Raw genomic sequence first — 47,017 nt, 5'->3', positions numbered from 1 at the left:
GACCCGCAACACCCAGCACGCTCTTACGCAGCATCGAGTTCATGACAAAGCTCCAATTCGGGGGTCGACGCACACCCACACCGAAGGGGGATCGGCCAGGCGCACGCAAGCACCGACAGGCGCTCAAAAACAAGGGGGAAAGATTTCCAGGACGCGGGGCCCTAGGGGGCCGCTTCGCATCGCCGGGACCATGTGTAACGACCACCGGCCCACCATCATTCCCGGGCCACACCCACCACCTGCGGCGGTGGTCTTCCTCGGTCGCTCAGGCATGTCCAACGACCGAACGGGGCGGATCATTCCGCGCCCCGCACACCCACCAGAGCGGGCGGTCTACCTCGGTCGTCCAGGGAGGTCCAACGACCACCGGCCCGCCACCATTCCGGGCCACCCGGCCCCACCGGTGCGGCAGGCCATCTTCCTCGGTCGTTCACCCGTCCACAACGCCCCCGACCCGCCACTCATTCCACCCCGAGCCCCCGACCGCCCCGCAATCTTGGTCCGAAACCGCCCACCCAGCGGCGCAATCGCACCAAGATCCCCGGCCAACACCCCCTGCACCAGCGGCGGAAACCGACACCCGGCACACCCGGGCGGTGTTCCGCCCATGAGTGCGGCCCGCCGACCCGGCCCAGGGATCAAGCCCGATACCCAACCCCGAACTCAGCGACCAAACCCACCCAAACACCCGAAACTGCACAGAACCCCACCTACCCCACAACCCACATACTTGATCATGAGGTTAGCGGTGTATTTGATCTCCAATATTGCCGCTAACCTCATGATCAACCGGAAGCGGCGGGGCGCGGGGGGCGCGGGGGCGCGGGGGGGGCGGGGGTGGGTTAGGCGGCTGGCCAGTCTTGGGAGGCCATACGTGGCGAGACCGCCCCCGGAGGGGCGGCCTCGAGCCAGGAGAGAAACCCGGTGACGGTGGATCGTGCCATGGCGATCTCGACCGGGGCATGTCGACTGGTACAGCGGAGAATGATCCAGTCGGCAGGCATGGACATTCGTTCCTGCCCCTCGGGCAGCCGCCGTCGTTCGACCGTCAACCCTTCGCGGGAGAGCACCCGCTTGGGGCGTACGGCGAAACTGAACATCCGGTACCAGCGGAGTTCGTCGCCGACGAAGCGGCCGAAACCGGGCGACCAGCCGCGGCCGTCGAGCATGGTGGAGGTCCGGACGCTGAGCCGGATGATGCCTCCGCTACGCGTGACCAGAGCCCGCCGGATGAAGAGGAAAAGGATCGCGCCGAGGATCACGGCGACGCCGATTCCGACCCCTTCGACGATCTCCATCGGCGGGTCGGCTCAGTTGCCCGAAGCGGCGGCGGCCGGAGTGGCGGTCTCGGCCAGTACAGTCACGCCCTGCTCGCTGACCGAGAGGAAGCCGCCCGCCACGTCGTAGCTGAGCTGCTCACCCCCGGGGAGCTTGATGCGTACCTGGCCGGGCTCGGCGAGCTGGCCGAGCAGGGGCGCGTGCCCCGGCAGCACACCCAGCTCACCCTCGGTCGTCCGGGCCATGACCATCTCGGCCTTGCCCGACCAAACCTTTTCCTCGACGGCCACGAGCTGGACGTTAAGCTGCTCTGCCACGCTGTCTCCTTGCTGAGGCGGCGGATTGGGGAAATTCTAGTCGCGCCCGGGACCTGTTCTTCAGGCGGGTGCCAAGACCTGCGCCACGATCAGCTCCTGCTCACCAGCTTCGGATGTTCGAGGAGGAACGGGTCCAGCAGTTCCCGCTCCAGCGCTACGAAGAAGTCGTCCACCTCGGGGGTGAATCGCTCACCGAGGTACTTGCCGTTCTCCTTGATGCCGCCGCCCGGCAGCTTGATCATCTGGATGTTGCCGGGACGGATGTCCTTAAGGGCGAGGGCGAAGTCGACCACGCTGTGCCCCCGGCCGCTGAAGATCAGCGACTCGCCGGCCGCGCGGAGAACCTTGTCCAGCTTGACCGGGTTGGTCACCACGTCGGCGCTGAGGGCCTGGCCGGCCATCGCCTTGACGAACTGCTGCTGGTGCCGCTGCCGGCCGTAGTCGCCGTCGGGGACGCCGTTCTCCGGGTACCGCTGGCGGACGTAGTCCAGCGCCTGCCAACCGCTCAGGTGCTGCTTGCCCTTCGGGTAGACCGCCTGCGGCCCGACGTAGCCCTCGCCGTTGGGGTTGCCCTGGCGGTGCTTGCCGTTCGGCTCCCGGTGCTCCGAGCGGACCTCCCGCTCGATGTTCATCGTGACGCCGCCCATGGCGTCGACGATCTTCTGGAAGCCGGAGAAGTTGATGATCGCGCCCGCGTCGAACCGCTTGATGCCGGTGACCCGCTGCACGGTGATGGCGAGCAGCTCGAAGCCCTTCGCCGCGTCGGGCTTCCCACCGGGCACCCGGCTGCCGTACGACATCGCGGCGTTCAGCTTGGTGGTGTCACCGGGGAAGTCGGCCTTCTCGAACGGCGGGATCTCCACGTAGAGGTCGCGCGGCAGGGAGAAGAGGTACGCGCGGTCCATCTCCTTCGGCACGTGCAGGACCATGATCGCGTCGGACAGCGGCGGGGTGTCCTTGTCGCGGGGGTCGATGCCGACCAGCAGGATGTTGAGCGGGCCCTTGATGTCGCTCTTGGGAGTGCCTCCGGCCGCCTGGTCACCGAAGAGGTCAGCCTTGCCGATCGCGCCCTCGTAGCGGGCCATCAGCGCCTCGGCGCCCACCAGGCTCGTCCCGCTGAGCACCATCAGGACAACACCGAAGATGGTGCAGAGCTGCGCCCAGCGGGGCACGCCCCGCCACACCGACGAGCGCCCACCACGCTTGCCGCGTCTGCCGGCCTTACCCACAAGCATCTCCGTTCGTCGCGCCCCCCGGGGGAAGTACGGGCGCGCGGGGCCGAATGGTTTAACCAATCAACGCTCATCGGCGCATGAGCGTGGCTGTGCGATGCCCGACGACATGCACCGGACCGTGCCTCGACACGGCGCGGGTTGCCTTCCTGGGCATCGCACTGACGGTATCTCGCAGTCGGCGTGATCGCCGAGCGCGGGAAACCGGGCAGCGGCGATGGTACGTCGCGAAGATGAACAGAAGGCCGCCCCGGGGTTACCGGGGCGGCCTTCTTTTTTCAGCTCTCTTGGTGCGAGGTGCGAAGGGTCAGCCCTTCATCAGCTCGGCGGCCTTCTTCTCCAGGTCGTCGAGCCCACCGCACATGAAGAACGCCTGCTCGGGGAAGTGGTCGTACTCGCCCTCGCTGATCTTGCGGAAGGCCTCGATGGTCTCCTTGATCGGAACCGTCGAGCCCGGCACGCCGGTGAACTGCTCCGCCGCGTAGGTGTTCTGCGACAGGAAGCGCTCGATCCGCCGGGCCCGCTGGACCGTGATCTTGTCTTCCTCGGAGAGTTCCTCGATACCGAGGATGGCGATGATGTCCTGCAGGTCCTTGTAGCGCTGGAGGATCCGCTTCACCTCGCTGGCCACCTGGAAGTGCTCCTGGCCGACGAACTCGGGGGCCAGAATCCGCGACGAGGAGGCCAGCGGGTCCACCGCCGGGTAGATGCCCTTGTCGGAGATCGACCGCTCCAGGTTGGTGGTCGCGTCCAGGTGGGCGAACGTGGTGGCCGGAGCCGGGTCGGTGTAGTCGTCCGCCGGCACGTAGATCGCCTGCATCGAGGTGATGGCCTGGCCCCGGACGGAGGTGATCCGCTCCTGGAGCTCACCCATCTCGTCGGCCAGGGTCGGCTGGTAACCCACCGCGCTGGGCATCCGGCCCAGCAGGGTGGAGACCTCGGAACCGGCCTGGGTGAAGCGGAAGATGTTGTCGATGAAGAGCAGCACCTCCTGCTTCTTCACGTCACGGAAGTACTCCGCCATGGTCAGCGCGGAGAGTGCGACCCGCAGCCGGGTGCCCGGCGGCTCGTCCATCTGGCCGTAGACCAGGGCGGTCTTGTCGATGACGCCGGAGTCGGTCATCTCGTGGATGAGGTCGTTGCCCTCACGGGTGCGCTCACCCACGCCGGCGAAGACCGAGGTACCACCGAAGTTGCGGGCAACCCGGGTGATCATCTCCTGGATGAGCACGGTCTTGCCCACACCGGCACCGCCGAACAGGCCGATCTTGCCGCCCTTCACGTACGGGGCGAGCAGGTCGATGACCTTGATGCCGGTCTCCAGCATCTCGGTCTTCGGCTCCAGGTCCGCGAAGGCCGGGGCCTTGCGGTGGATGCCCCAGTGGTCGTCGGCCTGGATGGTCTCGCCCTCGGTGAGGTTGAGGCACTCGCCGATGGCGTTGAAGACGTGGCCCTTGACCGCGTCGCCGACCGGCACCCGGATCGGGAAGCCGGTGTCCCGCACGTCGGCACCGCGCACCAGGCCGTCGGTCGGCTGCATCGAGATGGCGCGGATCAGGTTGTCACCCAGGTGCTGGGCGACCTCCAGGGTCAGCGTCTTCTCGCCGCCGGACAGGGTCACGTCCACGTGCAGCGCGTTGAACAGGGCCGGCATGGCGTCGCGCGGGAACTCGGCGTCGACGACCGGGCCGATGACCCGGACCACGCGACCGGTGGCCGTCTTGGTCTCGGCTGGTCCTCCAGCAGCGGTGGAAACAGTCATCACACTTCACTTCCCGACGCGGCCAGCGCGTTCGCGCCGCCGACGATCTCGCTGATCTCCTGGGTGATCCCGGCCTGGCGGGCCGAGTTCATCTCACGCGTGTACTTGTCGATCATCTCTTCGGCGTTGTCGGTGGCGCTCTTCATCGCCCGCCGCCGGGCTGCCGACTCGCTGGCCGCCGACTCCAGCAACGCCGCGTAGATCCGCGTGTTGATGTACTTCGGCAGCAGCGCGTCGAGCAGCGCCTCCGCGTCCGGCTCGAACTCGTACGCCGGTAGGACGCCCTCCGACCGGGGCCGCTCCTCGATCTGCAACGGGCCGATGATCCGGGTGATCGGGTTCTGGGTCATCAGGGACTTGAACTCGGTGTAGACGATGTGCAACTCGTCCACCCCGCGTACCCCGTCCGGGCCCGGATCGCCGTCGCTGTCGTCCGCACCGGCGGTGAACGCCTTGATCAGGGTGTCACCGACCTCGCGGGCGTCGGCGAAGGACGGCTGCTCCGAGAAGCCCGTCCAACTGGCCTCGATCGGCCGGTTACGGAACCGGTAGAACGACACGCCCTTGCGTCCGATGACGTAGAGCACCGGCTCCTTGCCGTCGGCGCGCAGCCGGGCGATCAACGACTCCGCCGTCCGGATGGCGTTGGAGCTGTAGCCGCCGGCCAGTCCTCGGTCGGCGGTCACCAGCAGTACGCCCGCCCGCCGCACCCGCTCGCGCGGGGTGAGCAGCGGGTGGTCGACCGAGGCGTTCGACGCCAGCGCGGTGAGCACGCCGGTGACGGCCTGGGCGTACGGCAGGGACGCCTCCACCCGTGCCTGGGCCTTGGCGATCCGGCTCGTCGCAACGAGCTCCATCGCCTTGGTGATCTTCTTCATCCCCTTCGCCGAGCGGATCCGTTGACGAAGAACACGTACCTGCGCCGCCATGGCCCGGCCCTACTGCTTCTCGGCCGCAGCCTCGCCGCTGTAGCGGGTGACCGTCTCGTGCTCGGCCTCGCCCTCCAGCGGCGCCGCCGGCGCCTCGTTGATCGTGCGCTCGTCCTCACGGCCGAGGAAGCCCTGCTTGAACTCCGCGACGGCCGAATCGAGGGTGGCGATGATCTCGTCGTCCCACTTGTTGTCGGCGATCGCCTGGAGCGTGGCGTTGTGCTTGCGCCGCAGGTGCTCCAGGAACTGGGTCTCGAAGCGCCGCACGTCGCCGACCGGGACGTCGTCCAGCTTGCCCTCGGTGCCGGCCCAGACGGCCACCACCTCCTCCTGCACCGGGTACGGCGAGTAGTTCGGCTGCTTGAGCAGCTCCACCAGGCGGGCACCGCGGTCGAGCTGGGCGCGGGAGGCCTTGTCCAGGTCGGAGGCGAAGGCGGCGAACGCCTCCAGCTCACGGAACTGGGCCAGGTTCAGTCGCAGCGAACCGGCGACCTTGCGCATCGGCTTCACCTGGGCGGCACCGCCGACCCGGGAGACCGAGGTACCGACGTTGATCGCCGGCCGGACGCCCTGGTTGAACAGGTCGGTCTCCAGGAAGATCTGACCGTCGGTGATCGAGATGACGTTGGTCGGGATGAAGGCCGAGATGTCGTTGGCCTTCGTCTCGATGATCGGCAGGCCGGTCATCGAGCCGCCACCCATCTCGTCGGAGAGCTTCGCGCAGCGCTCCAGCAACCGGGAGTGCAGGTAGAAGACGTCGCCCGGGTACGCCTCGCGGCCCGGCGGACGGCGCAGCAGCAGCGACACGGCCCGGTACGCCTCGGCCTGCTTGCTCAGGTCGTCGAAGACGATCAGGACGTGCTTGCCGCCGTACATCCAGTGCTGGCCGATGGACGAGCCGGTGTACGGGGCGAGGTACTTGAAGCCGGCCGGGTCCGACGCCGGGGAGGCGACGATGGTGGTGTACTCCATCGCGCCCGCCTCCTCCAGCTGCCCCTTGATTGAGGCGATGGTGGAGGCCTTCTGGCCGATGGCGACGTAGATGCAGCGGACCTGCTTCTTCGGGTCGCCGGAGGCCCAGTTCTCCCGCTGGTTGAGGATGGCGTCCAGGGCGACCGTGGTCTTGCCGGTCTTCCGGTCACCGATGATCAGCTGTCGCTGGCCCCGGCCGATCGGGGTCATCGCGTCGATGGCCTTGATGCCGGTCTGGAGCGGCTCGAAGACCGACTGCCGGGCCATCACGTTCGGAGCCTGCAGCTCCAGCTCGCGGTAGCCCTCGTCAACGATCTCACCGAGGCCGTCAATCGGCTGGCCGAGCGCGTTTACCACGCGGCCCAGGAAGGCGTCGCCCACCGGCACCGAGAGCACCCGGTTGGTGCGCTTGACGCGCTGCCCCTCCTCAAGCCCGGAGTAGTCGCCGAGGACGACGACACCGATCTCCCGGACGTCGAGGTTCAGCGCCACGCCGAGCGTGCCGTCCTCGAACTCCAGCAGCTCGTTGGTCATGGTCGAGGGCAGGCCCTCGACGTGGGCGATGCCGTCGCCGGTGTCGGCGACGGTGCCGACCTCCTCACGGGAGACGTCGGGCGAGTAGGAGGAGACGTAGCGCTCCAGGGCGCCGCGGATCTCCTCCGTCGAGATGGTCAGCTCGGCCATCCTCTGCTTCCTTAAGTATCAGGGGCCCGGGATACCTAGTACCGACCGGTCCTCGGGTCGACTGTCTTTCCGGGCGCTTCGCGGGGTGCTGGTCAGCGCTTCGCGAGCGCGTTGCGGGTCTCGTTGAGGCGGCGCAGGATCGTCCCGTCGTAGAGGTCCGAACCCACCCGTACGCTCACTCCACCGAGGATCGTCGGGTCAACCGTAAGCTTGACAGCAACCTGTCGATCGTATATGGCGGATAGCCGATCGCCCAGCCGCCGCTCCTCCTCCTCGGTGAGCAGTGCAGCGACCGTCACGTACGCGACCTGCCGGTCCCGCCGCTCCGCCGCCAACTCCACCAGCCGGGACAGCGCGGCGGTGAACGACCGGCCACCGAAGCCGGCCAGCGCCGCCTCCGCCAGCCGCAACGTCACCGGCCGGGCCTTGCCCGTCAGGAGCATCCCGACCAGCTCGGCCCGCTGCGCCACCGGCGCCATCGGGTCGGACAGGGCGTTGGACAGCTGCGGGTCCGCGGCGACCACCTGGCCGAAGCGGAACAGCTCGTCCTCCACCTCGCCCAGCTCATCGGCGCGGTCCGCGCTGGCGAGCAGCGCCTGCACGCCGAGACCTTCCGCGCCGTCGAGCAGCTCCGACGGCGCGGACCAGCGGCCGGCGACCAGGGTCCCGAGCAGGTCGAGCGTGTCCGCACCGACCTTGCCGGAGAGCACCGAGTTCAGCAGGCCGGTGCGGTCCGCACCCTCGCGGGCCGGGTCGGAGAGCGCCCGGCGCAGCCGAACCTCCCGCCGCAGCAGGTCCGCAACGGAGAGCAGCTCCGCACCGGTGCCGGCCACGGTCGACGGCTCGGTACCGGCGACGTGCCCCTCCAGCCGCGCGAGCGCGGCGGCGTAGGACTCCCGGCTGGCGGCCTGCATCAGCGGGCCCCCGCGCTCTCGAGGTCGGTGAGGAACCGCTCGACGGTGCCCTTGCGACGGGCCTCGTCGGCGAGCGACTCGCCCACGATCCGGCTGGCCAGGTCGACCGCGAGGCCGCCGACCTCCGCGCGCAGCTCGCGCACGATGGTCTGGCGTTCCACGGCCAGCGACTCCCGGCCGGCGGCGATGATCCGGTCGGACTCCTCCCGGGCCTTGGCCAGGATTTCCGTCCGGATCGACTCGGCGTCGGCGCGGGCGTCGTCCCGGATCCGGGCCGCCTCGGTACGCACCTCGGCGAGCTGGGCCCGGTACTGCTCCAGCAGCTGGTTGGCCTCGGCCTGTGCGGCCTCGGCACGCTTGAGGCCGCCCTCGATCGCGTCGACCCGCGCCTGGTACATCGCCTCCATGCGCGGCATCACGAACTTCAGCAGCACGAAGCAGAGCAGGGCGAAGGCGATCGTCCCGACGACGAGCTCCTGCCAGATCGGCACGAGCGGGTGGTGCTCTACACCTTCAGCGGCGACATACATGTCAGACCTCCGGGTCGCGTCGGGCTACGTCAGACTGCGAACGCGAGCACCAGGCCGAACAGGGCGAGCGCCTCGACCAGCGCGAAGCCCAGGACCAGCCAGGTGCGGTTGTAGCCGGCGGACTCCGGCTGGCGGGCGCTGGCCTGGATGTAGGCCGCGAAGACCAGGGCGACACCGATGCCGGGGCCGATGGCGGCGAGGCCGTAGCCGATGGTGTTGACGTTGCCCTCGATGGCGGCAATAACGTCCATTGCGGGTATTCCTCCTAGTAGAGGCGTGAGTTCTCACGCGTACGCGGTCGTACCGGAGCTTGGTCGGGCCGGGCGGCCCGCCGAGGTCTGTGGATCAGTGCCCGTCGGCGAGCGACGTGCCGATGTAGTTGGCGGTCAGGGTGACGAAGACGTAGGCCTGCAACAGCGCCACGAGCACCTCGAAGAAGGCCATCAGGATCGCCATCAGGAACGAGAAGATCGACGTCACCTGAACGAAGATGTTGTCCGAGGCCAGCATCACGAAGCCGCCGACGGTGAAGACCAGCAGGATCAGGTGCCCGGCGAACATGTTGGCGAAGAGTCGCACCGCCAGCGTGACCGGCCGGTTGATGAAGTTCTGTAGGAACTCGATCGGGATCAGCAGGAAGTGCATCGGCCACGGCACACCCGGGATGATCAGGCTCTGCTTGAGGTAGCGACCCAGGCCCTGCTTGCGGACACCGATGTAGAGGTACATCACGTAGGTGATCGCGGCGAGCACGATCGGGAAGGCGATGTGCGAGTTCGGCGAGATCTGCAACCCGGGGGTGACGCCGAAGAGGTTCGTCACCGCGATGAAGCAGAACAGCACGGTGAAGTAGGGCGCGAACCGGATGCCGTCCTTGCCCATCTGCTCGCGGGCGATGTTGTCCCGGACCAGGCCGTAGATCGACTCCGCGTACCACTGGCTCTTGCTCGGCACCAGCTTCGGGTTCCGGTAGCTGGCCATGAAGAAGATGATCAGAATCCCGACGGCCAGCCAGACCATCAGCGTGAACTTCGTGACAAACGGGCCGGCGAGATCCGGCAGGTAGAAGTCATCGACCTTGGGGGGCCAAGGCAGGCCCTCTGCGGCGATAAACTGTCCGCTCACCGTGTCATCCTCCGCACTCGACAGACCCGCGCGTGCCGGCACTCAGGCACTGAGCCTCTTCATGATCAGGTAGATCGCTCCGGCTGCGCCGAGCATCATGCCGACGGCGATTCCGACGCCGGTGGGCAGGCCCAGGAACTCCCCCGCCAACCAGCCGAGGAATCCCCACACCACGATGCCGGCGAGCAGGTAGCCGAGGACGGCTCCGGCGACACCTTCCGACGAGTGTTCGTCGGGGCTTCTGCGGTGGGGGTTGTCGGCCATGACGTCGCGAACACTATCAGCCGGGTGTTTCGCGAGTGTGCGGCACCCCCCACACTGCGAGCAGCGTGCGGGCGGCGGGTGCGGCGCATCAAGCCGGGGTCAGCCTACTCCTGTCCGACCAGCCGGACAGGCCCACGAAACGCCCGGGAAACGGCAGCCGTACGGTCAGTGATCCGACGAACGGTCCACGCTGGGCAGCGGCGAGCGCAACGCCCAGGTCAGGTGGGCTCCGGTCCACACCACCACGGCCGCGATGATGGCCACGCCCAGGTCGGGCAGACCTGGCCAACCGGTGGCCGCCACGGCCGCCATCGCCACCCCCAGAATGACGATCTTCGTAGCGTAGGTGACCAGCCCCACGGACATGATCAGTCGCGGGTGGACCGCGTCCGCCCAGGCCACCGAGAGACCCGAGATCAGGTAGCTGACGATCACCAGGGCGATGCCGGCGGCGACCCCTGCCGCACCGGTCGGGCCACGCAGCACGGCGGCCGCCGGCACCGCGACCACGGCCAGCACGGCACAGGCGAGCAGTGGCAGGCGCAGGTACGGCAGCCGGGCCCGGATGGCACCGGGTTCTCCCGCCCGGGGCACGCTCGTCGACGGCACGCCGGGCTCGCCGGCCCGGGGCGCGCTCATCGGGGGTACGCCGGAAACTCGGTGGCCAGTTCGGCCACCTCAGCGGCGATCCGGGCCAGCTCGTCGACGCCACCCGGCGCGGACGGGTCGGTCCGCACCGCCCGGGCGATCAGCTCGGCGACCTGCCGCATCTGCGCCTGCCCCATGCCCTGGGTGGTGACGCTGGGCGTGCCCACCCGAATCCCCGAGGCGACCATCGGCTTCTGCGGGTCGTACGGGATCGCGTTCTTGTTCAACGTGATGGTCGCCGCGTCGCACCGCGCCTCCGCCTCGGCGCCGGTGACCCCGGACTCCCGCAGGTCGATCAGGGCCAGGTGGGTGTCGGTGCCGCCGGAGATCGGGCGCATCCCCTCGGCGGCCAGCCCGTCGGCGAGCGCCCGCGCGTTGGCCACCACCTGCGCGGCGTAACTGCGGTACGCCGGTTGCGCCGCCTCGTGCAGCGCGACCGCCTTGGCCGCCACGGCGTGCATCAGCGGGCCGCCCTGGGTGAACGGGAAGACCGCCTTGTCGATCCGCTCGGCCAGCGACTCCCGGCAGAGGATCATGCCGCCACGCGGGCCGCGCAGCACCTTGTGGGTGGTCGCGCAGATCACGTCGGCGTACGGCACCGGCGACGGGATCGCCTGCCCGGCGACCAGCCCGATGAAGTGCGCGGCGTCCACCATCAGGTACGCGCCGACCTCGTCGGCGATCTCCCGGAACCGGGCGAAGTCGATCAGCCGTGGATAGGCGGTCGCCCCACATATGATCATCTTCGGTTGGTGGGTACGGGCGAGATCCCGTACCTCGTCGTAGTCGATCAGCTCGGTGTCCTGCCGGACGGTGTAGCCGACGGGCTTGAACCACCGGCCGGAGAAGTTCACCCGGCTGCCGTGGGTCAGGTGCCCGCCGTGCGGCAACTCCATCGCCAGCACGGTGTCACCCGGCTGCACCAGGGCGGCGTACGCGGCCAGGTTGGCGCTCGCGCCGGAGTGCGGCTGGAGGTTGGCGTGCTCGGCGCCGAAGAGGTCCTTCGCCCGGGTGATGCCGAGTTCCTCGGCCCGGTCCACCTGAGCGCAGCCGCCGTAGTAGCGCCGGCCCGGGTAGCCCTCGGCGTACTTGTTGGTAAGCGTGGAGCCCAGCGCCGCCAGCACCGCCGGGGAGGTGAGGTTCTCGCTGGCGATCAGTTGCAGGCCACCGCGCAGCCGGTCGAGTTCGCCGAGCACCACCTCCGCGATCTCCGGGTCGGTCGTGCTGAGCTGCTCGAAATCCGGCCCCCAGAAGGTGCCCTCGGCGGTCTCCACAGCGCCAGAGTCTATGAGACCGCAGACTGGAGGCGTGAGATGCCTGGTGAGCGGCGCGACGGGATACATCGGTGGGCGGCTTGCGCCACGCCTGCTGGCGGAGGGACACACGGTGCGCTGCCTGGCGCGGCGGGCCAGCCGGTTGCGCGATGTGCCGTGGGCTTCGCAGGTCGAGGTGGTCGAGGGTGACCTGAGCCGGCCGGAGAGCCTGACCGGGGTCTTCGACGACGTCGACGTGGCCTACTACCTGGTGCACTCGCTCGGCCAGGCCGGCTTCGAGGCCGCCGACCGGCAGGCCGCGACAAGCTTCGCCGAGGCCGCCCGTGCCGCCGGCGTACGCCGGATCGTCTACCTGGGCGGGCCGGAGCCGGCGGCCGGCGACGAGCGTTCATCGGCGCACCTGCGCTCCCGCACGGAGGTGGGCCGGATCCTGCTGGACAGCGGCGTGCCAACGGTGGTGCTGCGGGCAGCCGTGATCATCGGTTCCGGCTCGGCGTCGTTCGAGATGCTGCGCTACCTGACCGAGCGACTGCCGGTGATGGTCACCCCGCGCTGGGTCGCCAACCGGATCCAGCCGATCGCGGTCCGCGACGTGCTGCGCTACCTGGTCGGCTGCGCGGGGCTGCCGCCGGAGGTCAACCGGGCCTTCGACATCGCCGGTCCGGACGTGCTCACCTTCGGCGACATGATGCAGCGCTACGCCCGGGTGGCCGGGCTCTCCCGCCGGCTCCTGCTACCGGTACGGCCGCTGACGCCGACGCTGTCTTCGTACTGGGTGGGACTGGTCACCCCGGTGCCGAACGCGCTCGCCCGGCCACTGGTGGAGAGCCTGGTACACGAGGCGGTCGCGCACGAGCACGACATCGCGGCGTACCTGCCGGACCCGCCGGGCGGGCTCACCGGTTTCGACCGGGCCGTCGAGCTGGCGCTGGCCAAGGTACGCGACGCCCAGGTGGAGACCCGCTGGTCGAACGCGGCCGGTGCGGACGCACCCGCCGAGCCGTTGCCCAGCGATCCGCACTGGAGCGGCGGCACCGCCTACACCGACCTCCGGGAGCAGACGGTGGCGGCACCCCCGGAGGCGTTGTGGCAGGTGATCGAGGGGGTCGGCGGAGAGAACGGCTGGTACTCGTTCCCGCTCGCCTGGTCCGTGCGCGGCTGGTTGGATCGGCTGGTCGGCGGGGTGGGGCTGCGGCGGGGTCGGCGTCACCCACACCAGCTGCGGGTCGGCGAGGCACTGGACTTCTGGCGGGTCGAGGAAATCGTCCCCGGCGAACTGCTGCGGCTACGCGCCGAGATGCGGCTGCCCGGCCGGGCCTGGCTGGAGATGCGGGTGCAACGCGACGACGCGGGAAAGGTCAGCTACCGGCAGCGCGCGGTGTTCATGCCCCGAGGGCTGACCGGGCACGCGTACTGGGCTGCGGTGACACCGTTCCACGCCCTGGTCTTCGGCGGGATGGCCCGCAACATCGCCGAGGGTGCCGAACGGCTCGCGGCAGCCACCCCGACCCGCTGACCGGACGCCGGTTGGCGTCGGTCAGTTGCCGGTGCGCTGCCCGGTGACCCGCCAGGCGGTCGTTTCGCTCGGCGGCACGAAGTCGCGGACCGGCTCGTCGCGCAGGGCGAAGGAGAGGATCTCGCCGACCCCTTCCACCATGGCGCTCTGCACCGCACGGCCGACGGCGTCGCGCGGCTCGTCGGGGTTGGCCGCCACCGCCGCCACCGCCACCTGCGGAGTGAGGGCCACGACCGTCTCCGTGGCGTACCGCTCGGAGCTGCCCGTCTTACCCACCACCGGCCGGCCGAGCTGACCGCGCAGCCGGGTCGCCGTACCACCGGCACAGCCCTGGTACATGGACTGGTCGCCGACCGGGCAGCGGGCCGCGTCCGCCGCCGCCCGGGCCACGTCGACGTCGAGCACCTGCCGGCAGTCCGGCTGCCCGGCGGCCACCCGGCGACCGTCCGCGTCGGTGATCGAGGTGACCGGCGTGGGTGCGCACCAGGTGCCCTCCGCGCCCAGCGTCGCGTACGCACCGGCCAGGTCGAGCGGGGTGGTGGCGGACACGCCCAGGGTGAACGGACCCCACTCCCGTGCCCCGTGCCGGGCCAGCTGGGCGTCGTCGTCGGCCCGGAACACGATGCCGAGCCGTTCGGCCATCTCCACCACCCGGTCCGCACCGACCCGCTCGGTCAGCCAGGCGAAGTACGTGTTTACCGAGTCGCCGAAGGCGGTCCACATGTCGTGCCGGCCGCTCACCGAGGCGCTGGCGTTCTCCGGGCACCAGTACCCGCCGCAGTTCGCCTCGCTGCCGCTGACCCGGAAGTCGGTCACGATCCGCCGGGGCGCGTCGAAGACCGTGTTCAGGGGCAGTCCGGCCTCCAGGGCGGCCAGCATGGTGAAGAGCTTGAACGTGGAACCGGCCTGGTAGCCGACGATGGTGCCGCCACCGGCGACGAGTTGGTTGACGGTGTTGGGGTGGTTCTGCTGTCCGCCCGGGTTCGCGGTCACGCTGTAGATCCGGTTGACCGACATGGCGAGCACCCGCCCGGTGCCGGGCTGGACCACCGCGGTCGGCATGGCGTGTGGGTGCTCGGCCGGGTAGATCCGCCACACCTGCTCGGTGGTGGCCCGCTGCACGCCGGGGTCGAGTGAGGAGACGATGCTGAACCCGCCCCGGCGCAGGGTGCGCTGCCGCTCGTCGACGCTGGCGCCGAACGCCTTCTGACTGTTCCACCAGCGGGTGAACCAGTCGCAGAAGAAGCCCCAGTCGTTGTGCCCCTCGGGCACCGCGGTGCAGTCGTTCGGAGTCTCGCTGGGCCGCAGGTTCAACGGCTGGGCAGCGATCCGGGCCGCCTCCTCCGGCGCGGCCACGCCCGACTCGACCATCCGGTCCAGCACGTAACCACGTCGGGCGGTCGCGCTGTCGGCGTCCCCGTTGATCGGGTCGTCGCTGTGCGGGGAGCGGACCAGCCCGGCCAGCAGCGCCGCCTGGGCCAGCGTGAGTTCTGCCGGTGAGGTGGAGAAGTACCGTTTGCTGGCGGCGGCGATGCCGTACGCGCCGGCACCGAAGTACGCGATGTTGAGGTAGCGGGTCAGGATCTGCTCCTTGGTCAGCTCCCGCTCCAGCGCCAGGGCGTACCGGATCTCCTGGATCTTGCGGGCGGTGCTCACCTCGGTGGCCGCGGCCCGTTGCGCCTCGCTGAGCCGGGGGTCCGTGCTCAGCACGTTGCGGACGTACTGCATGGTCAGCGTCGAGGCGCCCTGCCGGGTGGCGCCGTCGCGCCGGTTGGCGGTGAAGGCCCGCACGATGCCCCGCAGGTCCACGCCGCTGTGCTCGTGGAAGCGGGCGTCCTCGGCGGCGATGATGGCCTGCCGCATCACCGGAGCCACCTCGTCCAGCGGCACATCGACCCGATCCTCCTGATAGAAGGAGGTGATCAGGGTGGTGCCGTCGTTGGCGTAGAGGTTGGACCGTTGGGCCGTCGGCGGCGTGCGCAGCGTGTTGGGCAGCTCCGCGTACGGCGCGGAGAGCGCCGAGAATCCGATGCCGAACACCAGCGCGGCCGGCAACGCCGCCACCGCCAGCGCCAGGCCGGCCAGCGTACCGGCCAGCAGTACGGTGAACATCTTCGGCAGGAACGCCCGGGTCATCAGCTCTCCCCGCAGGAGCCGTCAGGACTCCCTCAGGATGGCGCTAATCACCCTTTCTGCCGCGCCTTTCCTCAAACCCGGATGAAATTCGCCGATCAGGGGAGCAGCAGCGCGGCGAGCGGCTGCACCGTCTCCTCGATCTCGTCGGCCACCCGGCTGAAGCACTGGTCACCGCGCCCCCACGGGTCGTCCAGGTCGTCGGTGGGCAACGCGGTGGCGCCCTGACGGGCGTCGTGTGCCGCCGCTACCAGCGCCACGCCCCGGGCGTGGACCGCGTCGGCGGTGGCCTCGGCCGCCGGCAACGCGGCCGGATCGAGGGCGGCCAGCAGCCGACCGAACTCGCCGAGCACGAACGTGCGGGCCGTGGCGTCGGGCCGCAACGCGGTCACGTACTCCTGCTGGTCCGCAGTGGCGGTCAGCACCAGGTCGGCGGCGTCGATGTGATCGGAGCGCAGTTTGCGGGCGGCGAAACCGGCGACGTCGCCGCCCCGGCTGGTGACCTGACGGGCGGCCGGCGGGTTCATCTCCTCACCGGCGTGCCAACCACCGGTGCCCGCGCTGTGGCTGTGCAGCACTTCCTCGACCCGGTCCGGGTCGACCTCGCGTCGGGTCAGCCGGTCGGCCACGGCGAGGGTGAGCAGCCGCTCGGCCATCGGCGAGCGACAGATGTTGCCCATGCAGACGTGCAGGACGGTGAAGGGAGGCACCTACGCCACCTGACTCTCACGCAGTTCCGGTACCACCTCACGCAGCCGGGCCAGGTCGATCGCGCCCTCCCGGACGAGCACCGGCTCGTCGCCGGTCAGATCCACGATCGTGCTGGGCACCGGATCCACCGCCGGTCCCGCCTCCAGGTAGGCCCGCACGGAGTAGGCGAGCTGGTCGCGCGCCTGGTCGGCGGTGAGCGCGGCCGGCTGGCCGATCTTGTTGGCCGAAGCGACCGCCATCGGCCCGGTTTCGCGCAGCACCTCCAGCGCCACCGGATGCAGCGGCATGCGCACCGCCACCGTGCCGCTGTCGTCGCCGAGATCCCACCGCAGGCTCGCCGAGTGCTTCACCAGGATGGTCAGCGCCCCCGGCCAGAACGCCTCGACCAGGTCCCGCGCCGCCGCCGGCAGCGTGTACGCCAGGCCGTCGAGGGTGTGCCGGGAACCGATCAGCACCGGCGGCGGGGTGTGCGGGACACCCTTGGCGTCCAGCAACGCCTTGACCGCGTACGGGGTGAACGCGTCGGCGCCGATTCCGTAGACCGTGTCGGTCGGCAGGACGACCAGCTCGCCGTTGCGGACCGCCTCGATGGCCGCAGCGATGCCGCGGTCCCGGTCGGCGAGCGATCGGCAGTCGTAGAGCATCACGAGGAGCCAGTCTGCCACGTCGCGGCCGCACCGGGTGGCGGGCGGTCCGCGAGGCGGGACGCCGTGACGAAACGCGGCCGGTCGGCGAGGTCGCGATGGTCGACGATCGCGACGTACCGGCCGTCGGCGGTGAGCAGACCAGGCAGCACCACGCCGTGGCTGTCGTCGTGCTCGATGCCGAGGACCCCGCCGGGACGCAACAGGAACCCCGCACGGTCGATCACCCGACGGATGACGTCCAGCCCGTCCGCCCCACCGAACACGGCCTCCGCCGGGTCGTGGTCGGCCACCTCCGGGGGTACGGCCACCGCGAGCGGGACGTACGGCGGGTTGCACAGCAGCACGTCCACCCGGCCGGTCAACTCGTCCAGCAGGGCCGGATGGGTGGCGTCCGCCGCCACCACCTCGATCGGCCGGTCACCGGCGGCGGCCCGTCCCGCCGCGTTGCGCCGCAACCACGACAGCGCCTCCGGCGAGCGTTCCACCGCCACCACCCGGGCCTGCGGCACCTCGGACGCCACCGACAGGGCGATCGCCCCGGACCCGCTGCACAGGTCCACCACCAGCGGCTCCGGCCGCCCGCCGGTCCGCTCCCCGCCGGGCCGCGCGACCTGCCGGGCCTGGTCGACGCCCCAGCCGGCGAGCAGTTCGGTCTCCGGGCGCGGCACGAAGACGCCCGGCCCGACCGCCAGCTCCAAGTGCCGGAAGCCGGCGGTGCCGGTGAGATACTGCAACGGTTCCCGTCGCGACCGGCGGGCCACCAGCGCGCGGTAACCGTCAAGTTGCTCGTCGGTGAACCCGTCCGCCAGGGCCAACCGCCCGCGAGGGACCTCAAGCACGTACGCGGCCAGCAACTCGGCCTCCGCGCGGGCCGAGGTCACGCCGGCGGCGGCGAGGGTACGAGCCGCACCGGCGATCACGGGAGCCGGACGGTGACGTCTCGTCCCTTCGGACGGGTGTTGCGGTGCGGTGGTCACGCAATAATCATGAAGCGTCGCCGTGCACGTGCATAAGCGGGTGCAGCGGCACACCGACAGGAGGTCGCGGGTGGGCTGGCTCGACCGGGTCGAAGACCAGGTTGACGCCCTGACGAAGGCGCGGGCGTTGCAGGAGGTGAGCCGTTCCACCGAGGCGTACGGGCTCCTGGAGGGGGTGCTGCGTGCCACCCGCGACCCGAACGCCCGAGCGGACGCGCTCGTGCAGCGGCTCTCGGCCCTGATCAATCTCGGGCGCACCGCCGAGTACACCCGTGCCATCGAGGAGGCGTCCGCGGCGGTACGCGACCTCGCCGAGCCCTATCTGCACGGGCACCTCAACGCCCTGGCCGCGCTGGCCGCCCACCATCAGGGCGCCCTGGACCGCTGCGTGACGCACCTGGTCAAGGCCGCTCGGGCGCTCGGGGCGGTGGAGGACCCGGACCGGGACACCGCCTGGGGCTGGCACGACCTGGCGATGGCCTACTCGTACCTCAGCTTCCATGGCTACGCCCTGGGCGCGATCGAACGCGCCCGGCAACTCGGCACCGCCGCCGGCATCCCGGAGGAGACGTTCGCCGCACCGGGCATCCGCCTGCGTAACGCGGTCGCGCTGGACCACACCGGCGACAGCGACGGCTGTCTGCGCGTACTGCGGGATGTCGGCGGCGACCTGGACCGGTTCGTGACCGCCGGGCGGGCGGACCGGCTGCGCCCCAGCAGCCTGGCCGCCTACGGCTACGCCGCCGCCCGCCGGTGTTCCCTCGGCGACGACCTCGACCTTGCCCCGGACCTGGACCCGGCCCGGCTGCTCGGCTACGGCGCGGACAGTGCCCGGGCCCGCGACATGCGTCAGCTCGGCCAGGTGTGTCTCGCCATCGCCAGCGGGCGCCCGATCGAGGCGGTCACCCGGCTGGACACCGTCCAGGTGTCCGCCGAGACGCTCGGCGCGGCCGAGCCGGCCCGGCTGCGCAGCATGGCGCTGGGGCGGGCCGGCGACCACGCCGCCGCACACCGGGCCGACCGGTTGGCCTTCCGACTCGCCGCGCAGCGCCACGACCGGCTCCGCGACGTCTACATCGACGGCATCGCCGCCCGGATCGACCATGAGGAGATGCGTCGGGAGGCGGCGCGATTCGAGGGGGAGGCGCTTACCGACCCGCTGACCGGGCTGCCCAACCGGCGCCGGCTGGAGCGCTACATCGCGGCCGTGGTCGCCCGAGGCGAGCGGGTGGTGATCGGCGTCTGCGACCTGGACGGGTTCAAGGCGGTCAACACGCGGCACGGGCACCACTCGGGCGACCTGGTCCTGCAACGCATCGCCGGAGTCATCAACCGGGTGATGCGTCGGGGCGACTTCGTCGCCCGCTACGGCGGCGACGAGTTCGTGGTGGTGCTGCCGGAAGCGGGAATGACCGAGGCGGCCGAGGTCGCTCGGCGGATCGACGCCGCCGTCCGCACCGAGGACTGGGAGTCATTGGTACCCGGCACCCCGGTCGGCGTCAGCATCGGCTTCGCCGAGGTGGGAGCCGGCGGCCCCGGCCAGCGGGACGCGCTCGGCGCCGCCTTCGAGGCCGCCGACCGGGAGATGCTGCGGGCCAAGGTCCGGCCGCGTACCGCCTGAGACGTCCGCCGAGGCTCAGCGGCGGGTCAGCTCCGCGTCACCCGCCAGGCGCGCGGCCCGGTCCGCCTCGGTCAGCGCGTCGAGCACGCCGTCCAACTCCCCGGCGAGCACCAGATCGAGGTTGTACGCGGTGAAGCCGATCCGGTGATCGGTGATCCGGTTCTGCGGGAAGTTGTACGTGCGGATCCGTTCCGAGCGGTCCACCGTACGCACCTGGGCCTTGCGGGCGTCCGACGCGGCGGCGTCGGCCTGCTCCTGGGCGGCGGCCAGTAGCCGGGCGCGCAGGATCCGCATCGCCTGCTCCCGGTTCTGCAACTGGGACTTCTCGTTCTGGCAGGAGACCACGATCCCGGTGGGCAGGTGGGTGATCCGCACCGCCGAGTCCGTGGTGTTCACCGACTGACCGCCGGGACCGGACGAGCGGAACACGTCGATGCGCAACTCGTTCGGGTCGATGGTGACGTCGACTTCCTCGGCCTCCGGCAGCACCAGTACACCGGCCGCACTGGTGTGGATGCGCCCCTGCGACTCGGTGACCGGCACCCGCTGCACCCGATGCACGCCGCCCTCCCATTTCAACCGGGACCAGACGCCGTTGCCGCCCTCGGGCACACCCTTTGTCTTGATCGCCAGCGAGACGTCCTTCACCCCACCGAGGTCGGAGTCCTGAGCGTCGATCACCTCGGTGACCCAGCCGTGCCGCTCCGCGTACCGGGTGTACATGCGCAGCAGGTCACCGGCGAACAGCGCGGACTCCTCTCCGCCCTCGCCCGCCTTGATCTCGACGATGACGTCCTTGGCGTCGTGCGGGTCACGTGGGATGAGCAGTTCGGCAAGGCGATCCTCCAGCACCGGCAGCGTCGCCGCGATCGTCTCGGCCTCGCCCGCGAAGGAGGCGTCCTCGGCGGCCAGTTCCCGCGCGGCGGCGAGATCCGCCCGGGCCTGCTCCAGCTCGGCGGCGGCCTTGTGCAGCGGCACCAGCTCGGCGTAGCGACGGCCGACCCGACGGGCGGTGCCCTGGTCAGCGTGGATCGCGGGGTCGGCCAGCCGCTTCTCCAACTCGGCGTACTCGTCGAGGAGGGCGGTGAGGCGTTCACTGCTCATGCTGGGGATCGCTCCTTGCAGACTGTCGGAAACCCCGCGCGGTGTCCCGCCGCTCGCTTCGACGGCGGGAAACCGGGACACAGACGGCCGACGCCCGCGCCCGGCGGAAACCGGACGCGGGCGTCAGACGAGGAGCTACTTGGCCTTCTTGCCCTGAACCTTGGCGTACTTCTGCTGGAACTTCGCGACCCGACCAGCGGTGTCCAGCACGCGCTGCTTGCCCGTGTAGAACGGGTGGCAGGCGCTGCACGTCTCGACGTGGATCGAGCCGCCCTTGGCGGTGCTGCGGGTGGTGAAGGTGTTACCGCAGGAGCAGCTGACCTCGGTGGTCACGTACTCCGGGTGGATGTTGGGCTTCATGTCGCCTCGGTCCTCTCGTCTGTGGTCGCCGGGTCGCCCCTGACCTGCTGTTGCCGGCCGTTGGGGGCGTGAACCGGAACCGGTGGCCGATTGACCAGTGTGCCATGGGCGTCGACCGCCCCTGGAGGCGGGCCGCGTCACGCGGCTGCACCGGTCGAGCAGGTCAACACCGGGCCATCCGACCGCATTCCCGCCGCACCGGCGGAGCATTCCTACCACCCGGAGCGGATACGGCGAGGGGCGCGGCCGGTGTCGGCCGCGCCCCTCGCCGTCCACTGCCGGTGAGGTCACTCCCCCGGCGTCGACTTGGCGATCTGCATCAGGAACTCGATGTTGGTACGGGACTGCTTCAGCCGGTCCAGCAGGAGATCGAGCGCCGCCTGCGAGTCCAGCGAGTGCAGCACCTTGCGGAGCTTGTGCACGATGGCCAGTTCCTCCGGCGCGAGCAGGATCTCCTCCTTGCGGGTACCGGACGGGTGGATGTCGATGGCCGGGAAGGTCCGCTTGTCAGCGATCTTCCGATCCAGCTTCAGCTCCGCGTTACCGGTGCCCTTGAACTCCTCGAAGATGACCGTGTCCGCCATGGAACCGGTCTCCACAAGCGCGGTGGCGAGGATGGTCAGCGAGCCGCCGTTCTCGATGTTGCGGGCCGCGCCGAGGAACCGCTTCGGCGGGTACAACGCGGTGGAGTCGATACCACCCGACATGATCCGGCCGCTGGCCGGCGCCGCCAGGTTGTACGACCGACCGAGCCGGGTCACCGAGTCGAGCAGCACGACCACGTCGTGGCCCAGCTCGACCAGGCGCTTGGCCCGCTCGATCGCCAGCTCGGCGACGGTGGTGTGGTCCTGCGGCGGGCGGTCGAACGTGGCCGCGATGACCTCGCCCTTGACCGACCGCTGCATGTCGGTGACCTCTTCGGGTCGCTCGTCCACCAGCACCACCATCAGGTGGCACTCCGGGTTGTTGTGCGTGATGGCGTTGGCGATCGCCTGCAACACCATGGTCTTACCGGCCTTCGGCGGCGAGACGATCAGCGCCCGCTGCCCCTTGCCGATCGGCATGACCAGGTCGATCACCCGGGTGGTGAGGATGTGCGGCTCGGTCTCCAGCCGCAGCCGCTCCTGCGGGTACAGCGGGGTGAGCTTGTAGAACTCCGGCCGGCGCTTGGCCTCGTCCGGCTCCATCCCGTTGATGGTGTCCAGCCGGACCAGCGGGTTGTACTTGTCGCGCCGCTGCTCGCCGTCGCGCGCCGCCCGGACCGCGCCGGTGATCGCGTCGCCGCGCCGCAGGCCGTACTTCTTGATCTGGGACATCGACACGTAGACGTCGTTCGGGCCGGCCAGGTAGCCGGTGGTCCGGACGAAGGCGTAGTTGTCGAGCACGTCCACGATGCCGGCCACCGGCACGAGCACGTCGTCCTCGCCGACCTGCGGCTCACGGCCACCGTCGCCGCCGGACTCGTTGCGGTCACCGCGGCCCCGCCGACGATCCCGGAAGCGGCTGCGCCGGCTGCGCCGACCGCCGCTCTCGCCGTCGTCGTCACCGTCGTTGTCCCGCTCGGCGCGCTGTCCACGGTCGCCCCGCTCGCCGCGCTCGGCACGGTCACCACGGTCACGGTCACGGTCGCCACGCTCGTTGCGGTCGCCACGCTCGGCACGGTCACCGCGCTCGGTGGCACGCTCGCCGCGCTCGGTCCGCTCCGCGGCACGGTCACCACGCTCGGCACGATCACCACGCTCAGCCCGCTCAGCACGGTCGGCACGGTCACCACGCTCGGTCCGCTCCGCAGCACGGTCGCCACGCTCGGCGCGATCACCACGCTCAGCCCGCTCAGCACGGTCGGCGCGCTCAGCACGGTCGGCGCGCTCAGCACGGTCGGCGCCACGGTCGCGGCCGGACCGGCCCTCGGAGCGCTCGCCCTCGGTTACGGCCTCCTCGGCACGCGGTTCCGCCACGGTCGTCCGGCTACGTCGGGTACGGCCACGGCCCTCGCTCTCGACGCTCGCCGCCGGCTGTTCGGCACCACGGCGCTCGGCCTCCGGCCGCTCGCCCGTCTCTCGTACCTCCGCGTGCACCTCCTCGCGGACCGGTGCGGCGGCCGCCGCGACCTCGGCCCGTGGTCGAGGGGCTCCGGCAGCGCCGCCCTGCCGCTCGGTGATCGCGCTGATCAACTCGCCCTTACGCATGCGAGCCGTCCCCGAGATGCCGAGCGACGCGGCCAGGCTCTGCAGCTCCGGCAGCAGCATCGCCGACAGGCCCGTGCCGCTGCGCCGACGGCGGGCGGGGGCAGCGGTGGTGGCATCGCCAGCGACGTTGGAAACATCCGACGTCACGTCGGTGGTGTCGCTCAATGGATTCCTTCCCTCGATAGGCCGGGACTGCCCGGAATCGACAACAGGTGGCCGGGCGGCCTCGGTACACCCGCCTCGCATGACGCTTTGCGGGAGTCTGCAACACAGCAGCCGGTCGGTCTCCCGACCCACCAGATGGAGCGGTGAGCGGGGTTTCGCCGTCTGCGGCGACCAGTGAAGACTGCGGTGCGGCGTGGGCCTAGGCAGGGGTGACGGGCTTACCGCCGAAAGCTTCGGGGGTGCGCCGACCCGCAGGGAGATCGCATGCTTCGCGGCTGTGCTAAGTCTAGAGCGTAATCAACTCTTGCGACCTGCGGCAACAGGGTCCCGCTCCGCGTGTCCGAGTCTACCCCGCTCGACCTGCGCCCCGCATACATCTACCGGCAACCGCAGCAGCCGCCAGTCTGTTCCCGCGTCGAATCCTACCGGCAGCTCAGACAGGGCGAGCACGGAGGGGCCGGCCCCACTGACCACGGCTGCCACACCGGCCGCACGCAACCCGTTGACCAGCGCAATCGTGCCCGGCATTGATGGCGCCCGCCAATCCTGGTGCAACCGGTCGGCGGTCGCCGGCAGCAGTAGTGCCGGCTGCGCGGTCAACGCGTGCACCAGCAGTCCCGCGCGGCCGGCGTTGAACGCGGCGTCGCCGTGCGGCACGGTGGCCGGCAACGCCGCGCGGGCCGAGGTGGTCAACCCACGCTCGGCCGGCACCAGCACCGTGGGGCGTACGCCGTCGGCCACCGGCAGCGACACCGCCCGCGCGCCCGCCGGCTCCGTCCAGGCCAGGGTGAAGCCACCGAGCAGGCAGGGCGCGACATTGTCCGGGTGGCCCTCGATCTCGGCGGCCAGCCGCAGCACCGCGTCGTCGTCGAGGCGACTCTCGCCCTCCGTCACCAGCGCCCGGGCCAGCAGCACCCCGGCGACGATCGCCGCCGACGAGGAGCCGAGCCCGCGCGCCTGCGGGATGCGGTTGACGCACTCCACCGCCAGCCCGGGTGGTTGCCCGCCAAGGGCGTCGAAGGCCACCCGCATGGCGCGTACCACCAGGTGCCCGTCGTCGACCGGCAGGTCGCCGGCGCCCTCGCCGGTCACCGTCACCGTCACGCCCCCGGCCGTCACCTCGGCGGCGACATCGTCGTGAAGCGCGAGGGCCAGCCCCAGCGCGTCGAAACCCGGCCCCAGGTTCGCACTGGTGGCGGGGACCCGGACCCGGACCGGTTCGGCGACGAATGTGATCGACACGCCGCCCATGCTAGTGGGGCCACAGACGTCCACCGGGCCGGACCTGCTACCGGTTCTCCGCGACGGCAGGTGGCGACGCGGCGAGCGACAGACGCCGGGTCGCGATCCGCCAGCCGATCGCGTAGATCAGGGTGACCAGGCCGCAGCCGGCGAGTACGACACGCTCGTCGACGACGTCCACGACCACGGCCACCACCAGTTGGCTGACGGAGATCGCCAGGGTCGCCAGCATCATGTCGGTGGCGAAGACCCGGCCCCGTAGCCGGTCCGGCACCTCGCCCTGCAAGGCGAAGTTCGACATCACCCAGTTGCTGCCACCGGCGAAGTGGGCCACGAAGACCAGGACCAGCACCAGCGGGAACCAGGCCGCCACCGAGGTACCGAGATAGGCCAGACCGTACGCCGACATGGACAGTGCCAGGCCGGGCAGCAGCCAGGCGCGGTTGGTAAGTACCCGACGCATCATGATCGGGCCGACCAGCGCGCCGGCACCGCGGACGGCGAACAGCAGGCCGGCACCGAGCGCGCCGACCCCGTACACCCCGGCGAGCAGCGGGAAGACGGTAAGTACGCCGTTGCCGAGACCCACCGCCGACTTGACCGTCACCAGCGCCAGCACCCGCGGGCGGTGCCCGATGTAGACCAGCGCCTCGCGGATGGCCGCCCAGGTCTGCGGTGGGCTCGCGCCCCGCTCGCGGGGTGCCTGCAACGGACGGCGGATGAGCGTGGCCAGGCTCGCGGCGACCACCAGCCCGACGGCACCGACCCAGAAGCACACGTACGGCCCGGCCGCCGCGCTGAGTACCCCACCGAGCGACGCGCCGACCACGGTCATCGTGCCCCACGCCGACCCGGCCACCGCGTTGCCGGCGGCCAGTTCGTCGGGATCGAGGACGTTCGGCAGCGCCGCCTGAGCCGCCGGCGAGTAGAACGCCTTGGCCACCGCGACCACGCCGATGCCGAGCAGCGCCAACCAGGCCGTGCCGGCATCGCGTACCCCGAGCAGCAGCAGGACACCGACCAGCGCGGCGACGTTCGAGACGATCATGATCGTGCGTCGGTCGAACCGGTCCGCGATGGTGCCGGTGTACGGCAGCAGCAGCGCCACGATGCCGGTGTCCACGGCGAGCACCAGGGCGCCCCACACTCCACTGCCGGTCAACTTCGGCAGCAGCACCAGCAACGGCACCATGACGAACCAGTCGGCACCGAAGACCACCAGCTCGGCCAGGAAGAGGTTGCGGAAGTTCCGGTTGCGGGTGAGGACCGAGAGGGTGGACGCCACGGAGCGGACCATACCCGGCCATCGTCAACGGTTGCGTCGGAGCGCGGACAGCGCCCCGGAGGGCCCGAGGACCCTCCGGGGACGCCCGGTCACTCGTTCGGTGGGAACGGTGAGTTACGGGTCTTCGGCAGCCGGAGCACCTCGAACTGGTCGGTGTTCTCGATCAACGCGCCGGAGGGCGCCGCCGGCACCGGCCGGCTCTTCCGCCGATCCGCTTCGGTCGTGCCGGCACCGATCCCCGCGCCCACCGGAGCCCGCCCGGTGGTGTCCGACGTGGCGTCATCGGCCTCGGTGACCGCGCCACCGCCCGACCCATCGTCGGGCGCATCACCGTAGCGTCGCCGCCGCCACGCCCGGACCGACACCTTGGTGTCCTCCACCATCGCGTAGAGCGTCGGCACCAGGATCAGCGTGAGCAGGGTGGAGGTGAGCAGGCCGCCGATCACCACGATCGCCAGCGGCCGCGAGATGAAACCACCCTCCCCGGTGAGCCCGAAGGCCATCGGCGTCAGCGCGAAGATGGTCGCGATCGCGGTCATCAGGATCGGCCGCAGGCGGTGACGTCCGCCCTCGACCACCGCCTCCCGCACACCCATGCCCTGGGCTCGGTACTGGTTGACCAGATCGAGCAGCACGATGGCGTTGGTCACCACGATGCCGACCAGCATGAGCACGCCGATCAGCGCCGGCACGCTCAGCGCGGTGCCGCTGACCAGCAGCAGGGCGACCGCGCCGGTGGCCGCGAACGGAATGGAGACCAGCAGGATCAGCGCCTGCACCACGCTACGGAACGTCGCCATCATGATCAGGAAAACGATCGCGATCGCGGCCAGCACGGCCAGGCCCAGATCGGCGAAGGTCTCCCGCTGCTCGGCGCTGACCCCACCCAGGGAGAACGTGGCCCCCGGTACGTCGATCGCGTCGAGGCGGCTCTGCAACTCGGTGCTGATCGCGCCCAGGTCGGAGCCGGTGACCGTGCCGGTCACCGAGACGCTGCGCTCACCGTCGATTCGCCGTACCTGCTGCGGGCCGGTGGTTTCCGTGACCTCGGCGATGTCGTCCAGCTTGACCGCGCCCACCGGCAGCGCCCGCAGTTCCGCCACGGTCACCGGCGGTGCCGCCGACAGGCGCAGCACCACGTCCCGGGCGGCACCATCGACCGTCACCTGGCCCAGCGGCGCACCCCGGAAGGCCTGCGACACCAACTGACCGACGGCGGCCTCGGTGAGCCCGGCCCGGCTGGCCGCCACGCGGTCGACGGTCACGTCGACCCGGGGTACCCGCTCGGCCAGGGTGGTCGAGACGTCCTCGACCCCGCCGATGCCGGTCAGGGCCGTCTCGGCCTCCTTCGCGGCAGCGGCCAACACCTCGGGATCGGCGGCCCGGACGATGACCGCCAGCTCGTTCGCGGACGCCCCGCCCTGGCCCGCCGGGAACGTGATTTCTCCGGCCTCGGACCCGAGCGCCGTGAACCGGTCCCGCAGCACGCCACGCATCGCCTTGGCGTCGGTCTCCCCGCCGAGCCGCAACGCGTAGTTGGCCACGTTGTTGCCGGCGCTGCCGGCCCAGGGTGTGTCGCCGCCACCGGCGGTGACCTGGTACGACTCGACGCCGGGGGTGCTGGCCAGCACCGCCTCGACCCGCCGGGCCGCCGCGTCGGTGCCGGCCAGTCCGGTGCCCACCGGCAGTTCCTGGCGGATGTTGAGGGTGTCCTGGCCGGAGTCGTCGAGGAAGTTCGTCTCCAACTGCCGGGCCAGTCCGAAGGTGCCGAGCAGCACCAGCAGCCCCGCCGCCAGGGTCGCCCAACGGTAGGCCCGCCGACCGGTGGCGAACCGGATGACCGGCAGGTACGCCCGCTGCAACGGGCTGCGCAGCTCGCGCTCCTCCGCCGCCCGACGGGCCGCCGCCCCGTCGGTCGTGCCGCTCACCGGCTTGAGGAACCAGTACGCGAGCACCGGGATCACCGTCAGCGACACCAGCAGCGAGGCGAGCAGCGCCACGGTGACCGTGATCGCGAAGGGCGCGAAGAGCTGACCGACGAAACCACCGACCAGGGCGATGGGCGCGAAGACGGCAACCGTGGTCAACGTCGACGCGGTGACGGCACCGGCCACCTCGCGTACGGCCGTGAGAATCGCCTGTCGCTTCGGCCCGCCGTACGTCAGGTGCCGCTTGATGTTCTCGAGCACGACGATCGAGTCGTCCACCACCCGGCCGACCGCGACCGTCAACGCGCCGAGGGTGAGCAGGTTGAGCGAGTAGTCGCCGATCCAGAGGGCGATCAGCGCGACGACCACCGAAAGCGGGATGGAGACCGCGGTGACCACAGTGGAGCGCACCGACAGCAGGAACACCAGGATGACCACCACCGCCATGATCAGACCCAGCAGACCCTCGGTGCTCAGCGTCTTGATCGACTTCTCCACGAACGGTGCCTGGTCGAGCACGACGGTCAGCTCGGCACCGGTAGCGGACCGCAGGTCGTCGAGCCGGTCGGCGACCGCGTGTGAGATCTCCACCGCGTTGCCGTCCGGGTCGGCGGTGACCGCGATGCCGAGGCTCTCCCGGCCGTTGGTACGGGTGATGGCGGTGGCCGGGGCGAGTTGCTCCTCGACCGTGGCGACGTCGCCGAGGCGGACCGGGCCCGCCTTCTTGACCGGCGGAGCGACGATCACATCGCGCAACTCGTCCAGGGTGGTCAGCGGGGCGCCCACCTGGACCGGCAGGGTGCGCTCGCCGTCCAGCACGGCACCGGCCGGCACCGCCACGCCGTTGGCCCGCAATGCGGTGCCGATCGCGGTCGGCTGCACCTTCGCCTTCGCCAACTTCGCCGGATCCGGTGTGATCACCACCAGTTCGTCCCGGACACCGGTCAGCTCGACGCCACGTACGCCGTCGATGGCCGCCAGTTCCGGCACCACGGTGTCCCGCAGCTTGCCGGCGAGGGTCCGCTCGTCGTCGTCGCCGGACGCGGCCAGCACCACCGCCGGCAGGTCGTCGGTGCTGCCCGCGATCACCTGCGGGTCGACACCCTCCGGCAGGCCGGTCCGGTTGATCGCGGTCTGCATTCTGCTGACCATGTCGTCGAGTTCGGTGCCGAACTCGTACTGCACCTGGATGGTGGTCAGGCCCTCACGGGAGGTCGAAATGACCGAGTCGAGACCGGAGATGCCGCGCAGACTGTTCTCGATCGGCTCGGCGACCTCGGACTCGACCACCTCCGGTGCGGCACCGGGGTACTGGGCCACGATGAAGGCGGCGGGAAACTCCAGTGACGGTAGGAGTTGCTGCTTCAGTGACGGCACGGCGTACGCACCGAACGCCGTGATCACCACCGCGATGAGGGCTACCAGCCCTCGGTTGGCGAGGCTGAATCTGGCGAGCAGCGACATCGCGTGGCTCACTCCTGAGGGAGACGGTCGAGGGGTACGAGCAGTGTGCCCGACCCCGTCGGTCTGCCGGCCTCCGGGGCAGCCGGGGTGCCGAGCCGCAGCGAGGCCGACCGGCCTCAGGCGAGATCGAGGGAGCGGGCGGCGACGAGCGGGTCGTTGGCGATGGTGACGGGTGCCGGAGCGGTGGAGATGGCCCACTCGGGGTCCTTCAGACCGTGCCCGGTGACCGTACAGACCACCGTGGCCCCGGCCGGCACCCGGCCGGCGGCGGCCTGCTGGAGCAGGCCGGCGACGCTTGCCGCGCTGCCCAGTTCCACGAAGACACCGACCTCCCGGGCCAGCAGTCGGTAGGCCGCCAGGATCTCCCGGTCGGTGACCGCCGCGATGAGACCGTCGGAGGCGTCCCGCGCGTCCAAAGCCTTCGTCCAACTCGCGGGGTTGCCGATCCGGATGGCCGTGGCGATGGTGGACGGCTCGGCCACCACCTGCCCGGTCACGATCGGCGCCGCACCGGCCGCCTGGAAGCCGTACATCTTCGGTCGCCGACTGGCGTTGCCGGCGTCATTGTCCTCCGTGTAACCCATCCAGTACGCGGAGATGTTGCCGGCGTTACCCACCGGCAGGCAGTGGATGTCGGGTGCGTCGCCGAGCGCCTCGACGATCTCGAAGGCGGCCGTCTTCTGACCGTGCAGCCGGTCGATGTTTACCGAGTTGACCAGGGCCACCGGATAGTCCTGGGCGAGTTTGGCGGCCAGTGCCAGACAGTCGTCGAAGTTGCCGTTGACCTGGAGCAGCTTGGCGCCGTGCACTAGCGCCTGAGCCAGCTTGCCCAGCGCGATCTTGCCCTGCGGCACCAGGACGGCGCAGGTCATCCCGGCCCGGGCCGCGTACGCGGCGGCGGAGGCGCTGGTGTTGCCGGTGGAGGCGCAGATGATGGCCTTGTTGCCGGCCTCGACCGCCTTGGAGACAGCCATGGTCATGCCGCGGTCCTTGAAGGAGCCGGTCGGGTTGGCGCCCTCCACCTTGAGGTACACGTCGCAGCCGAGCCGGGCGGAGAGCACCGGTGCCGGCAACAGCGGCGTGTTCCCCTCGTGCAGGGTGACCACCGGCGTGGCGTCGGTGACCGGCAACCGGTCCCGGTAGGCGTCGATCAGGCCACGCCACATCTCGCTCTCCTCGCCTCTGCGATTGATCCGGCCGCTCACAGCCCGCCCTCGACCCGCAGCACGCTCGCCACCGACCGGACGATGTCCAGTCCCCGCAGTTCCTGAACGGTCGCCGCGAGCGCGGCGTCCGGGGCGACGTGGGTCACGATGACCAGCACGGCGTCACCGGCGGCGCCGGCGGCACCGGCGGCCGGCCCCTGACGGACGGTGGCGATCGAGACGTCGTGCCGGGCGAACACCCCGGCCACCGACTCCAGCACCCCGGGCCGGTCGGCCACGTCGAGGCTGATGTGGTAGCGGGTGAGCGCCTCCCCCATCGGCCGTACCGGCAGATCGGCGTAGGCGGACTCGCTGGCCGCTCGGACCCCGGCGAGCCGGTTGCGGGCCACCGCCACCACGTCCCCGAGCACCGCGCTGGCGGTCGGTGCCCCACCGGCACCCCGCCCGTAGAACATCAGCTGCCCGGCCGCCTCGGCCTCCACGAAGACCGCGTTGAACGCGTCGCCCACGCTGGCCAGGGGATGGGTCACCGGGATCATCGCCGGGTGCACCCGGACAGTGACCGCCTCCCGGCCCTGCCCGTCGGCACCGCGTGCGGCGATACAGAGCAGCTTGATCGTGCAGCCCATCGCCTTGGCGCTGGCCACATCCGCGGCGGTGACCTCGGTGATGCCCTCGCGGTGCACGTCGGCGGCGGCGACCCGGCTGTGGAAGGCGAGGGAGGCGAGGATGGCCGCCTTGGCGGCGGCGTCGAAGCCCTCCACGTCGGCCGTCGGGTCGGCCTCGGCATACCCCAGTTCGGTCGCCTCTTCCAGCGCCTCGGCGAACCCGGCACCGGTGGCGTGCATCGCGGAGAGGATGAAGTTGGTGGTGCCGTTGACGATGCCGGTGACCCGGGTGATCCGGTCGCCGTGCAGCGACTCACGCAGCGGGCGCAGCAGCGGGATGGCCCCGGCCACGGACGCCTCGTAGTAGAGGTCGCCACCCCCCTCCGCCGCCGCGTCGTGCAGGGCGCCGCCGTCCTCGGCGAGCAGCGCCTTGTTGGCGGTGACCACGCTCTTGCCGGCCCGCAACGCCTCCACCAGCCAACCGCGCGCCGGCTCGATGCCGCCGACCACCTCGACCACCACGTCGACGTCGTCCCGCTTGATCAGCCCGAGCGCGTCGGTGGTGAACAGGGCCGGGTCGACCGGCAGGTCGCCACGGTCCCGGCCGATCCGGCGTACGGCGATGCCGGCGATCTCCAACGGAGCACCGACGCGGGCGGCGAGGTCCGCCGACTGCTCGTGCAGCAGCCGGATCACCTCGGCACCGACGGTGCCGCAGCCGAGTAGGGCGAGGCGTACAGGTGACGTCATCCCACATCCAAAGCGAGCAGGTCCTCTTCGGTCTCCGGTCGAACGATCAGCCGGGCCCGGCCGTTGCGAACCGCCACCACGCCGGGGCGGGGTACGTGGTTGTAGTTGCTGGCCATGCTGCGGCAGTACGCGCCCGTGCCGGGCACCGCGACAAGATCTCCGGGCTGCACGTCGGCGGGCAGGAATTCATCCTTCACCACGATGTCCCCGGACTCACAATGCTTTCCCACCACGCGGGCGAGCATCGGCCCGACGACGCTCGCCCGGGAGGCCAGGGTCGCCGAGTACGACGCGTCGTACAGGGCGGTCCGGATGTTGTCGCTCATCCCGCCGTCGACACTGACGTACGTCCGGATGCCATCGACGTCCTTGACCGTACCAACCTCGTAGAGGGTGAACACGGCCGGGCCGACGATCGCCCGACCCGGCTCGATGGACAGGTGCGGTGTGGCCAGCCGCTCCGCCGCGCACTCCGAATCCACGATCTTGCGTAGCCGCTTCGCCAGGTCGTGCGGGGCCGCCGGGTCGTCCTGCGAGGTGTAGGCGATACCGAAACCACCACCGAGGTCCAGCTCGGGCAGTTCGACGCCGCGGGCGTCGCGGATCTGGGCCTGAAGGGCCAGCACCCGACGGGCGGAGACCTCGAAGCCGCTGGTGTCGAAGATCTGCGAGCCGATGTGCGAGTGCAGGCCGCGCAGCTCCAGCACCCCCTCGTCGAGCACGCGCAGCGCCGCCGTCAGGGCCGCCCCACCCGCGAGGGAGAAGCCGAACTTCTGGTCCTCGTGGGCGGTGGCGATGAACTCGTGGGTGTGCGCCTCCACACCGACGGTGACCCGGATCAGCACCCGGGGTCGTACGCCGCGTTCGCGGGCCAGCGCGGTGAGCCGCTCGATCTCGTGGAACGAGTCGACGATGATCCGGCCGACCCCGACGTCGAGGGCCCGGGTCAGCTCGGCCACCGACTTGTTGTTGCCGTGGAAGCCGATCCGTTCCGGCGGCATCCCACCAGCCAGCGCCACGGCCAGCTCCCCGCCGCTGCACACGTCGAGGAACATGCCCTCCTCGGCGATCATCCGGACCACCGCCCGACAGAGGAAGGCCTTTCCGGCGTAGTAGATGTCCTCGTCCGGGAAGGCCGCCTGGAAGTCCCGGCAGCGCGAGCGGAGGTCGTCCTCGTCGAGCACGTACACCGGGGTGCCGAACTCGGCGGCGATGTCGCGTACGCCCAGGCCCGCGACGGTGAGCGCGCCGTCGGCCCCGCGCGCCACGTTGCGCGGCCACAGCTGCGGCACCAGGGCGTTGACGTCGTCCGGAGTACGCAGCCAGGCCGGCCCCCGGTTGCCGATGTCGCCGTGCAGCGCGCCCGCCTCGTGAGCCCGCATCACACTCCTCCGCTTCGCGACCGCAGGGCTCGCAAGCTCACTCCTCGCGCTCGCATCATCACATCCGCTCCGGCGCCGAGACGCCGAGCAGGCGCAGCCCGTTGGCGATGACCACCCGGGTCGCGTCGTTGAGCCAGAGTCGCGCCCGGTGCAGGTCGGTCACGGCCTCGTCGCCCCGAGGCAGGATCCGGCAGTTGTCGTAGAACCGGTGGTACGCCCCGGCCAGGTCCTCCAGGAAACGGGCCACCCGGTGCGGCTCACGCAGCTCGGCGGCGGCGGCCACCACGGCGGGGAACTCGGCCAGCGCCTTGAGCAGTTCGTTCTCCTTGTCGTGGTCGAGCAGCTCGGGCCGGAACGACTCCGCGTCGCCCCGGGTCAGGCCGACCTCGGCGGCGTTGCGGCCGACGCTGGCCGTGCGGGCCGCCACGTACTGCACGTAATAGACGGGGTTGTCCCGGGTGGCCCGGGTCCACAGCTCGATGTCGATGTCGATCGGCGAGTCGCTGGAGTACCGGGCCAGCGCGTAACGGGAGGCGTCCACCCCGATCGCGTCGACCAGATCCTCCAGGGTCACCACGGTGCCGGCCCGCTTGCTCATCCGTACCGGCGCGCCGTCGCGGACCAGGTTCACCAGCTGACCGATGAGGATCTCCAGCGTCTGCTCGGGGTCGTCCCCGAAGCAGGCCGCCATCGCCTTCATCCGGCCGACGTAGCCGTGATGGTCCGCCCCGAGCATGATCACGACGCGGTCGAAGCCACGCTCGCGCTTGTCGAGGTAGTAGGCGCAGTCGGCGGCGAAGTACGTCCACTCACCGTTCGACTTGCGCAGCACCCGGTCCTTGTCGTCGCCGAAGTCGGTGGTGCGCAGCCAGGTGGCACCCTCGGAGTCGACGAGGTGGCCCTGCTCACGCAGCCGGTTCAGGGCGTGCTCCAGCTCGCCGCGATCGTGCAGGTCCTTCTCGTTGAAGTAGGTGTCGAACTCGACCCCGAAGTCCCGCAGCGAGGACTTGATCTCCGTGAACATCAACGCGACGCCCTCGACCCGGAAAACCTCCTGGGCTGCGGCGTCGTCCAGGGTCAGCACGTCGGGCCGCCGGGCGGTGACCTGCTCGGCGATCTCCGCGATGTACGCCCCGCCGTAGCCGTCCTCCGGCGCCGGCTCGTTCCGGGCGGCGGCGAGCAGCGAGCGGGCGAAGCGGTCGATCTGCGAGCCGGCGTCGTTGAAGTAGTACTCGGTGCCGACGTCGGCACCGGTCGCCCGCAGCAGCCGGCTCAACGCGTCACCGACCGCCGCCCAGCGGACGCCACCGATGTGCACCGGACCGGTCGGGTTGGCCGAGACGAACTCCAGGTTGATCTTCAAGCCGGCGAGCCGGTCGCTCCGGCCGTACTCCTCGCCCGCCTCGACGATCGAGCGGGCGAGCTGTCCCGCGGCGGCGGCGTCGAGCCGGATGTTGAGGAAGCCCGGGCCGGCGATCTCGACCGATTTGATCCCCGACGTGCTGGCCAACTCGGCGGCCAGCGCGGCAGCCAGTTCCCGGGGCGGCAGCCCGACCTTCTTGCTCAGCTGAAGCGCCAGCGTGGCAGCGTAGTCGCCGTGCTCGGGATTGCGCGGCCGCTCGACCGTGGTGTGCTCCGGCAGCGCGGAGCGGTCCAGCTCTCGGTCGGCGAAGACGGCGTGAGCGGCGGCGAGGACGGCTTCGGCGAGTTCTGCAGGAGTCACCGAACCATGTTATCGGGGGTAGACTCGGTCCCCGCGGCGGCGACCCAGCATCCGAACCCGGCCCGCCAGAGCCCCTGACCGACCGACCTGACGAGGCACGATGAGTATCAGCACCCCGGGCGGCCCGGAACGCCGCCCGACCGTGGTCAGCACCGGCAAGAAGCCGGCGGCGGGACGGCCGGCCGCCGGCGCCAAGGCGACCGGAGCCAAGGCTGGCCCCAACAAGTCCGGATCGGCCCAGCGCGCGGGGGGCGGCGGCAAGGGGCCGCGTAAGCCGATCACCCCGGTGAAGGTGAGCCAGGGCCGGTCGTGGGGGCCGATCGCGCTCTTCGTCGCCGTCGGCGTGCTCGCCACGTCGATCATCGGGTTCGGGGCCTGGGCGACCTTCAAGGGCAGCCAGTCCTGGGAAGACAAGGCCGCCGACATCGCGGGCATCGTCAACTACCGCGAGACCGACCCGGAGAGCCTCACCTACGAGTCGCACCAGTCCGGCAAGATCGAATACAAGTACAGTCCGCCGGTCGGAGGCGCGCACAACAACGCCTGGCAGCGCTGCCTCGGTGACGTCTACGACGCGCCGATCGCGGCCGAGCACGCGGTGCACAGCATGGAGCACGGCTCAGTCTGGCTCACCTACCGCCCGGACCTGCCCGCGGCCGACGTCGAGAAGCTGGCCAGCGTGATCCGGGGCAACGACTTCATGCTGATGAGCCCGTACGAGGGGCTGGACTCTGCCGTGTCGCTTCAGGCGTGGGGCTATCAGCTCAAGGTCGACAGCGCCGACGACCCGCGGATCAAGGAGTTCGCCACCACGCTGGCGCAGAACGCCTCGATCGAGCCGGGCGTGCCCTGCTCCTCCGGCAACTACACCACCGGCACCGGCACCGAGCCGCGCGAGTTGGCTCCGCCGACGGGTGGCTGACATGCCCAGCGCGATCCAGGAGGCGCCTCCGACGGAACGCAACGGCACCGAACTCAGCCGGCCGTCCCGGACGCTGCGCTACCTGACCCTGGTCATGGCGGCGGTGCTGCTGCTCGGCGTCGGGTGGACGGCCGCGACCCTGGTGTCGGACCGGGCCCCGGGTGAGGACTCGGCCGAGGCCGGCTTCGCCCGGGACATGTCCCGTCACCACGCCCAGGCGGTGGAGATGGCGATGATCGCGTACGCGAAGGCGCAGAACCCGGCGATCCGGCAGATGGGCTACGACATGGCCCTGACCCAGCAGGCTCAGATCGGTCACATGCAGCGCTGGTTGCAGGAGTGGGAGTTGCTGCCCACCGGCTCCCGGCCCGCGATGGAGTGGATGCCCGACGCCGTTCCGCTGGGCCAGGACGGGCTGATGCCGGGCATGGCGACCCGCGAGGAGATCACCCAACTGCACGAGGCGCAGGGAGCCGAGGTCGATCAGCTCTTCATCAAGCTGATGATCAACCATCACCTCGGTGGGGTCCACATGGCCGACGGCCTGTTGCAGGTCTCCGACCGCGCCGAGGTGGTCCGGATGGCCGAGGCCATGAAGCAGACGCAACAGAAGGAGATCAACGAGCTGCGCCGGATGGCGCCTGCTGGCGGTTGATCCGTTCGTACCCGAACCAACCCTCGCCGCCCCGCTCGACTGTTCGAGCGGGGCGGCGACGCGTAGGCAGCCCGGTGCCATCGGATCGTCGCCTCCGCCCCACCTTGAGGTCATACGACCGATTTTCCCTCTAGGGGTTACTTGGAGCGAAGTGCACTCGTTGTCCGGACGTGGGGGTTGCACTCAGAGACGCGCGGCGTTCGGTCACCAGCTGGTGCCGACGCCACACCATCGGCGGTGACGGAGCGGTGGCAGCCGTCCGTCGCGGACAGCGGCAGGGTGAGCCGGGAACACTCAGCCGCGAACAGGAGCTGGAACTGATCGACACCCTTCGGGGCGTCCACCCCGACGCGTTCGGCCTGGACGAGGAGCTGTGGACCCGCCAGAGTCTGCACGCCCTCATTAAGCAGCACTTCGGCCTGACGCTGGACGTGGGAGTGGTCGGGGCGTACCTGCGGGCCTGGGGGTTGGGCCCGCGCGAGCCTCGCGAGCGGGCCTGCGGGCTCTGCGTCGGAGCGGTCGAGCGGTGGGTACGCAGCGAGTACCCGGCGATCACCCGGGCGGCCCAGGAACACCTCGCCGAGGTCTACTGGGTGGGCCGGGTCCGGCTGCGGGGCACCATGCCGGCGGCCGACGTCATCTCGGCGGTCTCCTCACGGGGGCGGGTCCGGTTCATGGTCACCACCCCGTCGGTCGACCCGCCACTACCCCGGGAGTTCGTGCACCGACTCAGCGGCGCCGAGCGGCGTACCGTGCACCTGATCGTGGACGGCTCGTGGGCCCGCAACGAGTGGCCGCGCCGGCTCCCCCGGCGCATCGTGCCGCACCCGCTGCCCAGCTGCGGACGCGCGCTCGCCGCCTGACGCGCCGATACCGATTCGGCGATCGGGTGGCGCGTTTGCTAGTCTTCTCCAGTCGCTGAGCCCCCGTAGCTCAGGGGATAGAGCACCGCCCTCCGGAGGCGGGGGCGCAGGTTCGAATCCTGCCGGGGGCACCTCACAGAACTGCAAACGCGCAGTGCGACCGGCCGATCATTGATCGTAGAGGCCAGTTTCGCGTTCGAGTAGACGTTTAAGGATGCCCCGGCCGAGCGGCTGAGGGCATCCTCGCGTTGGCTCGATGTACAGGTGCGGAACGCGCCGGCTGTGTCTGACCTGGAGCGCCTACCCTGGATCGACCCGACCCATCCGCTCTGACGAACGGCCCGGTGTCAGCGGCGTCACCGATCAGAATTCTTCCCCCGCGTCGTCGGTTCTGGTAGCCCCCTCGCACCGGTGGAAGGATTGACCATGACCGACGCTAGACCGCTGGGCGCTGACGAAGCCTCGTTCATCGCGGCGGTTCGCTCAGGCGATACGGCGCGGTTCGCGCTCATCACGGAGCGCCACCGGCGTGAGCTTCAGGTGCACTGCTACCGGATGCTCGCGAACTACGCGGACGCCCAGGACATGACGCAGGAGACGTTCCTGCGAGCGTGGAACAAGCGGGAGTCGTTCAAGGGCCACGCCGCGCTGCGGACCTGGCTGTACCGGATCGCGACGAATGTCTGCCTTGACTTCCTGGCGAAGCGCAATGACCGCACACCCGTACCGTCCGGGCTGTCGGACTCCGGCTCCGAGGTGCTGTACCTCCAGCCGTACCCCGACCGGATGCTCCCCGAGGACCCGCAGGAATCGGTGGTGGCGCGGGAGACGATCGAGCTGGCGTTCATCGTCGCCGTCCAGCACCTGCCGCCGCGGCAGCGGGCGGTGTTCATCCTGCGCGACGTCGTCGGCTGGCCGGCGTCGAAGGCCGCCGACGCCCTCGATCTGACCATCGCATCGGTGACCAGCGCGCTGCAACGGGCGCGCGTGACGATGCGCGAGCAGCTGCCCGACCGCCGCCTCGACTGGCAGAGCCCCGCCGCCCACAAGCTGTCGAACGACGAGCGCGGCGTGGTGAAGTCGTACATCGACGCCCATGAGCGCAACGACCTCGACGGGCTGATGTCCCTGCTCCGCGACGACCTGCGCTTCGTGATGCTGCCCGAGGCGGGCACCTCGGTCATCACGGCCAAGGACGCGGTGGAGGGCTGGGTCTCCGGTGGGCTCTTCCAGCCCGGCCACGACGACTGGCGCTGTATCGCCACGACGGTCAATCGCATGCCCGCCGCCGCGCTGTACCTCCGCACCCCCGACGGCCCGGAGTACCGGCTATTCGCCATCGCGGTCCTGCACATAGTCGACGGGAAGATCGCCGAGCTCACCGGATTCGACGCCACCGACAAACCATGGCTGGACCTGCCCCCGACACTGTAATCAGACAGGTCCCCGTCGTCGGCGAGTCCAGCGCCACGGGCCCGACGTCACCGAAGTCACCGCGGAATGAGCACCCCGACCAGCTGAACACCAACGCGACAACGCGAACACCACCGCCCAGCCGGCGTTGCCGGCGGGACATCTTGATGCCCGCCCGAAGAACGTCAGCAAGGATTTCGACCCGGCCTCACGAACCGAGCAACTGGCCCGTGCTCATCGCCTCGTCTGGTATCGGGTCAGCACCACGCCGCCGGGAAACGTCCGCGTCTCCACCAGGTTCAGGTCCACCCAGCTGTCGAGGGCCGTGAAGAACGGCGTGCCGCCGCCCACCAGGACCGGGTATGTGACCAGCACGTACTCGTCGATCAGCCCGGCCCGCATGGCCGCTGCGGCAAGTGTGGCGCCGACGATGTCCATCGGGCCGCCGTCCTCGGTCTTGAGCCGGGTGATCTCGGCGACCGCGTCGCCGCTGACCAGGCGGGTGTTCCAGTCGACCGTGCTGGTCGTCGAGGAGAACACCACCTTCGGCATGTCCCGCCAGCGGCGGGCGAACTCGATCTCCGCCGGGGTAGCGCCGGACTTCTGGTCGGCGGTCGGCCAGTGGGAGCTCATCACCTCCCACAGCTTGCGCCCATACAGCGCCAGGCCGGTCGCCCCCACCCGGTCGGACCACCACTGGAACAGCTCGTCGCTCGACGACGAGTCCGGTCCCTCACCCCCACTCCAGCCGAGGTCGTCGCCGGGCGCGGCGATGTAGCCGTCCAGGGTCACATTCATACCAAAGGTCAGTTTCCGCATCATGCCCGCCTCTCGTAAGTCGATCTCACAGGTACAGACGGGCGCTGCGCGAAAACCTCATCGGTGCGCGCTGCTGGCAGACACAAGGTCACCGCGCAGACGTGGCCAGCCAACCGCATCGCGAAGACAGTCCAGGTCGGCGCACCCTCGGGCTAACCCAGACCCCACGTCGACCGTTGCCGACCCGCCGTACCGCGCCGGCACTTCGCTGGGCCGAGCCGGAGGGTCGATGGGCGCGCGGCAGGGGGCGTTGATTGGCTTGGATTGCCGTGCAACTTCTCGGGTCGCGGGCACCGTTCTACCTCCGTCAGAGGGAGGCAGCCGATTGAAAGCCGCAGACGAGCAAGCGTTCCGAGAATTCGTCAACGCCCAGATGGGATCACTGCGCAAGCTGGCCTACGTGACCTGCGGAGACTGGCACATGGCGGAGGATGCCGTCGCCAACGCGCTGGTGAAGCTCTATCCGCGGTGGCGGAAGCTGGATCGGCCGGACCTGTACGTCAAGACCATGGTCTACCGGGCCGCCATCGACGAGCAGCGGAGGCCCTGGCGCCGGGAACGGTCGTCAAGTGATGCCATGCCGGACGTGGCGATGCGGGACCTGAGCGGCGTCACCGACGAGCGGTTGCGGATAAAGGCGGCGCTGGACGCGGTGCCGGCCCGCCAGCGGGCTGCCGTGATCCTGCGTCACTACCTGGGACTGTCCCTGGAGGACACCGCCGCTGTCCTGGGCTGCAACATCGGTACCGCGAAGAGCCAGACCTCGCGCGGGCTCGCCAAGCTACGGAAGCTGCTGGCGACAGATCGGATCAGACTCACCGGGGATCGGATGGAGGAGTGGGAAAGTGCAGTTGCGTGAGGTCGTGGACGTGGTGACGGCGGACGAGCCGCCACTGTCGCACAGCACCGAAGAGATCATCAGGGCCGGCCGGAAGGCCGAGCGTCGACGTCGGGCCGGGTTCGCCTCGGCCGGCGCGGCCGGGCTGGTCGCTGTCGTGGTGGCCGGCGTGTCCGCGCTGCCGCTGGTCACCGGGGGCCAGGCGGGGGACGTGGCCGCCGGGACCGGCGAGAGCATCGCCGCTCCGGCCGCCGGGAGCGGGGCAGCCGAGTGGCCGGACGCCCCGCCGTTCACCTTCACCTTCAAGGCGTTCGACGCCGGCAAGCTTCGCGTACAGGATCCGATCGTGGCGTCCACGGCCTACCAGATCGCACCGGTGTACGTCGATGGCATGGTCACCAACGACCGGGCGGTCAACGGTGATGAGGCAGAGCAGCACCCGGAGAAGCGGAAGACCGGTGAGGTGCCGTCCGACAAGCATGTTGCCGCCCACCTGACGCTCTACCGGCCGGGCGCGTTCGACCCGTCCGGCACCGAGGGTGGCACCAGCAGCACCGTGGCCGGGCGTGACGCGGTCCAGTGGACCTTCACCAACCCGCCGGCCCGGCAGCTTGCCTGGGAGTACGCCGACGACGCGTGGGCGGTCGTCACCGCGTACACCCAGGAGGTCACCCCCACCTTCCAGGAACTGTCGACGCTCGTCACCGCCATGAAGCCGAGCACGCCCGAGACGGCCACGCTGCCGTTCACGGTGGGCCACGTGCCCGCCGGCTACGCCCCGGTGGAACTCGGCACCCGCGCCACCTCCGGCCTGAACGGCGTCGCCGGGGCACGCGACGGCGACTACGGCGGTGCGGTCTACACGAAGCCGGCCCTCGCCACGACGGGGCTGGCCGCCCCTTGGGGTGCCGACGGGGAGAACATCCCGGGTAGCTTCACCATCTTCGTCACCCCGAGCAGGAACTCCAACCAGCAGGCCGAGGCCGGTCGAACGCGGTGCCACCAGAACGAATCGACGTTCTGCAACGTCTGGAGTGCCGACGGCAAGGTGCAGGTGCAGGTCAACTCCGAGCACCTCTCGGTGGCGGAGACGACCAGGATCGCGGAGTCGGTGACGCTGGCCAACGTGCAGGACCACGACACCTGGATCCCGGCGGCGGAGGCGCTGCTGCCTTAGAGCTCCACTGGGCGCCGTGTTCCCGACCGGGAGCACGGCGCCCAGTCCGTCAGCCCGACGGGCCTGCCCACGTCGGGACCTTGGTCCTGCCAGCTTCGGGTGTTCCGGCCCGCGCGCGCCGACCCGCACCGGAGCGAGAGTGGTCACGTAAGAAGCTGACCACGGAGGCGACGATGACCATCCACCACGGCACCCACCGTTCGATCGAGCGCCCGCTCGAGCACGCCGAACTGCCCGGCGCCATGCTGACCACCACCGCCGCCCGGGCCCTTGCCGTGCTGCGGATCTCCACCGGCCTCGTCTTCATCTGGGCCTTCCTCGACAAGACCTTCGGCCTTGGCTACGCCACCCCGGCCGAACGAGCCTGGCTCAACGGCGGTTCGCCGACCAAGGGTTTCCTCGCCAACGTCGAGGTCGGGCCGTTGCAGTCGGTGGCCCACTCGATCGCCGGAACGTGGTGGGCGAACGCCCTCTTCATGGTCGGCCTGGCCGCCATCGGCCTCGCCCTGATCGCCGGCGTCGGCCTGCGGGTGGCGGCCGCCTCGGGCACCGCGATGATGGCACTTATGTGGCTGGCCGAGTTCCCGCTGGCCCGGTTCACCGCCGGTGGCGACCCGACCGGTTCCACCAACCCGGTGGTCGACTACCACCTGATCTACGCCGTGGTCCTGGTCGCGCTGGCCGCCGCGTACGCCGGGCACACCTGGGGTCTGGGCCGGCTCTGGGCCCGCCTGCCCTTCGTGCAGCGCCACCGCTGGATGATCTGAAGCCCAACCCAGTGCGGTGCCGGACCGTCACCACGGTCCGGCACCGCACTGTCGGTCGTCGCGGTACTCAGTCAGTCGCGGCGCGTCGGGCGCGGGCCCGGCGGCGGCCCTCGTGCATCGCCTGCACCCGGGGCACCGGAATAGCGCGGCCCTCCTCGACCAGGTCGCCCGGGAGCCGCTGGGGTGCCGGCATCAGGTCGCCCCACTGGTCCCGCTGCGCCACCAGTGCCGGGGCCGTCCGGATGGTGAAGTCCATCGGGGTGACGGACTCCAGGTCCGGCCAGGGCACCGGAAAGGAGACCGGTACGCCGGGACGCAGCCGGGGGCTGTACACCGACACGACGGTCGCGCCACCGGTGCGGGTGGGATCGACGAAGACCTTGCCACCCCGGTCCTCGCGGATGAACGCGGTGGTCGCCAGCGCCGGATCCAGTCGTTCCGCCCGAGCCGCGAGGGCCCGGGTGGCAGCGGCCAGTTCCTCGGCGTCCGGGCCGGGCTCGACCGGGACGAAGACGTGCACCCCCTTGGCACCGCTGGTCTTCACCGCGCCCGCCAGCCCGACGTCGGCGAGAGCCTGCCGGACCAGCAGAGCGGCCGTCACTGCGGCTCCGAACCCACCGGTCTCCGGCGGATCGAGGTCCAGCACCAGGTGGGTGGGACGGCTCAGGTCGTCGACCACGGCCAGGGCGGGGTGGTACTCGACCGCCCGCTGGTTGGCGAACCAGAGCAGGGTACGGCGGTCGTCGCAGAGCGCGTACGCGATCTCCCGGCGGGACGCCTCGGCCCAGATCGACACCCGACGTACCCAGTCCGGGGTGTAACGCGGCAGGTTCTTCTGCATGAACGGCGGCTGTCCCGGACGCACCCGGACCACCGACAGCGGACGGCCGCGCAACTGGGGGACGATCCGGTCGGCCACCGCGTCGAGATAGTCGACCAGGTCGCGCTTGCTCGCCCCCGACCCGTCGAACAACGGCTGGTCGAGATTGGTAAGCGCAACCCCGTCCCGGGTCTCGTCAGCCCCGCTCATCCGATCACCATCCCGGCCGGACGCCCGGCGGTCAACCGAAACGGCGCGTCAGGCGGGGTCCGGTCCAGTCGCGGTCAGGCCGCTCTCATAGGCGATCACGACTAGTTGCGCCCGGTCACGGGCCTGAAGTTTGGTCATGGCCCGGCTGATGTGGGTCTTCGCGGTGGCGACACTGATGACCATGTGCGCGGCGATCTCGGCGTTGGACATCCCCCGGGCTGCCAGGGCGACCGCCTCCCGTTCCCGATTGGTGAGGATCTCCAACGCCGCGGTGGCGTTGGCCGCCGGTGGGCGTGACACGTAGGCGGTGATCAGGCGACGTGTGATGGCCGGCGCCAGAAGTGCGTCCCCCCGGGCGGCGACGCGGATACCGTGCAGCAGATCGGCCGGCTCGGTGTCCTTCACGAGGAAGCCGGCGGCTCCGGCCCGCAGCGCGGCGTACACGTGCTCGTCGAGGCCGTAGTTGGTCAGGATGACCACGTGCACCGTGGCGAGCGTCGGGTCCGCGGCGATCCGGCGGGTGGCCTCGATGCCGTCGAGGACGGGCATCTGAATGTCGATCAGAGCCACGTCGGGCAGATGCCGAGCCGCGAGCGCGACCGCCTGGTTGCCGTCGGCGCCTTCGGCGACCACCTTCAGATCGTCCTCGGCCTCGATCAGGGCGCGGAACCCCGCCCGGATGAGGGACTGGTCGTCGACGAGCAGCACCCGGATCATGCGGCCACCGCCAGTGGCAGGGTGGCCCGTACGCTGAATCCACGGCCTTCGCCGGAGCCGATGTCCAATGATCCGCCGAGCGCGGTGACGCGCTCCCGCATGCCGGTCAGTCCGACCCCGGGCACGACCTCGGCCCCGGCGTGACCGTGACCGTCGTCGTCGACCTGGATGACCAGTTCGTGCTCGTGGTACCGCAACCCGACGACCGCGGTGGCCGGTCCGGCGTGTCTGGTGACGTTGGTCAGCGCCTCCTGGATGATCCGGAAGGCGGCGCGGTCCACCGGGGTGGGCAGCTCCCGGAGTCGCCCGGTGACCGTCACGGTGATCGCCAGCCCGGTGGCTTGAAGGTCGTGGACCAGGTCATCCAACCGGTCCAGGCTGGCTCCGGGCGAGTCGCCCGCGGCGCGCAGCACGTTGAGTGTGGCGCGGAGTTCGCGCATCGCCTCTTGGCTCGCCTTCTGAATGATGACCAGGGCCTCGGGCACCGGCTGGCCGTGCTTGCGGGACAGGTGAACAGCGACACCGGCCTGCACGTTGATGATCGAGATGCAGTGGGTGAGCGAGTCGTGCAGCTCGCGGGCGATGCGCAGCCGCTCCTCGTCGGCGCGGCGCCGAGCGGCCTCCTCCCGGGTACGCTCCGCGTCGATCGCGCGCTGTTCGGCAAGATCAAGATGGCGGCGCCGCTGCCGGGACAGCTCGGCGGCGACGCAGCTGGCCACCAACCAGCCGATCAGCAGGAACCACCGCTGGAAGGCGTCCGACGCGGCCTCTCCTCCCGCCGCGACGGTACGTTCACCGATGAAGCCGCCCACCAGGATGACGCTGACCGCCACGGCGGCGGATCGCCGCCGTCCGGCCTGGACGGTGGCGTACAGCGCCACCAGGACGGGCAACGCGGCGACCACGCCCGGGTAGCCGCGGACCTGATAGATCAGGAGACACCCGGTGGTGACCGCCAGGACGAGGATGGGTGCCCGTCGTCGTACGGACACCACCGCCGCCGCCGTGACCAGCAGGAGCGATCCGGCAAGGTCGAGAGGTACCCGGCCGGGCGGGGCGGTGGCGGCGCTCGCCAGTACCAGGACCACGAGGCCGGCGGCTTCGACCGCCGGCCGCCAGGTGCTCGGGATCCCGCCGATCGATCGAACCGACAGCGTCCGTGAGCGGCCACGCCGAGCGTCGTCAGCCATGCTTCGGACAATAGGCAGTCCGGTCACTCGGCGCGTCAACCGACCGGCGCAGCGTCCGCTACCACATGGGATGTAGGTCGAGCCGGCATGAGCCCCCCGGAGCAGTGTGGAATGCCGTCCGTCGAGGGACGACCGCCCCGCCGTCGAACCCGCATGCTCACCACCATGCGGAAAACAGGCGGGGATGCCCAAGAACTGGACGCCGGTCACGGCCAGCAGGGCCGGCAGTCGACACACCGACCGAACGGCGCGGCGTTGCGCGGCGTCCGGGCGCTGGCGGTGTTCTCCACCGGCCTGCTGGCCGGCGCGCTGGGCTACGGCGCGGTCAACGTCGTGCAGACCTTTCAGGCCGTACCGCTCGACGTACGGCTGACCTTCCACACGGCGCTGATGCGGATGAACGGCCCGGTCGTTCAGACGACGATGGGGGTGGCCCTGGTCAGCTCGCTCGTGCTGGCCCTGCTGGTCCGCAGACGCCTCCGGATACCGGCGGGCGCTGCCGTCGCGGGGATCCTGACGTCGTTTCTCGTCACGCGATTCGGCAACGTTCCGATCAATGCCCAGATCAAGGTCTGGGCCGCCGGGTCGATCCCGGCCGACCACGCGACGCTGCTCGCCCGATGGGAGATGTTCAACGTCGTCCGGACCGTCGCCGCGATCGCCGCGTTCGTCCTGGTCGTACTCGTCGCCGACCGTACCGGAAAGGTGGACCGGTCATGACGGAACAGCCACGGACGCCACGCTGGCGGCGACGGCTCCGGAAGGTCGTAGTCGCCACCCTCGGCGTCGTGGTCGGCCTTCCGGTGCTGGCCGGAATCGGCCTGGCCGGGTGGGACGGCGGAGTCGACCTCGATCCACAGCGGGAGCTGCTGCCCGGTGTCGCGATCGACCTGCGGACCGTCGACACGGCCCGGGGCCCGATCGAGTACGACCTGCACGGTGATTCCGGTCCGGTGGTGCTGTCGGTGCACGCCGGGCTGGGCGGCGCCGACCAGGGCCGGTTGTTCGCCGACTGGCTGTCCGACGAGTTCCGCGTGCTGAGCCCGTCGCGCCCGGGCTACCTCGGTACTCCGTTGCGCAGCGGGCGGACGCTCGACGAGCAGGCCGATCTGCTGGCCGCCCTGCTCGACGAGATGGGCGTGGAGCGGGTCGGCCTCTTCGCGGTCTCCGCGGGCAGCCCGGTCGCCTACACCTTCGCCGCCCGCCATCCCGAACGGGTGTGGGGACTGGTCTCGATCGGCGGCGTGAGCCTGCCCAATCCTGATGTCGCGCCCCGATCCGCGCTGCGGTCGACCTTCATGAACTCGATCGGTCAGAAGCTGGTGAAGCTGACCGCGTCGGTCTCGCTGGACACGATCGTGTCCGGCACGCTCGCCGAGACCAGTACGTTCACGGCGGAACAAGCGGCGGCACGGGTCGACCACATCATGCAGACGGAGGAGGTCCGGCGCCTCTTCACGGCGATGGTCGATGCCACCTTCCCGTACGAGAAACGGATGCCGGGCACCGACAACGACTCGCTGCAGCGGCGCGAGCTACGCCTCCCGCTCGACCGGATCGCCGCGCCGACCCTCATCCTGCACGGCACCCGGGACGGCGACGTGCCGTTCGAGCACGGCGAACATGCCGCCGCGCGGATCAGTGCAGCGCGGCACCACTGGCTGCCGGACGAGGACCACCTTGGATTCTGGCTGAGTCCGCGGGCGCCGGACGCCCACCGCGTCGT

42 protein-coding genes and 1 tRNA gene (1 of these 43 only partly in view) are annotated in these 47,017 nt (G+C 70.6%); 12 read left to right on the top strand and 31 right to left on the bottom strand.

Features of this window, described 5'->3' with window-relative positions:
• Window positions 1-842 precede the first annotated feature (842 nt).
• The 13 genes from AB0J93_RS17555 to glyA all read right to left on the bottom strand — a co-directional run bounded on the left by AB0J93_RS17555 (window position 843) and on the right by glyA (window position 11,929).
• The gene (locus tag AB0J93_RS17555; RefSeq protein ID WP_099850119.1) at window positions 843-1,298 is read right to left on the bottom strand and encodes a DUF2550 domain-containing protein; all 456 of its coding nucleotides are present in this window, start codon (window positions 1,296-1,298) and stop codon (window positions 843-845) included.
• Window positions 1,299-1,310: 12 nt separating this feature from the next.
• A complete protein-coding gene (locus AB0J93_RS17550) occupies window positions 1,311-1,595 on the bottom strand; it encodes a F0F1 ATP synthase subunit epsilon (protein WP_363922965.1) in 285 nt (94 codons plus the stop codon).
• Between the two features lie 89 nt (window positions 1,596-1,684).
• Window positions 1,685-2,830, bottom strand: a complete 1,146-nt coding sequence (locus AB0J93_RS17545; RefSeq protein WP_363922963.1) for an LCP family protein — start codon at window positions 2,828-2,830, stop codon at window positions 1,685-1,687.
• Window positions 2,831-3,134: 304 nt separating this feature from the next.
• Window positions 3,135-4,589 carry a F0F1 ATP synthase subunit beta gene (gene atpD / locus AB0J93_RS17540; RefSeq protein ID WP_363922961.1) on the bottom strand — a complete coding sequence of 485 codons (1,455 nt, stop codon included), beginning with the start codon at window positions 4,587-4,589 and terminating at the stop codon, window positions 3,135-3,137.
• Window positions 4,589-5,518, bottom strand: a complete 930-nt coding sequence (locus AB0J93_RS17535; RefSeq protein ID WP_363922959.1) for a F0F1 ATP synthase subunit gamma — start codon at window positions 5,516-5,518, stop codon at window positions 4,589-4,591. The genes atpD and AB0J93_RS17535 overlap by 1 nt, the downstream gene beginning before the upstream one ends.
• 9 nt (window positions 5,519-5,527) lie before the next feature.
• Window positions 5,528-7,174, bottom strand: coding sequence for a F0F1 ATP synthase subunit alpha (gene atpA, locus AB0J93_RS17530; RefSeq protein WP_363922957.1), 1,647 nt, complete (start codon window positions 7,172-7,174; stop codon window positions 5,528-5,530).
• 92 nt (window positions 7,175-7,266) lie between these two features.
• Window positions 7,267-8,088: a F0F1 ATP synthase subunit delta gene (locus AB0J93_RS17525; protein ID WP_363922955.1), complete on the bottom strand. Its 822-nt coding sequence runs from the start codon at window positions 8,086-8,088 to the stop codon at window positions 7,267-7,269.
• A complete protein-coding gene (locus AB0J93_RS17520) occupies window positions 8,088-8,618 on the bottom strand; it encodes a F0F1 ATP synthase subunit B (RefSeq protein WP_099850104.1) in 531 nt (176 codons plus the stop codon). The genes AB0J93_RS17525 and AB0J93_RS17520 overlap by 1 nt, the downstream gene beginning before the upstream one ends.
• Window positions 8,619-8,647: 29 nt before the next feature.
• Complete coding sequence (gene atpE, locus AB0J93_RS17515; protein WP_092377903.1) at window positions 8,648-8,869, bottom strand: ATP synthase F0 subunit C; 222 nt, start codon at window positions 8,867-8,869, stop codon at window positions 8,648-8,650.
• 94 nt (window positions 8,870-8,963) lie between these two features.
• Window positions 8,964-9,785, bottom strand: coding sequence for a F0F1 ATP synthase subunit A (atpB, locus tag AB0J93_RS17510; protein ID WP_363922953.1), 822 nt, complete (start codon window positions 9,783-9,785; stop codon window positions 8,964-8,966).
• Entirely contained in the window at window positions 9,786-10,007 is a 222-nt protein-coding gene (locus AB0J93_RS17505) for a hypothetical protein (RefSeq protein WP_093405421.1), read from the bottom strand.
• A gap of 165 nt (window positions 10,008-10,172) precedes the next feature.
• The gene (locus tag AB0J93_RS17500) at window positions 10,173-10,646 is read right to left on the bottom strand and encodes a hypothetical protein (RefSeq protein WP_363922951.1); all 474 of its coding nucleotides are present in this window, start codon (window positions 10,644-10,646) and stop codon (window positions 10,173-10,175) included.
• Window positions 10,643-11,929 carry a serine hydroxymethyltransferase gene (gene glyA / locus AB0J93_RS17495; RefSeq protein WP_363922949.1) on the bottom strand — a complete coding sequence of 429 codons (1,287 nt, stop codon included), beginning with the start codon at window positions 11,927-11,929 and terminating at the stop codon, window positions 10,643-10,645. Before glyA ends, AB0J93_RS17500 begins: the two co-directional genes overlap by 4 nt.
• 34 nt (window positions 11,930-11,963) lie before the next feature.
• Between glyA and AB0J93_RS17490 the strand changes: the two genes are divergently transcribed.
• Window positions 11,964-13,445 carry an SDR family oxidoreductase gene (locus AB0J93_RS17490; protein ID WP_363922947.1) on the top strand — a complete coding sequence of 494 codons (1,482 nt, stop codon included), beginning with the start codon at window positions 11,964-11,966 and terminating at the stop codon, window positions 13,443-13,445.
• Window positions 13,446-13,466: 21 nt separating this feature from the next.
• On the opposite strand, the gene AB0J93_RS17485 is transcribed toward AB0J93_RS17490, so the two are convergent.
• From AB0J93_RS17485 to prmC, 4 genes are all read right to left on the bottom strand, one after another.
• Window positions 13,467-15,581, bottom strand: a complete 2,115-nt coding sequence (locus AB0J93_RS17485) for a transglycosylase domain-containing protein (protein WP_363922945.1) — start codon at window positions 15,579-15,581, stop codon at window positions 13,467-13,469.
• 95 nt (window positions 15,582-15,676) lie between these two features.
• On the bottom strand, window positions 15,677-16,288 hold the full coding sequence (locus AB0J93_RS17480; protein WP_363922943.1) for a phosphotyrosine protein phosphatase: 612 nt from the start codon (window positions 16,286-16,288) through the stop codon (window positions 15,677-15,679).
• Window positions 16,289-16,933 carry an L-threonylcarbamoyladenylate synthase gene (locus tag AB0J93_RS17475; protein ID WP_363923002.1) on the bottom strand — a complete coding sequence of 215 codons (645 nt, stop codon included), beginning with the start codon at window positions 16,931-16,933 and terminating at the stop codon, window positions 16,289-16,291. It lies immediately after the preceding gene.
• On the bottom strand, window positions 16,933-17,913 hold the full coding sequence (prmC, locus tag AB0J93_RS17470) for a peptide chain release factor N(5)-glutamine methyltransferase (RefSeq protein WP_363922941.1): 981 nt from the start codon (window positions 17,911-17,913) through the stop codon (window positions 16,933-16,935). Before prmC ends, AB0J93_RS17475 begins: the two co-directional genes overlap by 1 nt.
• 70 nt (window positions 17,914-17,983) lie before the next feature.
• Here prmC and AB0J93_RS17465 point away from each other — a divergent pair, with 70 nt between their 5' ends.
• Window positions 17,984-19,534 carry a GGDEF domain-containing protein gene (locus AB0J93_RS17465; RefSeq protein ID WP_363923000.1) on the top strand — a complete coding sequence of 517 codons (1,551 nt, stop codon included), beginning with the start codon at window positions 17,984-17,986 and terminating at the stop codon, window positions 19,532-19,534.
• Between the two features lie 15 nt (window positions 19,535-19,549).
• On the opposite strand, the gene prfA is transcribed toward AB0J93_RS17465, so the two are convergent.
• From prfA to argS, 10 genes are all read right to left on the bottom strand, one after another.
• Window positions 19,550-20,638, bottom strand: coding sequence for a peptide chain release factor 1 (gene prfA, locus AB0J93_RS17460; RefSeq protein ID WP_363922939.1), 1,089 nt, complete (start codon window positions 20,636-20,638; stop codon window positions 19,550-19,552).
• Window positions 20,639-20,773: 135 nt separating this feature from the next.
• Complete coding sequence (gene rpmE, locus AB0J93_RS17455; RefSeq protein WP_093405395.1) at window positions 20,774-20,998, bottom strand: 50S ribosomal protein L31; 225 nt, start codon at window positions 20,996-20,998, stop codon at window positions 20,774-20,776.
• Window positions 20,999-21,285: 287 nt separating this feature from the next.
• The gene (rho, locus tag AB0J93_RS17450; RefSeq protein ID WP_363922937.1) at window positions 21,286-23,352 is read right to left on the bottom strand and encodes a transcription termination factor Rho; all 2,067 of its coding nucleotides are present in this window, start codon (window positions 23,350-23,352) and stop codon (window positions 21,286-21,288) included.
• A 297-nt stretch (window positions 23,353-23,649) separates the two neighbouring features.
• A complete protein-coding gene (gene thrB / locus AB0J93_RS17445) occupies window positions 23,650-24,594 on the bottom strand; it encodes a homoserine kinase (RefSeq protein WP_363922935.1) in 945 nt (314 codons plus the stop codon).
• A gap of 46 nt (window positions 24,595-24,640) precedes the next feature.
• Window positions 24,641-25,879, bottom strand: a complete 1,239-nt coding sequence (locus AB0J93_RS17440) for an MFS transporter (protein ID WP_363922933.1) — start codon at window positions 25,877-25,879, stop codon at window positions 24,641-24,643.
• An 89-nt stretch (window positions 25,880-25,968) separates the two neighbouring features.
• On the bottom strand, window positions 25,969-29,271 hold the full coding sequence (locus tag AB0J93_RS17435; RefSeq protein ID WP_363922931.1) for an efflux RND transporter permease subunit: 3,303 nt from the start codon (window positions 29,269-29,271) through the stop codon (window positions 25,969-25,971).
• A 116-nt stretch (window positions 29,272-29,387) separates the two neighbouring features.
• On the bottom strand, window positions 29,388-30,437 hold the full coding sequence (gene thrC / locus AB0J93_RS17430) for a threonine synthase (protein ID WP_363922928.1): 1,050 nt from the start codon (window positions 30,435-30,437) through the stop codon (window positions 29,388-29,390).
• 35 nt (window positions 30,438-30,472) lie between these two features.
• Window positions 30,473-31,795: a homoserine dehydrogenase gene (locus AB0J93_RS17425; protein WP_363922926.1), complete on the bottom strand. Its 1,323-nt coding sequence runs from the start codon at window positions 31,793-31,795 to the stop codon at window positions 30,473-30,475.
• Complete coding sequence (lysA, locus tag AB0J93_RS17420; protein ID WP_363922924.1) at window positions 31,792-33,177, bottom strand: diaminopimelate decarboxylase; 1,386 nt, start codon at window positions 33,175-33,177, stop codon at window positions 31,792-31,794. Before lysA ends, AB0J93_RS17425 begins: the two co-directional genes overlap by 4 nt.
• 58 nt (window positions 33,178-33,235) lie before the next feature.
• Window positions 33,236-34,900, bottom strand: coding sequence for an arginine--tRNA ligase (argS, locus tag AB0J93_RS17415; protein WP_363922922.1), 1,665 nt, complete (start codon window positions 34,898-34,900; stop codon window positions 33,236-33,238).
• Between the two features lie 100 nt (window positions 34,901-35,000).
• On the opposite strand from argS, the gene AB0J93_RS17410 reads away from it, so the two are divergent.
• From AB0J93_RS17410 to AB0J93_RS17390, 5 genes are all read left to right on the top strand, one after another.
• The gene (locus tag AB0J93_RS17410) at window positions 35,001-35,822 is read left to right on the top strand and encodes a DUF3105 domain-containing protein (RefSeq protein ID WP_363922920.1); all 822 of its coding nucleotides are present in this window, start codon (window positions 35,001-35,003) and stop codon (window positions 35,820-35,822) included.
• 1 nt (window position 35,823) lies between these two features.
• Window positions 35,824-36,477 (top strand): DUF305 domain-containing protein, encoded by a 654-nt coding sequence (locus AB0J93_RS17405; protein WP_363922918.1) that lies wholly within the window; start codon window positions 35,824-35,826, stop codon window positions 36,475-36,477.
• A 170-nt stretch (window positions 36,478-36,647) separates the two neighbouring features.
• Window positions 36,648-37,340 carry a winged helix-turn-helix domain-containing protein gene (locus AB0J93_RS17400; protein WP_363922916.1) on the top strand — a complete coding sequence of 231 codons (693 nt, stop codon included), beginning with the start codon at window positions 36,648-36,650 and terminating at the stop codon, window positions 37,338-37,340.
• 59 nt (window positions 37,341-37,399) lie between these two features.
• Window positions 37,400-37,471, top strand: a tRNA-Arg gene (locus AB0J93_RS17395).
• Window positions 37,472-37,766: 295 nt separating this feature from the next.
• Window positions 37,767-38,774, top strand: coding sequence for an RNA polymerase subunit sigma-70 (locus AB0J93_RS17390; protein ID WP_363922914.1), 1,008 nt, complete (start codon window positions 37,767-37,769; stop codon window positions 38,772-38,774).
• A 213-nt stretch (window positions 38,775-38,987) separates the two neighbouring features.
• Here the strand turns inward: AB0J93_RS17390 and AB0J93_RS17385 are convergent, their stop codons facing one another.
• Window positions 38,988-39,572 carry a dihydrofolate reductase family protein gene (locus AB0J93_RS17385; protein ID WP_363922912.1) on the bottom strand — a complete coding sequence of 195 codons (585 nt, stop codon included), beginning with the start codon at window positions 39,570-39,572 and terminating at the stop codon, window positions 38,988-38,990.
• A gap of 325 nt (window positions 39,573-39,897) precedes the next feature.
• Between AB0J93_RS17385 and AB0J93_RS17380 the strand changes: the two genes are divergently transcribed.
• From AB0J93_RS17380 to AB0J93_RS17370, 3 genes are all read left to right on the top strand, one after another.
• Window positions 39,898-40,431, top strand: a complete 534-nt coding sequence (locus tag AB0J93_RS17380) for a SigE family RNA polymerase sigma factor (protein WP_363922910.1) — start codon at window positions 39,898-39,900, stop codon at window positions 40,429-40,431.
• On the top strand, window positions 40,418-41,587 hold the full coding sequence (locus tag AB0J93_RS17375) for a hypothetical protein (protein ID WP_363922909.1): 1,170 nt from the start codon (window positions 40,418-40,420) through the stop codon (window positions 41,585-41,587). The genes AB0J93_RS17380 and AB0J93_RS17375 overlap by 14 nt, the downstream gene beginning before the upstream one ends.
• A 173-nt stretch (window positions 41,588-41,760) precedes the next feature.
• Window positions 41,761-42,354, top strand: coding sequence for a hypothetical protein (locus AB0J93_RS17370; RefSeq protein WP_363922907.1), 594 nt, complete (start codon window positions 41,761-41,763; stop codon window positions 42,352-42,354).
• A 67-nt stretch (window positions 42,355-42,421) separates the two neighbouring features.
• Here the strand turns inward: AB0J93_RS17370 and AB0J93_RS17365 are convergent, their stop codons facing one another.
• Genes AB0J93_RS17365 through AB0J93_RS17355 form a run of 3 tightly spaced genes read right to left on the bottom strand, consistent with a single transcriptional unit; the run spans window position 42,422 to window position 45,291 of the window.
• Window positions 42,422-43,384, bottom strand: a complete 963-nt coding sequence (locus tag AB0J93_RS17365; protein WP_363922905.1) for an ATP-dependent DNA ligase — start codon at window positions 43,382-43,384, stop codon at window positions 42,422-42,424.
• 48 nt (window positions 43,385-43,432) lie between these two features.
• A complete protein-coding gene (locus tag AB0J93_RS17360; protein WP_363922903.1) occupies window positions 43,433-44,101 on the bottom strand; it encodes a response regulator transcription factor in 669 nt (222 codons plus the stop codon).
• Window positions 44,098-45,291 carry a sensor histidine kinase gene (locus AB0J93_RS17355; protein ID WP_363922901.1) on the bottom strand — a complete coding sequence of 398 codons (1,194 nt, stop codon included), beginning with the start codon at window positions 45,289-45,291 and terminating at the stop codon, window positions 44,098-44,100. Before AB0J93_RS17355 ends, AB0J93_RS17360 begins: the two co-directional genes overlap by 4 nt.
• Window positions 45,292-45,456: 165 nt before the next feature.
• On the opposite strand from AB0J93_RS17355, the gene AB0J93_RS17350 reads away from it, so the two are divergent.
• Both AB0J93_RS17350 and AB0J93_RS17345 read left to right on the top strand, forming a co-directional pair.
• Window positions 45,457-46,011 carry a DUF1772 domain-containing protein gene (locus AB0J93_RS17350; RefSeq protein WP_363922899.1) on the top strand — a complete coding sequence of 185 codons (555 nt, stop codon included), beginning with the start codon at window positions 45,457-45,459 and terminating at the stop codon, window positions 46,009-46,011.
• Window positions 46,008-47,017, top strand: the 5' portion of a protein-coding gene (locus AB0J93_RS17345) for an alpha/beta hydrolase (RefSeq protein WP_363922897.1). The gene runs 31 nt beyond the window's last position; the window shows 1,010 of its 1,041 coding nt (coding positions 1-1,010); the start codon lies at window positions 46,008-46,010; the stop codon falls past the right edge of the window. The genes AB0J93_RS17350 and AB0J93_RS17345 overlap by 4 nt, the downstream gene beginning before the upstream one ends.

It is taken from the genome of Micromonospora sp. NPDC049374, from assembly GCF_040677165.1.
Classification (GTDB): Bacteria; Actinomycetota; Actinomycetes; order Mycobacteriales; family Micromonosporaceae; genus Micromonospora.
Note: the sequence above shows the minus strand (reverse complement) of the source record. Positions and strands in the feature narration are given on the sequence as shown.

What these genes read in the sequence shown, in the direction of transcription:
- AB0J93_RS17555 (WP_099850119.1), bottom strand. Translation starts at nt 1,298, where the DNA reads ATGGAGATCGTCGAAGGGGTCGGAATCGGCGTCGCCGTGATCCTCGGC.
- AB0J93_RS17545 (WP_363922963.1), bottom strand. Translation starts at nt 2,830, where the DNA reads ATGCTTGTGGGTAAGGCCGGCAGACGCGGCAAGCGTGGTGGGCGCTCG.
- atpD (WP_363922961.1), bottom strand. Translation starts at nt 4,589, where the DNA reads ATGACTGTTTCCACCGCTGCTGGAGGACCAGCCGAGACCAAGACGGCC.
- AB0J93_RS17535 (WP_363922959.1), bottom strand. Translation starts at nt 5,518, where the DNA reads ATGGCGGCGCAGGTACGTGTTCTTCGTCAACGGATCCGCTCGGCGAAG.
- atpA (WP_363922957.1), bottom strand. Translation starts at nt 7,174, where the DNA reads ATGGCCGAGCTGACCATCTCGACGGAGGAGATCCGCGGCGCCCTGGAG.
- AB0J93_RS17525 (WP_363922955.1), bottom strand. Translation starts at nt 8,088, where the DNA reads ATGCAGGCCGCCAGCCGGGAGTCCTACGCCGCCGCGCTCGCGCGGCTG.
- AB0J93_RS17520 (WP_099850104.1), bottom strand. Translation starts at nt 8,618, where the DNA reads ATGTATGTCGCCGCTGAAGGTGTAGAGCACCACCCGCTCGTGCCGATC.
- atpE (WP_092377903.1), bottom strand. Translation starts at nt 8,869, where the DNA reads ATGGACGTTATTGCCGCCATCGAGGGCAACGTCAACACCATCGGCTAC.
- AB0J93_RS17505 (WP_093405421.1), bottom strand. Translation starts at nt 10,007, where the DNA reads ATGGCCGACAACCCCCACCGCAGAAGCCCCGACGAACACTCGTCGGAA.
- AB0J93_RS17500 (WP_363922951.1), bottom strand. Translation starts at nt 10,646, where the DNA reads ATGAGCGCGCCCCGGGCCGGCGAGCCCGGCGTGCCGTCGACGAGCGTG.
- AB0J93_RS17485 (WP_363922945.1), bottom strand. Translation starts at nt 15,581, where the DNA reads ATGACCCGGGCGTTCCTGCCGAAGATGTTCACCGTACTGCTGGCCGGT.
- AB0J93_RS17475 (WP_363923002.1), bottom strand. Translation starts at nt 16,933, where the DNA reads ATGCTCTACGACTGCCGATCGCTCGCCGACCGGGACCGCGGCATCGCT.
- prfA (WP_363922939.1), bottom strand. Translation starts at nt 20,638, where the DNA reads ATGAGCAGTGAACGCCTCACCGCCCTCCTCGACGAGTACGCCGAGTTG.
- rpmE (WP_093405395.1), bottom strand. Translation starts at nt 20,998, where the DNA reads ATGAAGCCCAACATCCACCCGGAGTACGTGACCACCGAGGTCAGCTGC.
- AB0J93_RS17435 (WP_363922931.1), bottom strand. Translation starts at nt 29,271, where the DNA reads ATGTCGCTGCTCGCCAGATTCAGCCTCGCCAACCGAGGGCTGGTAGCC.
- thrC (WP_363922928.1), bottom strand. Translation starts at nt 30,437, where the DNA reads ATGTGGCGTGGCCTGATCGACGCCTACCGGGACCGGTTGCCGGTCACC.
- AB0J93_RS17425 (WP_363922926.1), bottom strand. Translation starts at nt 31,795, where the DNA reads ATGACGTCACCTGTACGCCTCGCCCTACTCGGCTGCGGCACCGTCGGT.
- lysA (WP_363922924.1), bottom strand. Translation starts at nt 33,177, where the DNA reads ATGCGGGCTCACGAGGCGGGCGCGCTGCACGGCGACATCGGCAACCGG.
- AB0J93_RS17410 (WP_363922920.1), top strand. Translation starts at nt 35,001, where the DNA reads ATGAGTATCAGCACCCCGGGCGGCCCGGAACGCCGCCCGACCGTGGTC.
- AB0J93_RS17405 (WP_363922918.1), top strand. Translation starts at nt 35,824, where the DNA reads ATGCCCAGCGCGATCCAGGAGGCGCCTCCGACGGAACGCAACGGCACC.
- AB0J93_RS17390 (WP_363922914.1), top strand. Translation starts at nt 37,767, where the DNA reads ATGACCGACGCTAGACCGCTGGGCGCTGACGAAGCCTCGTTCATCGCG.
- AB0J93_RS17385 (WP_363922912.1), bottom strand. Translation starts at nt 39,572, where the DNA reads ATGCGGAAACTGACCTTTGGTATGAATGTGACCCTGGACGGCTACATC.
- AB0J93_RS17370 (WP_363922907.1), top strand. Translation starts at nt 41,761, where the DNA reads ATGACCATCCACCACGGCACCCACCGTTCGATCGAGCGCCCGCTCGAG.
- AB0J93_RS17365 (WP_363922905.1), bottom strand. Translation starts at nt 43,384, where the DNA reads ATGAGCGGGGCTGACGAGACCCGGGACGGGGTTGCGCTTACCAATCTC.
- AB0J93_RS17360 (WP_363922903.1), bottom strand. Translation starts at nt 44,101, where the DNA reads ATGATCCGGGTGCTGCTCGTCGACGACCAGTCCCTCATCCGGGCGGGG.
- AB0J93_RS17355 (WP_363922901.1), bottom strand. Translation starts at nt 45,291, where the DNA reads ATGGCTGACGACGCTCGGCGTGGCCGCTCACGGACGCTGTCGGTTCGA.
- AB0J93_RS17350 (WP_363922899.1), top strand. Translation starts at nt 45,457, where the DNA reads ATGCGGAAAACAGGCGGGGATGCCCAAGAACTGGACGCCGGTCACGGC.